The organism is Chlorobium ferrooxidans DSM 13031 (genome assembly GCF_000168715.1).
Lineage (GTDB): Bacteria > Bacteroidota > Chlorobiia > Chlorobiales > Chlorobiaceae > Chlorobium > Chlorobium ferrooxidans.
This window is the reverse complement of record NZ_AASE01000002.1, coordinates 115344-173014: the sequence shown is the minus strand read 5'-3', so window position 1 is coordinate 173014 and position 57671 is coordinate 115344. Positions and strand designations below refer to the sequence as shown.

The following is a 57671-nucleotide window of genomic DNA, read 5'->3' as shown; positions in this document are numbered from 1 at the left end:
CGGCCGTCACGACTGGACCGTTCGGCTCTGGACGGTATTGATGTTTCAGGCCTGGCTGGAGGAGACCCGATGACTGTCTACTGGCTCATGCTGCTGGTTCCTCTCGTTGCGGGAATAAGCCCCTGGAAGGCAAAGGGCGCGCTACCGAATCTGCAGTGGTTTCTCTATGGCGCCTTTCTGATACTGATCATCGGGCTGCGCCATGAGGTGGGGGGTGACTGGCAGAGCTATTTTGAGAATTACAGCGGACTGCAGGGTATCTCCTTTCCCGAGGCAATGACGGAGGGAAGTATTTCCAAGGACTACGGGTTTGAAGCGATTCACTGGGTGTCACTGAACTATCTCAACGGCATCTATGCAACAAACCTTTTCTGTGCCATGATATTTGTTGCGGGGTTGCTCAGGGTATGTAAACATATGCCCATTCCATGGCTTGCACTGGTGGTGGCAATACCCTATCTGGTTATCGTTGTGGCAACCGGCTATACCCGTCAGGCCTCGGCTATAGGTTTCATCATGTGGGGGATGATTGACCTGATGCAGGGACGCCAGGCCAGATTCTACATGATGGTTGTACTCGGTACCCTTTTTCACAAGACAGCGCTCTTCATGCTGCCCGTAGGATTTCTCTATACCAATTCACTGACCAACCTGAAAAACCTCTTTTTTTTCATCCTCTTCTTTTTCATTGCTTTTGCCGGGTTCATGGCCGAGCATATTGCCCGTCTGACCTATTACTATGTGGAGGATACCCAGGGCATGGAGTCGTCCGGAGCAGTGATCAGGGTAACAATGAATGTCGCTTCAGCACTGGTTTTTCTCTACTTCAGAAAGCACTGGGCTGAACGGTACAGCGACAGGGCATTATGGACCATTTACAGTATTACCAGCCTTGTCATGTTTCCCCTTGCGTTTGTCGTTTCTACAACGGTGGACCGCATGGCGCTCTATTTTCTTCCCATGCAGCTTGTCATCCTGTCAAGAGTGCCGATTTTTATTACCAGTGTCTATAACAGAACGATTTTTATTCTGTGTGTTCTGGTGCTCTATATCGGAGCGCTTTTTGTCTGGCTCAATTTCGGTCAGCACTCAAGCCACTGGCTGCCGTACCGGAATTTCCTGTTTCTCTGACGAAGCCGGTTGCGGAGAAGATCACGCAGGGGCACTTTTTTGCAGCCATAAGCTATTTCCTCCCGTTATCCGACCTCAGTTCAACCTCAGACAACTCTTTTTCATGCAAGGTATAATCGTTATCGGTGGAGGCATACTCGGTCTATCCACAGCACTGCATATTTTACAGGCACGTCCCGGAACCCGTCTTGTTCTTGTAGAAAAAGAGCAGACAATAGCCGCACATCAGACCGGTCACAACAGCGGTGTGATCCATTCAGGTCTCTACTACAAGCCGGGGTCGCTGAAAGCCATCAACTGCCGTGAAGGATATGACCGGCTCCTCAGATTTTGCCGGGAGGAAAATATCAGGCACGAAATATGCGGAAAAATCGTTGTGGCAACCTCCGAGCAGGCGCTGCCGCAGTTACAGGAACTCCATCGAAGAGGAGTGGCAAACGGTCTTCAGGGACTCAAATTTTTAAATCCGGCCGAAATCCGTGACATTGAACCGCACTGTACAGGTATCAGTGGTCTGCTCGTACCGGAAGCGGGGATTGTGGATTATCCTGCCGTAGCTGAAAAGTATGCTGAAAAAATCACTGAAATGGGAGGAGAGATTGTTCTTGGCGAGAGAGTAGAGGAGATTCGGCAGAACGGAAATCAGGTTGAGGTAATCGGCGCATCACGAACATGGAAAGGCAACGCGGTTGTAGCCTGCGCCGGTCTGCAATCCGACCGGCTGGCCCGACAGACCGAACCTGCGCTTCCCTTGCGAATTCTCCCTTTTCGGGGTGAGTACTACAAGCTCAGGCCATCATCTGCCCGACTTGTCAATCACCTGATCTATCCGGTACCCGATCCGGCGTTCCCGTTTCTTGGAGTACACTTCACCAGAATGATCAATGGAGGAGTAGAGTGCGGCCCGAACGCTGTGTTTGCATTTGGCCGTGAAGCCTATCAAAAAACCGACTTCAACCTGCGTGATACCCTCGATGCCCTTGCCTGGCCCGGCTTTCACAAAGTAGCGGCAAAGCACTGGCGCAGCGGTCTGGGAGAGTATCACCGTTCGTTCAGCAAGCAGGCATTTGTGAGGGCATTGCAGAATCTTGTTCCTGAAATTCAGGCGGAAGATCTTGAACCCGGAGGTTCAGGTATCCGGGCCCAGGCCTGTGACCGCAGCGGAAAGCTGCTTGATGATTTTGACTTCAGAGTCAGCCGCAATATAATTCACGTCTGCAACGCCCCCTCTCCCGCGGCCACGGCATCGCTTGCAATCGGTAAAACAATTGCGGATAATTTGTTATCATTGCTTCAATAAACTAAGAGGAAACCAGGGTCTATGAAAATTCTTGTAACAGGCGGCTGCGGATATAAAGGTCATGTACTGATCCCGAAGCTGCTTGCGCGGGACTATGAAGTCATTGCTTTCGATCTGCAGTGGTTCGGCAACTTTCTCGAACCGCATAAAAAACTCACGGTTGTCAAGGGCGACGTGCGTGACATCGAATCGATCCCTCTGACCGGTGTTGACTGCATTATTCATCTCTCCTCAATTGCCAACGACCCCTGCGGCGACCTGAACCCGAAACTGACATGGGAAGTAAGCGCCCTTTCGACCATGCAGTTGGCCGACAAGGCAAGAAGAACCGGAGTCAGACAGTTTATCTATGCCTCATCGGGCAGCGTATACGGCATCAAGGAGGAGCTGCAGGTAACTGAAGAGCTCGAACTCAAACCGATTTCCGAATACAACAAAACCAAGATGGTTGCCGAGCGTGTTCTGCTCAGCTATCAGGACGATTTTGCCGTGCAGATTGTCCGGCCGGCAACCGTCTGCGGATATTCACCGCGAATGCGCTTTGACGTTTCCGTTAACCTGCTGACAATCCAGGCATTGACCAATGGACTCATCACCGTATTCGGCGGCAACCAGATTCGTCCCAATATCCATATTGATGATATTACCGATGTCTATCTGCATCTGATCGATCATCCGGAACTTGGCGGTATCTATAATGCCGGATTCGAAAACATCTCGATACTGGATATAGCCAGGCTGGTTACCCGGCATGTGCCAGCAGGGATTGCCGTAACGGAATCAAATGATCCCCGCTCCTATCGTGTTAATTCCGACAAGCTGCTTGCTACGGGTTTCAGGCCGAAGAAAACGGTGGAAGATGCGATCGGTGAGATCATTGAAAAATATCGCGCGGGAACGCTCCGTGACGAGGACCATTTTTACAACCTGAAGTGGATGCAGCAAAACGACCTTGCAAAGTAAGTGCACGATATGATCACAAACAGCCAGGAAAAAGATTTTTTCACAGAATACTCCTGCCGGCTTCAGAATGTTCTGGCCAATGCCGACTGGTCCGGGGTGAAAAAACTTGCCGAAGATATGCTGCTCTGCTGGCAAGCCGGTCAAAGAGTATTTATCTGTGGAAATGGTGGAAGTGCCGCCAATGCCATTCATATGGCAAATGACTTCCTTTACGGCATATCCAAAAGCTTCGGGGCGGGGATGAAAGTGCTGGCATTATCAGCAAACCCGGCGGTTATGACCTGTCTTGCCAATGATCTGGGCTATGAACATGTGTTTTCGGAACAGCTCGCAGTTCAGGCAGTGAAAGGCGACCTGCTCATTGCTCTCAGCGGCAGCGGGAACTCAGCGAACATTACATGTGCTCTTGAAAAGGCAAAGGATCTCGGAGTAAAATCCTATGCGATACTTGGCTACAGCGGGGGCAGATGCATGGAGCTTGCCGATGAATCCATTCACTTCGCAGTGGATGACATGCAGATAGCTGAAGATATGCAGCTCATTGTCGGACACATGGTTATGCAGTGGCTGTACGCGAACAGACTGCAAAAAAGCTGATTTATGGATACCGTTTTAATCGTTGGAAGCAACTCCTTTTCAGGTGCAACATTTGCCGATTACGCCCTTCAGCAGGGTGCGCAGGTTATCGGCGTCAGCCGGTCGCCGGAGCCGGTTGATGCATTTCTCCCCTATAAATGGCACGACCACTCAAATTTCAGCTTTTATCAACTGGACTTAAACCGGCATCTGGATGAGATCACCCGGCTTCTAAGGGAGAGGAGGCCTGCCTATGTGGTCAACTTTGCCGCCCAGAGCATGGTCGGCGAGAGCTGGCAGAATCCGGGAGACTGGTTCATGACAAATACGGTCTCAACGGTAAAATTTCATGACGAATTAAGAAAAGTCGATTTTCTCCGCCGATATGTCCATGTTTCAACCCCGGAGGTCTACGGCAGCTGCAGCGGCTTTGTCAGTGAGGATTTTCCTTTCAATCCAACAACACCCTATGCGGTATCCCGTGCGGCGGCTGACATGAGCCTGCGGACCTTCCGCGCGGTCTACGGTTTTCCCGTTGTTACCACCCGTGCAGCTAATGTATACGGCCCGGGCCAGCAGCTCTACCGCATCATACCGCGTACCATTTTATGCATACTGCTCGGCCGGAAACTGCAGCTCCATGGCGGGGGTGTATCAACGCGCTCCTTTATCTATATGGATGATGTCTGCGATGCCACATGGAGAATCATGCAGAATGGCCGTGACGGCCAGACCTATCACATCTCAACTGATGAAGTCATTTCAATCAGGGAGCTTGTCGAGCTTCTCTGCCGCAAGCTCGACGTGAAGTTTGAGGATCATGTCGAATGTGTCGGTGAACGTCTCGGCAAAGACTCAGCCTATCATCTCGACAGTTCAAGGGTTCGCCGGGAGCTCGGCTGGCAGGATCATACAAGGCTTGACCAGGGTATTGATGCATGCATAGCCTGGGTTCGGAAGAACTTCGAAGAGCTGAAAGTGCAGCCGCTTGATTACCAGCACAAACCCTGAACCTGATGATCAATTCAACCCAGCTGGCTGCCCGTTTCCGGGCCAGAGTTGTTGAGATGTCGCATGCAGCCGGTACGGCTCATCTTGCATCCTCACTCTCCTGCATGGATATCGTAGCCGTCCTCTATCACTCCGTGCTCAGGCTCGATCCGCTCAATCCCGGATGGAAAGATCGCGACCGCTTCATTTTAAGCAAAGGTCATGCCGCCACAGCCCTCTATGCTGCGCTTGCCTGGAAGGGGTTTCTGACTGAAGAGCAGCTTGAAAGCTACGGCCGTGCAGGCTCTCTCCTTGAAGAGCATCCATCACCGAAATTAGAGGGGGTAGAAGCGGCAACCGGCTCCCTGGGTCACGGCCTGCCCTGCGGCTGCGGCATCGCTCTGGCCGGACATATCAAAAAAGAGCAATATCGGACCTTTGTTCTGATGAGTGACGGAGAGTGCAACGAAGGATCAGTCTGGGAGGCATCCATGTTTGCCGCGGCCAACCGTCTCGGCGCTCTTTGCGCCTTTGTGGATTTCAATAAATGGCAGGCAACAGGCCGCAGCAGGGAGGTACTTGCGCTTGATCCGCTGGTTGATAAATTCAGGGCATTCGGCTGGGAAGTTCATGAAATCGACGGTCACGATCATCAGCAGATTCTTCAGTCGGTTCAGGATGTATCGCCATCAAGGCAAAAACCAACAATGGTTGTTGCCCATACCGTAAAAGGCAAAGGGGTCTCTTTTATGGAAGATGACAACAACTGGCACTACCGGATTCCGACGGCTGAAGAGGTTCAACTGGCAAAAGCAGAACTGGGTGTACTATGAGAAATGTTTTTGCAAAGACAGTTACAGAATTAAGCGACATCTATCCCGAGCTGGTAATGCTTGCCGGTGATATAGGGAACCGTCTCTTTGACAGCTACAAGGCAAGGCATCCCGACCGGTTTTATAATTGCGGCGTTGCTGAAGCAAACATGACAGGAGTTGCTTCAGGTCTTGCAGCATCCGGGATGCGGCCGATAACCTATACGATCACCCCCTTCAATACCGTGCGATGCCTTGAACAGATCCGGCTCGATATCTGCTATCCCGATCTGCCGGTGATTGTCGTCGGCACAGGATCAGGGCTCTCCTATGCCGGACTTGGCGCCACCCATCACTCAATGGAAGATATTGCGATTTTGCGCACACTGCCGAACATGCATATTGTCTGCCCTGCAGATCCCGTGGAAGTGCGGCTCGCCCTGCATGATGCCTTGCGGCTGGGGCGGCCGACCTATATTCGTCTGGGCAAAAAAGGGGAGCCGGTTATCCATTCGTCCGATCCGGACTTCAGAATCGGCAGGGGGATCACCATACGCAATGGCTCCGATGTTGCAATTCTTGGTGTCGGCAACATGCTCGCCACAGCTTTGCAAAGTGCTGAACAACTCAATCATCACGGTGTATCCGCCATGGTAGCAAGCCTTCACACCATCAAGCCGCTTGATGAAGAGCTGCTTGCCGGGATATTTTCCCTCCATAAACTGGTTATTGTTCTTGAAGAGCACTCGCTCATCGGCGGAGCCGGCAGTGCTGTGCTTGAATGGGGCAGTCTTAACAGGGTTGATCTCCGCAAGCTGATCTGCTTTGGCGGTCCGGATCGATTTCTCTATGCCTGCGGCGAACAGAGAGAAGCCCGTGCTTCTGTGGGTTTGACTTCGGAGAATATTTCGCAACAGATCTTAAGCCGGTTGCAAGAGCCTGATGCGCCTTGGTCTTGACTTCGACAATACACTCATAAGCTACGACGAGCTTTTCTATCAGGCTGCGCTTGATAAGCTGCTGATTCCGGAGGTGATTGCCCGTCAAAAAAATGCGGTGCGTGATTATCTGCGTCAGAAAGGGATGGAAGATGAGTGGACCCGCCTTCAGGGTGAGGTATACGGCCGTCGTATACTTGATGCTGAACCCTTTGAAGGGATGCATGCTGCACTCGGGATGCTTGCACAAAGAGGGGTTCCGATGTGCATCGTAAGCCATAAAACCCGAACGCCCTATATCGGCGAACCATGGGACCTTCATGCTGCAGCCGCAGGCTGGCTTGCTGAGCAGGGATTTTACGATCCGGAAGGGCTGGGATGGGCGGAGAATCAGGTCTTTTTTGAAGAGACCAAAGAGGCAAAGGTTGCCCGTATTCTGGCTCTTGGATGTACTCACTATGTTGATGATCTGCCGGAAATTCTTGCAATGCTTCCCGAGAGTATTGAAAAGATTCTCTTTGATCCCGCTAAAAAATCAGAACCCTATACCGGCGGGAAACTTATGTTTTCATGGCAGGAGCTGCCGCGCCTGCTCGAACTGACCTGATGAGTTTTGCCATGGAGTCACTTGAACTCTTCTGTGCCCGGTTTGGCATAGAGGCGCCGTTCACGCTCAATCCGGTCCGGAGCGGTCGCAACAGCGAGGTTCTGCTGATTGGAAAAGGCCGAAAGAAGTGGATTGTCAAGCACTACTTTCAGCAGGGCAGAGACAAGCGTGACCGTCTTGCTGCAGAGTTCGGCTTTCTGACGTTTCTGAACAATGCCGGAGTTGCCGGAGTCTCTCGGCCTCTTGGGATAAATCAGTCACTGCACGCAGCCCTCTACTCCTTTCTCCCGGGAAAACGTCCGGAGATCGTCACTGCCCGCCATATCACGCAGGCTGCTGACTTCATCGGAAACATCAACAGCTTTCGAAACTCAGCTGCAGCCCGGTCACTTCTTCCGGCGGCAGACGCCTGTTTCAGCCAGCAGGGTCATATCAGGCTCGCTGAAACCCGAATTGATCGTTTGCTTGCCGCTCTCAGCCCTGAAAGCGGGGTGGAGGCCGAAGCCTGCCGGTTTGTAAAGGAGAGGCTCCGTCCATTATATGAACGGTTGAAAGCCAGAGTTTCGGCACAGCGATCGCCATCGCAGCTGGCCGAACCGCTATCGCCTGAAGAGCGGATACTCTCGCCCTCCGATTTCGGATTTCACAATACGCTTGAGCTGAATGGAGCGCTCTCTTTTCTTGATTTTGAATATGCCGGATGGGATGATCCGGCCAAGCTTATCTGTGATTTTATCTGTCAGCCGGAGCTTCCTGTATCGGCAATTCAGGCCCGGCAGTTCACCGAAGAGCTGGGTATTTCCCTTCCGTTGTCCGGTTCGCTCTCTGCCCGTGTCGAGCTGCTTCTGCCGTTTCATCGTCTGAAGTGGTGCGGAATTTTGCTGAATGAGTTCAGAGAGGAGGCTCGGAACCGGCGACTCCATGCAGGAGTTGAGTCAGAAGGCATGCTTGATCTTCAGCTTGTGAAGTCAAAACGGTACTACAGTGAGCATCTTGCAATTTTAACCTGAATAATGAGTCATGGCCTATATCGATTTACTGTCGGCAATTCATAAAAGCACCCCGCGGGACTATCTCGCCAGGGTCAATGATCCGGACTACCCCAAGGCGAAAGCGGCAGAACTTGCCAAAAAGTGGGACTTTGACTACTGGGATGGTGACCGCAAGATCTGCTATGGCGGTTATCGCTATATGGAAGGCCGATGGGAGAAGGTGGCAAGGGCAATGGTTGAGCACTACGGCCTCAAAGAGGGTGACAGGATACTTGATGTCGGCTGCGGCAAGGGGTTTCTGCTCTACGACTTCACCAGGGTGGTTCCCGGTCTGGAGCTCAGCGGCATTGATATCTCCCGATACGCAATTGAAAATGCCAAAGAGGAGATCAAAGATCGACTTACAGTCGGCAATGCAACTTCACTGCCCTACCCTGACAACTATTTCGATTTTGTCTACTCGATCACAACGCTGCACAACCTCTATTGCTATGATCTTGACAAGGCGCTGCGCGAGATTGAGCGCGTCAGTAAAAAGAATAAGTATATTTGTGTCGAGTCATACCGCAATGAAGAGGAAAAAGCCAATCTGCTTTACTGGCAGGTGACCTGCGAAGCCTTCAACACCCCCGAAGAGTGGGAGTGGTGGTTTGAGCATACCGGATACAGCGGTGATCACTCTTTCATCTATTTCGAATGAGTCAGGCAACTATGACAGTCATACCAAAAACCATGAAGGCGGCAGTTCTGACCGAACTCAAGTCGCCCCTGATCGTGGCCGAAATCACCATGCCCGCTCAACTGGAGATCGGACAGGTACTGGTTAAAATTCATTTCAGCGGCATCTGCGGCTCGCAGCTCGGCGAAATTGACGGCGCCAAGGGAGAGGACAAATATCTCCCCCACCTGCTCGGACATGAGGCCTCCGGCACGGTAACCGCCATCGGTCCCGGTGTCAGGCATGTCAGGCCGGGCGACAGGGTTGTACTGCACTGGCGCAAGGGTCCCGGTATCGAGGCTGAACCGCCCGTATATCACTGGGAGGGAAAGCGGGTCAATGCCGGCTGGGTAACGACGTTTAACGAATATGCAGTTGTGTCCGAAAACCGCGTAACAGCGATTCCCGCCGACAGCAATCTTGAAGTTGCAGCCCTTTTCGGCTGCGCCGTCACAACCGGTTTTGGCGTGGTGCAAAATAATGCCAAAGTGCAGATCGGCGAGTCAGTTGTGGTTTTCGGAGCTGGCGGCATTGGCCTGAGCATCGTACAGGCGGCATCACTGGTTTCCGCATACCCGATTATTGCGGTCGATATGTTCGACAACAAACTTCAGCTGGCGACACAGATGGGCGCCACGCACATCATCAACAGTCGCAACGGTGATGCTCGTCAGATGATACTTGATATTACGGGCAATGCGGGAGTGGATGTTTTTATAGATAATACCGGTCAGCCAGCGATCATCGAGATGGGCTACCAGATCACCAAGCCGCAGGGCAGGGTAACCCTGGTCGGAGTGCCCCGGAAGGGCAGTAACATCAATATCTACTCCCTGCCGCTCCACTTCGGCAAAGGGCTGAGCGGTTCCCATGGCGGAGAGGCCAATCCGCAAACCGATATTCCGCGTTATCTCGGTCTGTTCCGTAACGGGAAATTACCCCTGACACCATTGATCACAGATACCTACAGCCTTGACGAGATCAATACAGCTGTCAGCGATATGCGCAGCGGCAAAATTGCCGGACGCTGTATGATCAGTTTTGATGCTTCGGCTTCCTGATTGTTGAACAGAGCTGGAATGAAAAGCATGAGAGAGTGCATCAGCTGCTCCGGAGCTGAAGTCAAAGTAATTCTTGATTTCGGTCAGCAGCCCCCGAGTAACCGTTTTTACCATGAGTCCGGTCACCAGGTTGAGACTCATGCTCTTGCCGTCGGCCAGTGTGCTCTCTGCGGCCTTGTTCAGCTGATCAATCCGATGCCGGAGGCAATGGTGCGTTCGCATTACAGCTGGATCACCTATAACGAGCCTGAAGGTCATCTCGACCGCATGGTTCAGGATCTGAAGGCAATAGTGCGTTCGGATGCCGGTGCCCGCATTGTCGGGCTCACCTACAAGGACGACTCTACTCTTGACCGATTCAACCGTCTGGGGTTTGACAATACCTTTCGTTTTTCGGCAGAAGATGATCTGGGGATTACGGATCCGCTGTCGGGTCTTGAGACGGTGCAGTCTTCGCTTACACCCGGGCGGGCGGCCCGGCTGGTTCAAACGTACGGGCAGGCCGACATCATGATTGTCCGTCATCTGCTTGAGCATGCACATGCTCCGCTGCGCCTGCTGGAGTCGCTTGCCGTTCTGGTCAAGCCCGCAGGATTTCTGGCGTTTGAAGTGCCGGGCAGCAAAACCTTTCTCTCTTCCTTCGATTACAGCTTTGTCTGGGAAGAACACATCGCCTATTTTACAGAGGAGACACTCGGCCGGTTCATGCAGAATGCGGGTTTTGAGCTTCTCTTTGCACGGAAATATGACTATCCGCTCGAAGATTCCCTGCTTGCGGTTGTTCGACCCGCCAGCCGTAAGCGGCTTCAGAGCGCACCGGGAGCGGAGGAGATTGCGCTCGGTTACAACTTCGGTAATCACTTTGCGGAAGCAGGTGAACGAACCCGCCGATATCTGCAGCGGCTGAAGAGCGAGGGCAAACGGGTTGCCATATTCGGTGCAGGCCATCTGGCAGCAAAGTTTTTGAATTTTTTCGATCTCAGGGAGCTTGTCTGCTGTGTCGTTGATGACAATCCCCACAAAATCGGAATGTGTATGCCGGGCTCCGCTCTGCCTGTTCTCCCCTCCACTGCTCTGATTGAAAAAAAAATCGATCTCTGTCTGCTGTCGCTCAGCCCTGAAAGCGAAAAAAAAGTCATCGAATCCCGGCAGGCCTATCTCGAACAGGGCGGCCGGTTCCGCTCGATCTTTACTCAAAGTCAGATCTCCTTTCAGCGTGAGGCAATATGAAGAGTGTGATAAAAAAAATCGGTGACGGAGTGTTTGCGGCAGAGGGCTCCGTTGTAAGGCTTGGAACCAGGCAGATCTCCTTTCTGAAGCATCATGCGGCCCTGAGCGTGCGGAAGCGGGCAAGGATCTGCACTCATCGTTCAAATGAGGATGCCGTGCATGAGATGCTGATTGCCATATCAGCAGAAAGCTATATCCATCCCCACCGTCATCCGGGAAAAGCCGAGTCTTTTCATATTGTCGAAGGCTCAGTGGATGTGGTGGTATTTGACGAGGCCGGCAATATTATCGATGTTGTCGAGCTGGGTGATCTGTCAACGGGAAGGAACTTTTATTACCGGATTTCAGAAAACCTCTTCCATACCATATTGATTCACACTGATTTTCTGGTTGTCCACGAGGTTACCTCCGGACCATTCAGAGCCAATGAAACGATTCAGGCCTCTTTTGCCCCTCCGGAGAGCGCTGTTGATGACGCGTGCGCTTACATTGAAGGGGTTAAACAGCTTGTTGCGGCGCGGAATTATGGCCGCGGGAAGAAATCCAATACACTACCATGACACACGCAATCATTATCGGAGGAAGCAAGGGGTTAGGACGTGTTGTTGCTCAGCAGATGAAGCTCAGGGGTGATCAGATATCGGTGGTGAGCCGAAACCGGCCTCCACTCGCTGAAGAGGTTGAGGGGGTGAACTACTATACGGCTGACATTGCCGATACGACTGCTTTGCAGCATGCCCTGGAGGGCTGCATCCTGCAGAGCGGAGAGGTCAACTATCTGATATTCTGTCAGCGATACCGGGGCAGCGGAGATGCCTGGACCGGCGAGATTGACGTCTCCCTTACGGCATCAAAGTTTGCTGTCGAGTATCTGCAGGATCGTTTCGTCAAGGGGGGAGACTGCGGTATAGTTTTTGTCAGTTCGGTATTCGGTGATCGGGTAGGCGAAGGTCAGCCTGTCAGCTACCATATCGGAAAAGCCGGAATGAATCATATGGCGCGCTACTATGCAGTGAATCTTGGCGGCAAGGGCATCAGAACCAATGCGGTAACACCCTTTACATTCCTCAAAAAAGAGTCAAAAGATTTTTATCTCAATAACACAGAGCTGCTTGCGCTGTATGAGGAGATCATACCCCTTGGACGGATGGCCACAGCTGAAGACAGTGCCAATGTGATAGCATTCCTGTGCAGCCCGGCAGCCGCATTTGTGAACGGTCAGAATATTTACGTGGATGGAGGGCTTTCACTGGTATGGCCTGAAACTCTGGCAAGAAAACTCAAATCATTGTAATGGTGAACAAACAATATTTATGAAGCCATCTGTTAACCGTCGTGACTCCTGTCGCCTGTGCAGAGGCAAAAACCTTGAGCTTGTGCTGCCGGTTGCAGCCTCCCCGATAGCCGACGCATACATGCCGACAGAGCAGCTTGCCGCAGCACAGCCACTCTATCCTCTTGATTTATATCTCTGTAACGACTGTGGTCACATCCAGAATATTGATGTTGTTGACCCCGACCTGTTATTTCGCGACTATATTTTTGTGACATCAGCTTCTCAGGGACTGGTAGAACACTATCGTCGTTATGCCGACGAGGTCACGGTTGATTTTTCGGTTCGGCCGGGTTCTCTTGTTGTTGAAATAGGCAGTAATGACGGCTCACTCCTTGGATTTTTCAAGGCGAAGGGGCTTCGGGTTCTGGGCGTTGATCCGGCGCGGCGCATTGCCGAAGAGGCAACGGCCGGTGGAATAGCCACGCTGCCCGAATTTTTCACCTCAACACTGGCTGAAGAGCTGCGCAGGGAACACGGCCCTGCAGCAATTATTGCCGCCAACAATGTTTTTGCGCATGCCGACAACCTGTCGGATATCGTCAGAGGAGTACACTCGCTTCTTGCCGATGACGGGGTGTTTGTTTTTGAGGTATCCTACCTTCCGGATATTGTTGACCGGTTTCTCTTCGATACAGTCTATCATGAACATGTTTCCTACCACTCGCTTGCACCACTGGCGGTTTTTTTTGAAGGTCTCGGTATGCAGCTTTTTGATGTGCAGCGTATCAGCTCAAAAGGAGGTTCAATCCGGGGATTTGCGCAACGCATCCCGGAAGGCCGGCGCAGGGTGAATTCCCGGGTTACGGAAATGCTTGCTGAGGAGGCACGGCGTGAGTTTTCACGTCCCGCGCTCTATCAGCGGTATGGTATTGAGATATCGAGGCGCAAGAGGGCACTCGCTGAAGTCATTGATGCCGCTCTCGCTGCTGGCCAGAGTGTTGCGGGTTATGGAGCCTCAACCACGGTTACCACACTGATGTGGCACTTTGATCTGACGCAAAAGCTGGAATTTCTTGCAGATGATAATCCGCGCAAGCAGGGACTATTTGCTCCGGCTTGCTGTTTGCCGGTTCTCTCCTCTGACGAACTCTATACACGTAAACCTGATTATGTTGTCATTCTTGCATGGAACTATGCGGAACCGATCATGAAACGGCATCATCGCTATCTTGACGAGGGCGGGGTTTTCATTGTCCCGCTGCCTGAACTTCAGTTGATAAGGGCTGGCAAGTGATAAAACATTGATTGCCATCAGCGCAACATACCATCAAAACAACTATTCAGGGTAGTGAATGAAATCAGGCATTGAAAAAAGTACAAGTTTTCAAAAGAACCCTGCGGCAAATCCGTTCAAGGTCTTTCTGGTTGAGCTGACGCACACCTTCATTACCGTGGATGCGAAGAATACTCCGCTTGCTATCGGTTATCTTGCCGGATATCTGAAAAAGCATCTTCATTCAGCTGTTTCAGTAGAACTTTTCAAGTATCCCCGGAATCTCAATGATTCTCTGAAGGCGGGTTGTCCGGAGATCATTGCTTTTTCCAATTACATGTGGAATGAGGAACTCAGCTGCGCTTTCGCAAAAAGAGTCAAGGAGATCTCTCCCAAAACAGTGGTGGTCTTTGGTGGACCAAACTATCCCGTGGATGAACTTGAGCAGATGCAATATTTAAGCACTCACCCTGAAATTGATTTCTACATTGAAGGGGAGGGCGAAGTTGCCTTTTATTTACTTGTTGATATGCTTATACGGCATAAGTTTGAACCTGACAGCAAAGAGTACAGAGAGATAGCCGGGGTTCACTGCAATTCACAAAACCACATTTTTACAAATAGCCCAGCCAAAAGAATCAGTGATATTGAGGACAATATCCCGTCACCCTATCTCGATGGCCTGCTGGACGAATTCTTTGACAAGAATTTGACCCCTCTTCTGCAGACAAGCAGAGGCTGCCCCTACTCATGCACTTTCTGTCATGATGGAGCAACCTACTCTTCGAAGACCTGTCATTTCAGCGTTGAAAGAGTAAAAGCCGAACTGCAGTATGTGGCTCAAAGAACCCAGGTTCCGTCATTGACTTTAGCTGATTTGAACTGGGGAATATTTCCGCAGGATCTTCATATCGCGCATGAGATAAAAAAAACACAGGAGCTGCATGGCTGGCCGTTAAGTATCCAGACTGCTACCGACAAGAATAACAAGGAACGTATTGTTGAAATGAGCAGGGTTCTTGGTAATGCGATGATTATCGGCGCCTCAATACAGTCAAGTGATGAGGATGTCCTGAAAAATGTGAAACGCCAGAATATCGGTTATGCCGCTATTGTCAAAATGGCAAAAGAGTCCTCTAACACAGAGTCGGTCACATTTACCGAGATAATCCTTTGTTTGCCGGGTGATACGAGAGAAAAACATATGAAGGCCGTATTTGATATGCTCGATGCCGGTATACAGGATATCAATCTGTATCAATATATCCTGCTGCCGGGTACGGAGGGTGCGACATCCGAGAGCAGGAAATTATTTAAGTATCAGACTGCATATCGAGTCATCCCGAGATGTTTCGGGGTGTATGATATTTTGGGCAAAGAGATAATGGTTACGGAAATACATGAGGTTGTTGTCGGGAATTCTACCATGCCTCACGAGGATTATCTTGAGTGCCGCAGATTTGATCTTACATTGATGCTCTTTAACAACGGGCAGATTCTTGATGAATTATACCGTTCGATAGCGCATTTAGGCATTAACAGGTCAGCAGTGATTGCAATGGTTCACCGACGGGCCACAGCAGTTGACTCTGATCTGTATGATGTTTATGAAGCCTACCGTGAGGATGAAGAATCCAACTTCTGGGCATCAAAAAATGAACTCATCCATTTCCTTCGTCATGAGGGAGGCTATGAACTCTACGTTTCAGGTGATCGTGGACGCAATCAGCTTCATTACTGGAAAAGTGTGGTTATCTTTTCCCGACTCGCCTCACTGCTTGACTGTGCGTTTTCCTGTGTCAAAGAGATTTTGATCCAGAAGGGTTTGTTGAATTCCGTAACCACGCGTTATCTGGACGAACTGGCCGCGTTCATTCTTTTGAAGAAGGGTGATCCTACACTGATTCATGAATCCTTTACCTGTGAAGCCTCCTTTGATTTTTCAGCGCTTGAGAAATCAGCGTATGCCATGAACCCTTTTGAAGAGGGCGAAAACGGGAAATACAGGTTCAGGCTGGCTCACAGGGAAGAGCGGAAAAAAAATATTTTAGCTTACTTTGACCAGTATGGTTCCGATCTTAGAGGGTTAGCTCATTTGACCCACAGATATCCGGCCAGGATTCTTCACCGGGAAGTAGAACTTATTGGTCAGAACTGACCGGCGATTTTCCGGGTTAACGGGGCGGCTTTTTGAATGCCGTGCTCTCCACCCCTGTGGATAAAAAACACGAAAAAATCTTTTTATGACTGAACGTGTGGTACTGGTTTCCGGACACTTTAATATCCTTCACCCCGGTCATCTTCGCCTGCTGCGCTATGCCAAAGAGTGCGGAGATCGTCTGGTTGTAGCGGTCGAGAGTGATCGTATTGCGGGCAATGCTGCGCATGTACCTGAAATCCTGCGGCTGGAAGGTGTGCAAAGTAATAACTGGGTTAATGAGGCATTCATTGCCGATGAGCCTATTACCGAAGTTATCAGTCGCATACGTCCCGATATCGTAGTCAAGGGCAAGGAACATGAACTGCGTTTCAATCCTGAGCTGGCGGTGCTGGAGAGCTACGGAGGCAGGCTTTTGTTCAGTTCCGGTGAGATGGTCTTCTCTTCACTTGACCTGATCCGCAAGGAATTCAAAAATATTGATACCAAGTCCATCACGCTGCCGAATGAGTATCTGGCCCGTCACGGGGTGACAAAGGAACGGCTCACCTATTTGCTGCAGCAGTTTTCCCGACTGAAGGTCTGTGTCATCGGAGACCTGATTATTGATGAGTATATCACCTGTCATCCGCTGGGAATGTCGCAGGAAGACACCACCATCGTAGTCATGCCGGTTGATACCACCCGTTTTATCGGCGGGGCGGGAATTGTTGCGGCTCATGCCGCCGGTCTGGGAGCATCTGTACGGTTTATTTCAGTTACCGGCAATGATACAGTCAGGGAATTTGCAATTGCCGGATTTGCCGAATCCGGCGTAGAGGCCCGGTTACTGGTTGATGAAAGTCGGCCGACGACGCTCAAGCAGCGCTATCGCAGCAAGGGGAAAAGTCTGCTGCGTGTCAGCCATCTGCACCAGGGGGCGATATCGGTATCCCTGCAGGAGCAGATGCTCCAGGAGCTGGAAGAGGTCATAGAGGAAATCGATCTGCTCGTATTTTCTGATTTTAATTACGGATGCCTGCCGCAGGCGCTGGTCGAGCGAATTGTTGCCATTGCCGCAGCAAGGGGAGTTGTTCTGGCTGCCGACAGCCAGTCCTCTTCCCAGGTTGGCGATATAAGCCGCTTCAGGGGTATGGATCTGCTTACACCAACTGAGCGTGAAGCGCGTATAAGTACCCGAAATCGTGAAGACGGGCTTGTTGTTCTGGCTGAACAGCTTCGCCAGCAGGCATCAGCCAATAATATTCTTCTCAAACTGGGGGAAGAGGGCCTTCTGATTCATGCCGGGGACGGCAAGGCGGATGAATGGCTGACTGACCGGGTAGACGCGCTGAACTCCATTCCCAAGGATGTTGCCGGCGCCGGAGACTCGCTGCTCATTACAAGCGCCATGACGATGGCAAGCAGGGGCAATATCTGGGAGGCGGCTTTTCTGGGCTCTCTGGCTGCAGCAGTGCAGGTTGGTCGTGTAGGCAATACACCCATCCAGAGCCAGGAGCTGTTACGGGAGCTCATCTGATGCGCGCCCTTCTTCTTGCAGCAGGCTGCGGCACCCGTCTTCGACCATTGACGAATGTGATGCCCAAATGCCTTGTTCCTGTCAAAGGTAAGCCGCTTCTGGAGATATGGCTTGACCGCCTGACCAGGGCAGGAGCAGGCCCTTTTCTTGTCAACACGCATTATCTTGCAGAGCAGGTGGAGCGTTTTGTTGATGCAAGCCCTTTCCGTGAACAGGTTACACTGGTTCATGAGCCGGAGCTGCTCGGCACAGCAGGTACGCTCGTTGCGAATCTTCATTTTTTTCAGGGTCGTGAAGGAATGCTGATTCATGCCGACAACTACTCTCTTGCGGATCTCTCTGCCTTCATGGAGGCACACCGGCAGCGGCCTGAGGAGTGCGTCATGACCATGATGACCTTTCGTACCGACAGGCCCTCGACCTGCGGGATTGTTGAACTGGACGGGCGGGGTGTCGTTGCGGGCTTTTACGAAAAAGATCCCGATTTCCACGGCAATCTCGCAAATGGAGCCGTCTACATTCTTTCATCCGATTTTCTTGAGATGATTGGCCGTGACCTGGGCTCGGCAAAAGATTTCAGCACGGAAGTGCTGGGAGGGCTGATGGGGAGGATTTACACCTATGAGACCCGGGAGGTTTTTCTGGATGTGGGAACGCCGGAGATGTATAACAGGGCTAATACCGAGGCATGAGCTTGCTTTCTTCCCTCTCCGGCCAGATCAGTCAGGTTCGCGATGGCGGTCTGAAAATTGTTTTCAGAAAACTGAGAACCTTGATAACCTACCTGTTTAATTGTGTTTTCGGCGGAGCTATAGTTCTGGTTGCCTCTCTTGCAAGGCCGTTCATTACCATCAGGTTCGGTTCTCTTTTTACATCGAGGATAGGGCATCTTGCCTTTAACATGGATAACTATCTCGCCTCCAGACGCGCAAGAAACAGTCGTGAATGGGGTGTTTTTAAAACAGACAGGCATATTTCGAATCTGACGATATTCGAGCATTGGCGCCGGCAGGAACATCTTCTCATCAGTAACGTTGCGGCGCTGCCCTTTTTTTTTCTGGAGAAATTTTTTCCGGATTCGCCAATGCTGATATCCTATAAAAAGGAGCTGTCGTATGAAACTGCATACGATTCACTTTGCTCCACTTCCCCCTCTTTCTTCAGGTTTACGGCCGTTGAAGAGCAGCAAGGCAAAAAGCTGCTGAGTGATTTCGGCATCAACGGTCCGTTCGTCTGTTTCCATAACAGGGATTCGGCCTACCTCTCTTTTTTTGGTGATGACGGCAACCTGCATGATTTCAGGGATTTTGAATTTGATGATTACCGGCTTGCAATTGAATCGATTGTACGGCTGAATATTTACGCATTGAGGCTTGGCGAGATAGTTGCAAAAAAATCAGCTCTTGATTTGCCGCTTTTTCAGGAGCTTACCGGGTCAAAGAGGAGAGATTTTTTTGAAATTTATCTGATGTCGAAATGTCTCTTTTTTGTTGGAGGAAATACCGGGTTTTCAAATGTTGCCCGTATTATGAGGAAACCGCAGCTCATTGTTAATTTCCTTCCATTCAGGATCAGAGAATTGACCATCTACTCGGAAAATTCACTCTTTATCCCGAAAAAGCTGTATAAAGTCAAAGAGGGGAGATATCTGCGCTACAGGGAAATGAACGCCCTGCCTTATGATATTCACTATAAAGGCGATTTTTTTGCCGATCATGGTATCCGGATTGAGAACAATACGCCTGAAGAGATTGAAGATGCTGTGCTGGAAATGCACTCCCGTACAGAGGGATCATGGGTTGATTCAGAAGCACAGCAGCAGCTTCAAAATCAATTCTGGAACTCTCTCGGTGACGAACCCGGTCTGAATCTGCTGCATCGTGCATTAAAGTCAACAATCAGCAGTACCTTTCTTGAGAGGAACCGAAGCCTTCTCTAATTTTTCATTTGCCGATACATGAGTCCTGTTGAAAAATTCACTCCGCAATGCTTTATTCTTGATGTCGACGGGGTCCTGACCACCGGTCAGTTTTACTATACTGATAAAGGAAAGATCATGAAGGTTTTTGGTCCTGACGACAATGACGGCCTTTCACTGCTCAGGCAGCATGTTGAGATTCGTTTCGTTACGGGCGACAAAAAAGGGTATCCTATTACACAAAAGCGGGTTGTTGACGACATGAAATTTCCTCTTGATCTGGTCAGCACAATACATCGCCTGGATTGGATCAAGGAACGTTACCAGCCTGAAAAGGTTATCTATATGGGTGACGGTATTTTTGATCACTACGTCATGCGCAAGGTCGGCTATGCGATTGCTCCGGCCAATGCCGACAAGCTTGCCCTGCAGCACGCCCATTTCGTAACTGAGCGATCAGGAGGTGAGCGTGCTGTGGCGGAGGCCTGCCTGCATCTTCTGGAGAAATTTTTTACACCCTACAATCCGGATGCCCTTCCCGGTCTGCAAGGTAAACTTTCAGGGGAGTGGGCCGTATGATTCGTCAGAGACTCGATTCATTCATGCAAAAGAGGCGATGCACCCTGCTTGGTGTCGGCCCTATGAGCGTCAATTGTATTGATGCCGCCATTGAGTTGTCCAATGAACATGAAGTTCCGATAATACTCATTGCCAGCCGCCGTCAGATTGACTCCGAAGAGTTCGGCGGCGGATACGTCAATAACTGGACAACGGCAGAGTTTGCCCGCAATGTTATCGAGCGTGATAAAAAAGGAAAGATACTTCTTGCCCGGGATCACGGCGGCCCATGGCAGAACACCAAAGAGCGGGATGAAAATCTCAGTCTGAGGCGTGCGATGGAATCGGCAAAGTCCTCATATCGTGCCGATCTTGAAGCCGGTTTCCAGATTTTGCACATCGACACGAGCGTTGATATTCATGGCACTCCCGGTATCGACGAAGTTCTGGAACGCATTTTTGAACTCTACGAGTTCTGCTGGAGTGAAGCTCAACAGTTACGTCAGGATATCATTTTTGAAATCGGTACCGAAGAGCAGAGCGGAACGACCAACAACCAGGAGGAGCTGGATTACACGCTCAATGCAGTGCAGCAGTTCTGTAAAAAATTCCATCTTCCCCCGCCCGCTTTCGTGGTCATTCAATGCGGCACCCGTGTTATGGAAACACGCAATATCGGTTCATTTGACAGTCCGGTCCGGGTTGCTGATGAACTTCCGGCAGAGATTCAACTTCCGAAAATGATTGAGATCTGCAATCGCTATGGCATTCTGATGAAGGAGCATAATACCGACTATCTCTCCGATGAAGCTCTGCACTGGCATCCCCGTCTGGGTATTCATGCCGCAAATGTCGCACCCGAGTTCGGTGTGACGGAAAGCCGCGCACTGCTGGAAATCCTTGAGGCAAACGGGCTTTCCGCTCTTTCGGAGCGCTTCCTGCAAATAGCCTATGAGTCTGATAAATGGCAGAAATGGATGCTGCCGGACTCACGGGCAACAGACCGTGACAAGGCCATTATTGCAGGGCACTACATTTTTTCAATGCCTGCATGTGTTGACCTGAAAAAAGAGGCATCTCAGGCGCTTGCCGCCAGGGGCATGGAACTTGATCTCCACCTGAAGATGCGGGTCAAGCAAAGCATCCTTCGCTATCTTCGTAACTTCCGACTGGTGAGGTCTCTGTGAAACGCATAGCAACTATCATTCTTGATCGAAACCTGCCCGAGGTGACCGACCGGCTCTACGATCATCTCGTGCAGCATGACGGTGACATGACGGATGTTTTTGTTGTCGAAGCCGGCTCCGATGCAGATCGTCTTTCAGCGCATACAACCTGGTATGCAGACTGGCCCGATGCCTTGATTCACGGGTTGCGCTACTCTCGAGGCATGAATTACGGATTGAGCGAGTTATGGAAAGATGGGCGCTTCAGTCAATATGATGCGTTTTTTCTTCTGACGAACGATACCGAATTGCAGTGTGCGCCCACGTTGTCACCGCTTGTTGATATTCTGGATCATCATCCCCGTGTGGGTATTCTTTCTCCCTGCTCCCGTCGCTGGGGAGAGCGGCTGCTGCTGCGCGAGCAGTCAACAAAATATTTCTGGTTCATCCATAATAACGCCTACCTTCTCCGCCGTGAATTTGTGGAATCCATCTGCAATGAGGAGCAGCCGGACTTCATGCATTTTCTTTTTGACGGCTCAAACTTCCGGGGCTACGGTGCTGAAAGCGAGCTGATTGCAAAGGCCTATGCAAATGACTGGGCGGCGGCAATTACCGCGGAGGTGTGGGCAGGGGAGAATGAGTCGCATCTTGTTAATCGGGCTGACCTTATCAAGACAGAGGGCTATGAGAAAAATCTGGAGCTTTATGTTGCCGAAGGCCGTCAATGGATGCGCAAAAAGTACGGGTTCAACAGCCGTTGGTCCATGCAGCACTATGTAAAAAGCTTTTATGACAGCTTCTTTGAATTTCATCCTGAGTACAACGCTTTCCGGATTTAGGAATCTAATATGCAAATCATTGAAAAGCCATGGGGCAGTGAAGAGGTTATTGAGCTCAATAACCGCTATATGATGAAAAAGCTCACCATGCATGCCGGGCATCGCTGCAGCCTTCAGTATCATAATGTCAAATGCGAAACCATCTATGTCCTGGCCGGACAGCTTCGAATCTACTCCGGCAAAACACAGGATGATCTGACCTCAAAAGTCTACGGCCCTGACGACACCATTACCCTTCCTCCCGGTATTGTGCACCGGATGGAGGCTGTTAAAGATAGCGTCTACCTTGAAGCCAGCACTCCCGAGATGGATGATGTTGTTCGCCTTGTGGACGACTATCAGCGGGCATCTCAATGAGCTATCGTGTCTGTATTCCGGCAGCAGGAACCGGCTCGCGGCTTGGAGATCTGACCCGGTATCTCAACAAGTCACTGGTCGGTATAGCTAACCGGCCGGTATTGTCACATCTGATAGAGCAGTTTCCTGCAGAGACCGGGTTTGTCATTGCCCTTGGATATAAAGGGGCCCTGATTCGTGAATTCCTTGAACTTGCCTATCCGGAGCGTCAATTCTACTTTGCAGAAGTCGAACCGTTTGAAGGCCCTGGCTCCGGGCTCGGCTTAAGCCTTCTTGCCTGCAGCCGCTGGCTTCAGCAGCCATTCATATTCATCTCCTGCGATACTCTGGTCAAAGAGACAATTCCGGCTCCTGATCATAACTGGATGGCCTTTGCAGAGAGAGCGGAGCTTGATGCATATCGAACCCTTGCACTGGATAATGGTTATGTCTCTGCGATCTGTGAAAAAGGCGAGGGACGGGAGGGTTCGCATAAACCCTATATAGGACTGGCCGGAATTCATGACTTTCAAGCCTTCTGGAGAGCTATGGAGCAGGGTGGGGCTGTTGCCATCCAGACAGGTGAGGCGCATGGCATGCGCGAGCTGCTGACACGCCGGATAAGGGCTTATGAGTTTACCTGGCACGATACCGGCAGCAGAGAGGCCCTTGCTCTGGCAAGGGAGAGCTATCGGGAATCCGGTTCGCCGAATATACTTGAGAAGGCAAATGAGGCGATCTGGTTTGTGGAAAAGAGGGTTATCAAATTTTCCGATGATCAGGATTTTATAGCCAACAGGGTCAAACGCGCTGATGAGCTGAAAGGCTTTATTCCTGAAGTGACAGGTGTACAGCCGCACATGTACTGCTATTCGCTGGTTGAGGGAAGGGTGCTTTCAGAAGTGGCAACACTCCCCCTTTTTGATCAGTTACTCCGGCACTGCAGCTCTTTCTGGACCCGAAAAGCACTCCAGGCTGATAGCGCTCTCGTATTCAAGCGCACATGCATGCGTTTTTACCGCGACAAAACATTTGAACGGGTCGAACTCTTCTACCGGAATTGTTCAAAGCAAGATCGTAGAGAACCGATCAATGGCATCCCGATGCCGGAACTTGGAACGTTACTGCACTCGATTGACTGGGAGTGGCTTGCAGATGGACTTCCGGGCCGTTTTCACGGAGACTTTCATTTTGAGAACATTCTGTGGGATGCTGCTGCCCGGAAATTCACCTTTCTCGACTGGCGTCAGGATTTCGGCGGCAACCTCGTTACCGGCGACATCTACTACGATTTTGCCAAATTGCTCCATGGCTTGATTATCAGTCATGAGCTCATCGCCGGAGATTTTTATTCGGTTGAATGGCGCGAGGATGCGATAGACTATGATTTTCACCGCAAACAGATTCATGTGGAGTGTGAAAGGCGTTTCGGCGAGTGGCTCGAAGCAGAAGGCTATGACTATAAGAAAGTGAGGGTGCTGACTTCACTGATCTACCTGAATATTGCCGCGCTTCATCACTATCCCTACAACCTCTTTCTCTTTGCACTTGGCAAGGCAATGCTAAAAACGGAGATGGAAAAATAAATGAACTTGATTGAACGAAATGTTGATGTCGTAACTGGCAGCACAAACGTAGAGGTTTTGCACTCTATTGCTGAGTTTCCGGTATTTATGGGAAGTGTCGATCAATCTTTCGAGACGGATCTATTTGCAGAACAGTCCTGGTCCATCAGCAGGGATACGGGGATTCTTCAATTAGCCAGGCTCATACCGTTAGATATTTTATATCAATCACAGCATGCAGGTGCAGTCGGCGGAATTTGGATGGAGCATCACCGTCAGTTTTCAGAATTCCTTAAAAGCTTTTCGCCTTTATCGGTGCTTGAGGTGGGCGGAGCGCATGGAATTCTTGCCAAACTCTATCACGCATTCAACCCCATTCCCTGGGCAATTCTTGAGCCGAACCCGGCGCCTGTAGATGGATGCAAGGCACGTTTTATAAAAGGTTTTTTTGATGACCGCTTTACCTACCCGGAGTACTTCGATACGGTCGTGCATTCTCATGTATTTGAGCATATCTATGAACCGGACCTCTTTATGCGTCATCTTTCGGGGTTCATTGCTGAAGGCAAACACCTTGTTTTTTCGGTACCCAACATGCAGGTGATGCTTGAACGCAAATACACGAACTGCATCAATTTCGAACACACGGTTTTTCTCACTGAACCCTACATCGAATACCTGCTGGCAAAGCACGGGTTCAAACTGCTGGCAAAGGAGTATTTTCTTGAAGACCACAGCATTTTCTATGCGACTGTGCGCGACAAGGCCGTGCGGCCGATTACGCTTCCGCCGGATCTTTATGAAAAAAACAGGCAGCTCTATCTTGATTATGTAAACTACCACAGGGAGCTGATCACGGATTTGAACAGCAGAATAGCTGCTACCCCGAATCCGCTCTACCTTTTCGGCGCGCATATATTTGCCCAGTATCTGATAGCCTTCGGCCTTGACACATCCCGGATTGTCAGCCTGCTGGACAATGATCCGCAAAAACAGGGCAAACGCCTCTATGGAACACGCCTCACCGTTTGCTCCCCGAAAGTATTGCGGGAGGTGAAAGAACCGGTGGTCATCCTCAAGGCAGGAGTCTACAACAAGGAGATCAAGGAGGATATTCTGGGAAATATCAATCCCGATGTCCTGTTCCTTGAGTAAAACATCTGTCCGGAGACTATGGAAACAGTGGTCAGTATATTTGCAAATTTTTTTATCGACAACGAGGAGCGACTTCAGCGGCTGAAGGACTCCTATGCATCAATGTCAAGCCTGCACAACCTGAACTGGGTTGTCAACATCAGGGGCGGTTTCAGGCGTGAGGCTGCTGCTGTATTGAAAAGCAATAAAAATATTGCCATTTACCATCTGAACAGCATTGACGGATGGTTTTATGATACCGCGAACCTCTTCCGTCAAGTCCGGTCAAAATATGTCCTGTTGTGGATTGAAGACCATATCTGCATGCGTCCGGAAAAAGTTGTACCGGTAGTTGAGGAGATGAATTCAGCGGATGCGGATGTGCTGACCTATACCTTCTGGCAGGGCGGAAAGATGCAGCGGCGTTATGGCGGTGTACCTAAAAAAAATGGCGGTGAAATTGACGTTTTTGAACATACGAGTGCAAATAACGGGGTAATCCAGAAAAATGAAGGCGGAAGTTATCTGGTTTCCTACGCATCGATCATTAAATCCGATCTTGTCCGGAAAATTCTCATTGAAAAAAAAAGCGATACTCTCTGGCCGAAAGAGACGCCGTTTAATTTCGAGATAACTCCGGGGGATGAGAAATGGCTTCCGCTGAAGCGTGCAGTTCCTCAGTATGAGTTGTTTGCAGTTATTGATGATGATCACGGCAGTGACTCTGACTCGCTGATTTCTCGTAATCTCTATCCAAACCGCCAGGAAAGGCAATCCTATGCAATTCCCCGGTCGGAATCCAGAATCATGAGAGTTTCAAAAAGGCTGCTTACTCCGTTACGTAAAACATGGAGCTATCGAAAGGCAGTTCAGAATCTTGCGGTACTTTCGCATCACAGAGTCGGGTATTTAAAATCCCTGATATTTGAAAATTACTGTTTGAACAGCGGAGTTGCGTGGATAAACTATAAAGCCCAGGACTTTCTTATTGACTACGTGAAACCCGGGATGAAGGTTTTTGAGTATGGTATCGGCGGGAGTACCTTTTTTTTTCTTGCCAATAACTGCGCTCTGCATACAGTGGAACACAATGCCGAATACTATGAAAAAATGCTTGCCCGACTCAAGGGCAACAAGGGCAATTTTCTGCACGATCTGAAGTTGCCGGAGGTAAGTGAGTCACAAATAGAGCATGACCCCTCGGATCCGGACCTCTGTCACTCTTCTGATTATCCCGGCTACACCTTTACAGCTTACAGGGATGTTATTCTCTCTTATCCGGACAGCACGTTTGATCTTGTCATGATTGACGGAAGAGCCCGTACTTCCTGCTTGAAAGCAGCAATTAAAAAAGTCAAGCCAGGCGGTATTATCGTTCTCGACAACAGTGACAGGAGTTACTATACCGAGAACCTGCTCAATCACCTTTCCGGGTTTCGTGCTGCAATATTCAGAGGGCCGACTCCCGGATTACTGCATTGGGAGACAACAACCATCTATGAGAAAACGCTGAATTGACAGATCATCTTTCTTTCCGGTTTTCGCAAATGCCGTCACCAGTGGCTCTTTTTGTCTATGCACGGCCGGAGCATACCCGCAGAACATTGAGTGCTCTTCAGCAAAATGTGCTTGCTGAAGAGAGTGATTTGATAATTTATTCCGATGCGGCTCGTTCCCGGGAACAGCATGATGCAGTTCGAGAGGTTCGTGCACTTCTGGAAACAGTAACAGGCTTTCGCTCTCTCACCATTGTTCACCGGCCGGAAAACTTTGGACTGGCTAAATCCATTATTACCGGAGTGACAGAGGTACTTGAAAAGTCAGTAAGGGTCATTGTTCTGGAAGATGACATGGTTACCTCACCCTATTTTCTCAGCTTCATGAATGGGGCATTGGATCTTTATGCCCATAATGAGTGTGTTGCAAGCATTCACGGCTACCAGTATCCGGTTCGAGAGAAACTACCCGAAACCTTTTTTCTCCCTGGAGCGGATTGCTGGGGATGGGCAACATGGCGGCGCGCATGGGCCATGTTCAATCCTGACGGGCAGTATCTATTGGATGAACTTCATCGACGCAAGATGACCAGGGCGTTTAACCTGAACGGGGCTTACCCATATTCGAAGATGCTGGAAAATCAGATTAACGGGAAGAATGATTCCTGGGCCATACGCTGGTATGCATCAACGTTTCTTGCAGGCAAGCTGACCCTCTACCCCGGTCGCAGTCTGGTTCAGAATATCGGTAATGACCTCTCCGGAGCGCACAGTGGGGCCACTTCCAAGTATGATACCAGGCTGAGTGAAACGCCAATTGCTCTGCATGATATCCCTGTTGAGCCCTCACACAGGGGGATGAAAGCAAACGAGAGGTTCCACCGTCGGCTTCAGCCATTGTTCAGACGAATTGCATACCGTTTGATGCCCGCCAGCGGAATAACCATAGTCAAAAAATATTTGCATATTTTTTATGACAGAAATCCGGAAAAAGGTATTACTCTCAAACGCTGATTACATGAGCCCTGAACGTGATCGGCAGCATTAATCAACTTCTTTATAATCAGATATTGGTGAGATAACATAACGCTTATGCAGGAAAGTCCTCTCACAATAATATTGACCATTAAAGGTCGTACTCCGTTTACACTACGCTGGATGCGCTATATGAACGATATGAAGTGTTCGCATAGAATACTTATAGCTGATGGCGGCAATGACAAGGAAATTGAAAATCGATTAAAAGAGTATAAAAACTATCCTGACCTTTCATATGAATATATCCGGTATCCATATGACGCGGATTTTGAGCGTTATTACGACAAGTTGCTGGATGTCGTAAACAGAGTGCAGACGCCCTACGTGCTTTTTGCCGATAATGATGATTTTTTTATTCTCGATAAAATCCCTTCTTACCTTGATTTTCTTGAAGCAAACAGTGATTATGATTCGTGCGGAGGTTCACATGGCACTCTGGAGATCCTTTCTGACAGCGGCGATACCGTGAATACTGATAAAGGAAAGGGGTACTTTATCAGTGAGTATTGCAATATTCCGAGAACAATAGCCCTGGAATCACCCATGGATCGAGTCTGTTATTTCTTTGAACATGCGGATGTTGATGACCTGTGGATGAACTGGTATTTCATCTTTCGGAGTTCCGTGATCATTGATGCCTATAATACACTGAAAGTATTGAGGTTCAAGGAGATTGTCGGATTTGAGATTTATGTGCTGGTCTGTTCGCTCCTGTCAGGAAAATGCAAGGGATACGACGAGCTGTTTTATATAAGACAAAGAGGAGCATCACAGCTTACCGGTTCAATCAATACCGACTTTAATCTTGTTGAACGGTTTATTAAAAATAATGTATTCGATGATTTGATTGTATCGTTGGAATATTTGCCTGTCAAGCTGACCGAAAGCGAGAAGGATACTTTTTATCGATCCATGGCGTCCTGGTTTGCGCTTCATGCAGCAAACCTTTATGTATCCATACACAAGTATAATTATCTGAAAAAATTATACAGACGGGTTGTCAAAGGCAATTATTATCTGACCTGTTATTTCCGGCGTCTTTCAATGCATGCATCAAATATTATTCGAAAAAATAAATTCAGATATGTGCAGGTTCCTCTGTTGGAGAAATATATTTTAGAAGAGAACGTATAGTTGCGACACATTGCCATTACCATAATAACATCAACATACAATTCAGCAGAAACCCTGCCTCGGCTTACAGGCGCATTCAGAAAAGCCAAAATCGAGGGTATTGAGTGGATTGTCGTTGACGGTGCTTCACAGGATAATACCGTAAACCTGCTTGCCCGGGCTTCCGATGTTGTGGATGCCTTCATATCCGAGCCTGACGGGGGAATCTATGAGGCATGGAACAAGGGCGTCAGGATGGCAAAGGGGGAGTATATCGCTTTTATCGGTTCTGATGATACGGTTTCAGAGCGCTGTTTCAGTGAAATGGTTTCGGCTCTTGACGGTGAGCACAATGTCATTGCTTTCCGTACCGCAGTGGTCAGTAATGGTCAGGTAGTTAAAGAGCTGAATACTGCGCCATGGCAAAAGCCCTGGAATTACCCGGTTAATATGGGCTTTTCCCATCCCGGTACACTGCATAAATCCTCGTTATTCAGTCAGGGAGGTTTTGATGCAAGTTATAAAATTGCCGGCGACAAGGAGTTTCTGCTGAGAAATGCATCTCTTCTGAAGCCGAAAATTCATGTTACCACTGATCCGGTGCTTTCGTTTTATCTGGGCGGAGTAAGCAGCGATGTCAGGAACATACTGGTATCCTATAATGAAATACTTCGGATGCTTGCCCGGGCAAAACCGAAAACAATCGTTTTTTATATAGAGATGGTTCGTCTTCGTCTGATGAGTATCCTCAGGCGAACAGGACTATTAACAGGATCGCATTGAAAAACAAGCATGTAATTATCATTTCATCAATTGACTGGTCAACGCATTGGCAGATGCACCATCAATTGGCAATGTCCCTGACAGGCCAGGGTACCAAGGTGTTGTTTATTGAAAATACCGGTGTGCGGGGGCCTCAGTTAAAGGATTTCGGCAGAATCGTCGATCGTGTTCGCAGGCGCCTCTCCTCCCTGCACGGGTTTCGGGAGATAGAGCAGAATCTATGGACCTATTCCCCTGCGTTTCTGCCCTTTCCCTATAATGCCGCAGTAAAGAGCATAAATGTAGCTGTCATATCAAAATCGATCCGGCAGTGGATGCGTGTTACCCGTTTCACTGATCCGATTGTCATCTCTTTTCTGCCCACACCGCTCGCCCAGGGATTGATTGAAAAAATTGCGCCGGCACTGACAATCTACTACTGTGCCAATCATATGGCTGGCGCTTCATCCGCTACAAAAAAACTCAGGTACTGGGAGGATCTCTTTTTCAAAAAAGCCGATCTTGTTTTCGCAATATCAGAAGCCATTATTGAAAGAGCCCGACCCTTTACCCGCTCGGTTTATTCATTTCCGGCCGGAATCGATGAAGCGAAATTCATGGTGCCAAAGGAGCAGCTTGTTACTCCTGACGACATAAAGGCCGTCAAACGGCCGGTTATAGGCTACGTTGGTGCGATAAGTGATGTTTTTGACCAGGAGATGGTTGCAGCACTGGCCGATGCACTGCCGGATGCTACTGTTGTGCTTGTCGGCCCGAAATACACAACCACTTCCCTTCTTGACCAGAAATCAAACATTGTGCTCCTCGGAGAGCGGTCACATGAACAGATGGCGGCATATATCAGCAGTTTTGACGTTGCGCTCATACCCTATGTTGTCAATGAGTTTACTGACAGTGTCTATTCATGCAAACTCAATGAGTATCTTGCGATGGGAACGGCTGTCGTGGCGACGAACATGCGCGAGATCTGTGCATATGAGAGGAGTTATCCGGGAGTGATATCCGTGGCTTCCGGTGCGGAAGAGTTTATCGGAAAGGTCAGGCAGACACTGGACAATCCGCAATTTCGTTCAGCGGAGGCGGTTGAGAGGCGCAAGGCAGTGGCTCGGGAGAATACCTGGACGACACGCTTCAAGGGGATTATGACGGTCATCGACAAGCAACTGGCCGACAAGGCGCTGCACCAGCCCAATAACTGGAAGGAGAGTCTTCAGCGCTATTATACCCGGCACCGTTCTGCATGGCTGATGCCGCTGACCGTTCTGCTGATGCTCTATCTCGTGATATTCCATTCGCCGTTGTTCTGGTTTATCGGCGACCAGCTTGTGGTCCGGCATGCGCCCCTTAAAACAGATGCCATTGTTGTGTTCAGCGGTAACGGAGAGTCAGCCTACCGCAATGACAGCTATCAGAGAAGAGCGCTTGATGCGGTCCGTTTTTACAGGCAGGGATATGCGCCTCATATTTTTCTTTCATCCGGCAAGGAGCAGGATCTTTCGGAAGTCGATGTTATCAAACTCTATCTCGAAGACAAGGGGGTTGCCGCATCCGCCATTCATATTCTTGACAAGTATCCAAAGAGTACCAGTGAGAATGTTGAGATGGTCATGCAGCAGCTTCGACGGCAGGGTGTTCACTCAATACTGTTTCTGACCTCCCCCTATCATGGCCGTCGTGCGCTCTGGACGTGGAGAAAACAGGCGCCTGATATCACGGTGCTGACGCCGGCAGTGGTTGATACACCGCCTGCAGATCCGCAATGGGGGGCAACTGTTGATCAAATTTCCGTTATTGTCTATGAATACGTTGCGATTGTCTATAACTGGTTCCAGGGAAGATTGCGTATTGTATAGCGCAACCCAGGTTGGACACGAAAAATGTATGCTCAACAGAATCGATTCGAGATCAGGGCCAGGCGTTGCAGATGCCGGAAAATGGTTGAAGTGAATGGCTGATTTCACTGAACACAGAAAAAAATGAAAATCTCTATTTGCATTCCTGTCTACAATGCCCAGGAAACCATTGAAGATCTTGTCTCTGCTGTCGAGCAGGAGCTGCAGGGTTATGAACTTGAGTTTGTTCTGGTCAATGACGGCAGCAAGGATAAAAGTGAATCGGTTTGCGATCTCCTTGCCCTGAATAATGATCGGGTCCGGTTTATCTCTTTACGCCGGAATTATGGCGAGCATAACGCCGTGATGTGTGCATTACATCATATGACCGGCGATGTTGCCGTGATCATTGATGACGATTTTCAGAATCCCCCGGAAGAAATTATCCATTTAGTCAGGGAGATTGAGAAGGGATTTGATGTCGTCTATTCGTTTTATGCAGAGAAGAAGCACAATCTTTTTCGCAATCTGGGAAGTCAGTTCAATGACAGGGTTGCATCGTGGTTGCTCAATAAACCCCGGAATCTCTATTTGTCAAGTTTCAAGGCGATCCGGCGTGAAATTGTGGATGAAATCATCAAGTATAAAGGACCGTTTCCCTATGTAGACGGTCTTATCCTTCGCGTCACAGATAGTCTCAGTGCTGTGCAGGTCAAGCACCATCAACGTGAGGCAGGCAAGTCCAACTATACGGCAAAAAAACTTGTCTCCTTATGGTTGAATGTGTTTATCAATTTCTCAATAAAGCCGTTACGGGCATTTACCCTGTTCGGTATTCTCGTTGTGGTTCTCAGCGTCCTGTTTATCATCTATCTGGTTATTGATAAAGTTAACAACCCTTATGAAAGTCAGGGTTGGGCCTCCATTATGGCGGGCATTACCTTTTTTTCCGGGATACAAATCATTTTTCTTGGATTGATGAGCGAGTACTTGGGCAAGCACTACCTGACCACCAATAACACTCCGCAGTGGACGATTAAAAAACGTTCTTTTTGACCGGCACCTGCTATAGACAAAGCTCGATAACATCAGTTTGGACCATGAGAAAGGAAGAGTATTATTTGATGAGTTCTGTTGAGGAGTCCATGTGGTGGTACCAGACTCTGCATCAGATTGTTGCCAATGCCACAATGCGCTACGCTGATCCGAACAGCATGACTCTTCTTGATGCAGGATGCGGTACTGGGGGGATGCTCAAATTCTTCCGGTACCGGTACCCCTCTGCGTCTCTCTATGGTTTGGAATTAATGCCGGAGGCATGTGAAATTGCCCGCCTGAAGTCGGGAGCAGAGGTTCAGTCAGGCTCCATTGAGCACATTGCGTATTCCGACTCGTTTTTTGATGTGGTTGTTTCTCTTGATGTACTCGGCTATGATCTTGACAGGGATCTCGCGATCTCCGAGTTTCATCGGGTACTGAAGCCGGGCGGCACTCTTCTGTTGAATCTGGCAGCATATCAATGGTTACATTCATATCACGACAAGGCTGTTGGTCAGACAAGCAGATTTACTCTGAGCGCAGTAAACCGGATGCTGGAACGGCATGGATTCAGAAAAGTATATGGTTCCTACTGGAATTTCCTGCTTTTCCCCTTGATGGTGCTCAGAAGAAAGTTGTTTCCTGCCGGTTCGGCAAGCGATGTCAAGCCGTTTCATCCTGTTCTGGATTACCTGTTCAGGAAAACAGGATTTCTTGAGACCCTTATTCTTGACAAAGGAATTGCTGTTCCGTTTGGAGGCTCTGTTTTTTTAGTCATGAGAAAAAAATAGCAAGAGAACTTGTCAATCTGTATATGCGGCAGTCGCTTCAGGAATAAAGAAAAGTTATGACGGGATCATTGAAATCGAGAAATATCATAGCGGCGTTTGTGTTTCTGCTTGTATTACTCTATCTGTTTCTGGGGACTGGTCTTCACGGTGACGATTACAGTGCGGTTGGCAGATGGAGCGATGTGTGGGAATTTTTGAATCCCGATCCCAAAAAGAAAAGTATTCTGCTTTATCTGTTGCCCACTTTCTACACGTTCTGGTGGCCATATTTTTTAATCGGGTTTGAGCATCAATGGGTTTATGATCTGATTAAAATGGTTGCTCATGCAATCAGTTTTTATTGCGTCTATCGATTTGCCTGTGATTACTTCCCTCGTGACCGGGCAATGCTTGCTTCTGCTCTTTTTGTTTTTTCTCCCTTGCACGACACGACGATGTACTGGTACATGACTGTCCCTTATGTTTTTTTCCCTTCCGTTATTCTCTATGCACACTCACTGATCCGGCACAATAAAAACGTATCGGGACTATTGCTGCTCATGCTCGGATCATTTTCCTATTATTTCTCTCCCCCCTATCTTTTTGGAATGGCTTGTGTATTTGCATTCGAGCGAAAATACAGAAAGGCTTTAATTGTTGCTGTTCCGGGGTTGATCTATGTTGTCTATTACCTGTTTGTCAAGTATACCTACACTGATGTCGATGCGAGAATCAATGGCGGGCTGAGTTTTGCCGGGATAGTTAAATCCCTCATCATGCAGCCGATCACATTGGTTGAGGCTGCAATCGGCCCTTCTTACTGGTTGAAAATTTATTATTCGATCGGCTCAATCAGCCTGGTATCCTTTATTATTGCAAGCGGCATTGTTCTCTGGCTGCTGCTGAAATCCGGCTCCTTTTCCGATCCGCCTGCAGCTTCGAAATCGCTCTATTTCGGCTTGCTCTCTGTGCTTCTGCTCTCATTTGGTATTTATTCCCTGACGCTTCTCTATCACTACTCTGTATTCAACACTGCAAACCGGGCAAATGTCTACGCTTCACTGCTTGTTGCGTTTTTATTGGCGCGAATGCCGTTGAACCGGAAAACGGTGCTTTTGCTTGCGCTCATTTTTATTCTACCGGTTTTCGGCCTTTCGGATCACTGGAAGGCATGGGACATCAATCAGAGGAGAATAATCGAGAATGTAGAGAACAACAGGCAGTTGCGTGAGATAGAAGCCGGGAGTACACTCCTGGTGACCGGCAACAGTTACAGCAGGCTGGGCCCGTTTGCGCATATAGATTTTTTTATTTCACCCTGGGTGATAAAGAACATATTCAAAGAGAGTGTCAAAAGCACCGATATCGTGGCGTTCACCTCCTACCTTCATCTTGACAGAGGGGTTCTTGTCGATCCCAAATTCGATGCCGTCTATCCATTGACTCACCGGATATATGTTTATGACAGTGTTCGGAATTCACTCAGCGAGATAGCCCTCTCCTCACTGCCTCAACTGCTGTCGCAAAGGCCGAGGGAGATACAGCACTGGGTTCAGCTGGCAAAGGGAACCTGGATCGAATCATTTGTGACCGCGGTCAGTCCACGATTGGTTTATCTTTTTCAGTGATGATGCAGAATAAAAAAATTTATGTGGCCGGTCACAGCGGGATGGTTGGTTCGGCAATTGTCCGGCTTCTCAGTCGACAGGGGGAGGCTGAGATTGTTGTGCGCTCACATGGGGAACTTGATCTGGTGAACCAGGCAGATACACTGAATTTTTTCGAATCGGAAAAACCCGATCAGGTTTATCTTGCAGCGGCACATGTTGGAGGCATCTATGCCAACAATACCTATCCGGCTGACTTTATTTTCAGGAATCTGATGATTGAATCCAATATTATTCAATCGGCCTGGAGAGTGGGCGTGCAGCGGCTGCTTTTTCTCGGTTCGAGCTGCATCTATCCAAAACATGCGCCGCAGCCCATTGGTGAAGATGCACTGCTGACCGGTCCCCTTGAGCCGACAAATGAGCCTTATGCCATTGCGAAAATTGCAGGAATAAAGCTCTGTGAAAGCTACAATCGTCAGTATGGTACCGATTATCGGTGTGTCATGCCTGCTAATCTTTATGGCCCCGGTGATAACTACCATCCTGAAAACAGTCATGTGATTCCGGCCCTGATCCGCCGTTTTCATGAGGCGCTCGTCAATAAAAGCGATTCAGTAGTTATCTGGGGGACAGGAACTCCGCGAAGAGAGTTTCTGCATGTTGACGATCTCGCAGCGGCCTGCGTTCATGTTATGAATCTTGCTAAAGGGATTTACGACGAGCATACTTTGCCGCTTCAACGCCATATAAATGTCGGTACAGGCTCTGATCTCAGCATCAGGGAGCTGGCAGAACTCATTGCCCGTACCATCGGTTTTAAGGGTCGCATTGAATTTGATACATTAAAGCCTGACGGTACGCCTAAAAAACTGATGGACAGCAGCCGGCTCAAGCATCTTGGCTGGCAATCCGGGATCAGCCTTGAAGAGGGGCTCATCGATGCGTACAATGATTATCTGAAAACTGCTGATTTATGAAAAGAGCGCTCATTACCGGAATAACGGGTCAGGATGGATCATATCTTGCAGAACTTCTGCTGAGCAAGGGGTATGAAGTTCACGGCATCAAACGGATGGCTTCATCGTTCAATACACAGCGCATAGATCATCTCTATCAGGATCCGCATGTCGAACACCGCACCCTTATACTCCATTACGGCGACCTGACCGACAGCAGCAATATTACCAGCATCATTGCCGATGTGCAGCCCGATGAACTCTACAACCTTGGAGCGCAGAGCCATGTGGCGGTAAGCTTCAAGTTGCCTGAATATACAGCAAACGTCAATGCTCTCGGTACTCTCCGGCTTCTTGAAGCCATTCGCTTTCTCGGTCTTGAAAAGAAAACCCGTTTTTATCAGGCTTCGACGAGCGAGCTGTACGGACTTGTGCAGGAAACACCGCAAAGCGAAACCACGCCGTTTTATCCCCGCAGTCCCTACGCGATTGCCAAGCTTTATGCATACTGGACTACGGTAAACTACCGTGAAGCCTATAACATGTTTGCATGCAACGGCATCCTTTTCAATCACGAGTCGCCAAGAAGGGGAGAGACCTTTGTTACCCGCAAGATTACCCGGGCATTTGCCAACATAACTCAGGGTCTCGAAGAGTGCCTTTACATTGGCAATCTGAACGCAACTCGCGACTGGGGCCATGCCAAAGATTATGTCCGCATGCAGTGGATGATGCTCCAGCAGGATGAGCCGAAGGATTATGTGATTGCCACCGGTACGCAATACAGTGTCAGGGATTTTATCCGAAAAGCGGCGGCCGGGCTTGGTTTTACCCTGGAGTTCCGGGGCAAGGGAGTGGAGGAAACAGGGGTCGTTACTTCAATAACAGATAAGGATAAATCACATGCGGTCAAAACCGGTGATGTGCTTGTCCGCATTGATCCCCGCTATTTCCGTCCGGCTGAAGTAGAAACGCTTCTTGGAGAGCCGTCAAAAGCCAGACACGATATGGGCTGGGTGCCGCAGATAACCTTTGATGAGATGGTTTTGGAAATGGTCAGCCATGATCTGGAAGAGGCAAAGCGTTATGCATTACTCAAGTCAAATGGTTATCCTGTATCAGTAAACAGAGAGTGATTGCCTTGAGGATCACTCTTTACCGAAAAGAAAAAATTCCGGTTCATATTCAGGAAGTTGATGTCGCGTAAAAAAAAGATACTCATCAGTGCCAATACCACATGGAATCTGGTCAATTTTCGCCAGAAGCTTATTGCGACCCTGATTGAAAGAGGTTTTGATGTCGTTGCGGTGGCCCCTGAGGATGATTACTGTAAACGACTTGAGCTTTCCGGCTGCCGTTACGTTCCGCTCGCAATGGATAATAAAGGGACGCATCCGGGCCATGATTTTCAGCTTATGCTCGGCTTTCTCAGACTTTTTTTTCGTGAAAGGCCGGATGTCGTTCTCGCATATACGGTGAAGCCAAATGTTTATGCTTCTCTTGCGGCAAAAGTGGTGAAAGTTCCGGTGATTAATAATATTTCGGGCCTGGGAACGGCCTTTATTCGCGGCGGCTGGATGAGCGTTCTGGTCAGCATGCTCTATCGGGCAGGGCTGAGCCGTTCCAGGTGCGTATTTTTTCAGAATGACGATGACCGTACTCTTTTTCTCGAAAAAGGGCTTGTCAGGAGGTCGCAGACTGATCTGCTCCCCGGTTCAGGAATCGATCTGAACCATTTCAGTGTATCCCTTGATGCACCGCCTAAGCCTGAGCGGGATGGGCTGGTTTTTCTCATGGTTGCCAGAATGCTTTGGGACAAGGGTGTCCGGGAATATGTCGAGGCGGCAAGGTCGGTCAGAAAGCGTTATCCCGGAACAAGGTTTCAGTTGCTGGGTTTTCTTGATGTGAAGAATCAGACGGCGGTTTCCCGCGCGGATGTTGATGGCTGGGTTGCTGAAGGTATTGTGGAGTATCTTGGCACTGCAGACGATGTCAGGCCTTTGATTGCGGAAGCTGATGTGGTCGTGCTTCCTTCATACCGGGAGGGGACGCCCCGATCGCTGCTTGAGGCTGCTGCCATGGGAAAGCCGCTTATTGCCACGGATGTTCCCGGCTGCCGTGAAGTGGTGAAGGATGGGATGAACGGCTACCTCTGCACCGTTCGTGACAGCGGGGATCTGGCCGAAAGCATTTCGAAAATGATTGCCCTCTCTCCTGATGAACGCAATGGAATGGCGCGGCGTTCGCGACAGTTTGTTGAGGAGTGTTTCGACGAAAAGATTGTCATCAATAAATATCTCAAGGCCATTGATGCGATCATTTCCGGAGTTGCAGAGAAGTGTTGATTGTAAGGAATCTTACATTGATCCATTGTATATTTTCAGTTAACTCATGGTGTGTGAATTACTATTGCCGCAACTGTTTTTTTTATAAATGAATTCTATCAAAATTGCCGTTATCGGCCTTGGTTATGTCGGCTTGCCTCTTGCCGTTGAATTTGCCGGAAAGTATCCGGTTATCGGCTTTGACATCAAACAGGACCGGGTTGATGAACTGAAGTCCGGTCATGACGGAACGCTTGAAATAACGGGCGATCACCTCAAAAGTGTGCTTCGCTCCGAGAGCAGCAGTGAAGCGGGTCTTTTGATCACTTCAAACCCGGGTGATCTTTCGGCTGCGAATTACTACATCGTTACGGTTCCGACTCCGACGGATAAAAACAATCGTCCGGTTCTGACTCCGCTGGTCAAAGCCAGTGAAACTATCGGCCGGGTACTCAAGCAGGGTGATATCGTCATCTATGAATCCACCGTCTACCCGGGTGCTACCGAAGATGACTGTGTTCCTGTGCTTGAGCGGGTCTCTGGACTCGTCTTTAACCGGGACTTTTTTGCAGGGTACTCTCCCGAGCGTATCAATCCCGGAGACAAGGAGCATACGGTCACTAAAATCAAAAAGGTGACCTCCGGTTCAACTCCTGAAGCCGCACGGAGGGTTGATGATCTCTACCGCTCCATCATCACCGCAGGGACGCATTGTGCCTCCTCCATCAAAGTGGCGGAAGCGGCAAAGGTGATTGAGAATTCCCAGCGGGATATCAACATTGCCTTTGTCAATGAACTTGCCATGATATTCAACCGCATGGGCATTGATACCCAGGAGGTGCTTGCCGCTGCAGGTACCAAGTGGAACTTTCTCTCATTCAGGCCGGGTCTTGTGGGTGGCCACTGCATCGGCGTTGATCCCTACTATCTTGCTCAAAAAGCGCAGGAGTTCGGTTATCATCCCGAAATCATTCTTGCCGGAAGACGGCTTAATGATAATATGGGTAATTACGTTGCATCCGAAGTGGTCAAGCTGATGATCGGCAGGGATCACAAAATAAAGGGAGCCAGGGTACTCATTCTCGGAATAACCTTCAAGGAGAACTGCCCCGACATCCGCAATACCAAAGTGGTTGATATCGTCCATGAGCTGAAAGTGTACGGTATAGAGGTGGAAATTTATGATCCCTGGGCAAGTCCTGAAGAGGTGATGCATGAGTATCATCTTGAGTCCTTGCGATCGCTCAATCCCGGTTGTTTCGAAGCTGTAATCCTCGCGGTAGCCCACGATCAATTCAAAACCCTGGATATCAGGTCGCTCTCTTCCTGCGACCGTTGTGTTGTCTACGACATCAAAGGCGTATTGCCATCTTCAGAGATTGATGGCCGGCTTTGAGGAGATTCTGAATTTTGAATGCCGGATTTTGGATTAAAGAGGGAAGAAAAGGGTGATCCGCGGATTTTTACAAAGTAACACGATTAATCATATAGTTAGTATGAAAGGGATTATCTTAGCCGGCGGCTCAGGCACGCGACTCTATCCGGTAACTCGGGGGCTGTCAAAACAGCTGCTGCCGGTATACGACAAACCGATGATCTATTATCCTCTTACGACCCTGATGCTTGCCGGGATAAGGGAGATTCTCATTATCACGACCCCTGAAGATCAGCCGATGTTCCGGAAACTGCTCGGAGACGGCAGTGACTGGGGCATCTCGCTCTCCTATACCGTTCAGCCTTCACCTGACGGCCTTGCCCAGGCCTTCATTCTTGGTGAAACCTTTATCGGCGGGGATGATGTGGCACTGATTCTGGGTGACAATATCTTTTTCGGCTACGGCTTTACGGACATGCTTGAGGCCGCGGTCAGAACGGTGGAGCATGAGCGCAAGGCCAATATTTTCGGATACTATGTCAGCGACCCGGAGAGGTATGGAGTTGCGGAGTTCGATGCAGAGGGTAATGTACTCTCGATAGCCGAGAAGCCGGAGCAGCCGAAATCCAATTATGCTGTAGTCGGACTTTACTTCTACCCGAATGATGTGGTAGGCATAGCCGGCTCGGTTCGTCCCTCCGGTCGTGGCGAACTGGAGATCACCTCGGTGAATGAGGAGTATCTGAATCGGGGCGCCTTGAAGTGCTCTATGCTTGGTCGGGGTTTTGCGTGGCTTGATACCGGTACGCATGAGTCGTTCCAGGAAGCGGGAAACTTCATCCAGACGGTGGAAAAGCGGCAGGGATTGAAAATAGCCTGCCCTGAGGAGATAGCCTGGCATCAGGGCTGGATCAGTGATGAAGAGCTGTTGCAGCTGGCCGAACCGCTGATGAAAAGCCAGTACGGAGAGTATCTCAAGCAGTTGCTCTGCCAATAGCACTGTTCTGCGCTCAGTCAGCATCGCCCTCTTTTTACCTTCTCCCGGCATGAAAAGACGAGGAGAGTAAATTTTCCGGTAGTGTACCGGAGGATCAATTTTTTTTTTCACCTTTGCAGGCGGAATTTATATGCGAGTAATTGTATCAGCAATCCCCGATGTTCTCTTTATAGAACCGGAAGTGTTCGGTGATGACCGGGGTTATTTTTTTGAGTCGTTCCGTCAGGATCTGATGGAAGAGCATGTAGGCAGGGTCGAGTTTGTGCAGGACAATGAGTCGAAGTCGGGTTACGGAGTTCTTCGTGGCCTGCATTTCCAGAAGCCCCCTTTTACACAGTCGAAGCTTGTGCGGGTGGTTCGAGGCAGGGTGCTGGATGTTGCCGTTGATGTCCGCCTCGGCTCGCCCTGGTATGGCAGGCATGTTTACAGCCTGCTGGACGGAGAGCGCAAGAATATGATGTGGGTGCCGAAAGGATTTGCGCACGGTTTTCTGGTGCTCTCGGAGGATGCGGTATTTTCCTACAAGTGCGACAACTACTATGCTCCGTCGCATGATACGGGAATTATGTGGAATGATCCGGCACTTGGTATTGACTGGCAGCTGCCGGAATCGGTTATCAGGGTGTCGGAAAGAGATTCGAAACAGGGCAAGTTCGGCTTGGCGGACTGTTTTCCATATGAGGAGTACCGTCAGGAGAGGCTCTACCCAAGAACCACCGCGCACTCATAACCCGTTTTTTGTGTATGATTATTCCAGTTATTCTCAGCGGCGGTTCCGGCACAAGGCTCTGGCCTCTTTCAAGGGCACTTTTTCCAAAGCAGTTTCTCTCACTGATCGGAGAGAAGACAATGCTGCAGGATACGGTGCTTCGCCTTGCCTCTGTTGCCTCTCACGGGCCGGTCTATTGCGTCTGTAATGAAAGTCACCGCTTTCTGGTAGCCGAGCAGCTGCATGAGATCAATGCTGAGATAGGCGAAATCATTCTCGAACCTGCAGGACGCAATACTGCTCCGGCAGCGGCTGCAGCGGCACTGATTATCAGCCGTAAGCATCCCGGAGCCCTTATGCTGGTACTGCCTGCCGACCACGTTATTCTTGACGCCTCCGCATTCGTTTCAGCAGTTTCATCCGGCTTGGCTGCAGCCGAGGCGGGAGCTCTGGTCACGTTCGGCATTGTGCCTGCTTCTGCGGAGACAGGGTATGGCTATATCCGGGCATCGGGGACGGAGGGTGGCGCAAAAACGACGTATCCGGTGCTTGAGTTTGTCGAAAAACCCGATCAGGAAACTGCAAGTCGTTATCTTGAATCAGGAGAGTACTTCTGGAACAGCGGAATCTTTCTCTTCAAGGCAGAGAGCTATCTGCAGGAACTTGAAGCTCAAGCTCCCGCCATACTGGAAGCCTGCGGTGAAGCAGTGGGCAAAGCGGTTGAAGATTTTGACTTCCTGAGGCTGGATGCCGAGGCATTTCAATCCTCCCCGTCCAATTCAATAGACTATGCGGTAATGGAAAAAACCGCTCATGCCGTACTGGTTCCGCTTGATGCCGGATGGCGCGATATCGGCGCATGGTCGGCGCTCTGGGATGTTCATGACCGCGACGAAGCAGGCAATGTGAAAAAGGGTGATGTGATTCTGCATGACGTCAGGAACAGCTATATCCATGCCACAAGCCGTCTGGTAGCTGCGGTTGGTCTCGAAGATCATATTATTGTTGAAACTTCTGATGCGGTGCTCGTTGCAACGAAGGACCGGGTTCAGGATGTTCAGTTGCTGGTTGAACGGCTTAACCGTAAAGAGCGTGATGAAGCGGTAACTCACCGGAGGGTATACCGGCCATGGGGCTCCTATGAAACGGTCGATTTTTCCAGCCGTTTCAATGTCAAACGCATTAGGGTGAACCCCGGTGCAGCGCTTTCGCTGCAAAAACACAATCACCGCGCTGAACACTGGATTGTCGTAAAGGGTACCGCACTGGTGACGGTTGAAGAGCAGCAGATTACGCTCCGCGAGGATCAGTCCACCTATATTCCCGATGGCTCATTTCACCGTCTTGAGAATGCCGGAAAAGATCCGCTCGAGCTTATCGAGGTGCAGACCGGAGGGTACCTTGGTGAGGATGATATTGTCCGTGTGGTGGATCGTTACGGGAGGCAGTAAAGTGCCTGTTTTAAGAAGAAAGTGGACACAAGTGGACGAAGAATTGGTAGACAGAAGTGGACGGAGTGGACAAGATTTAAGAGAATCTGAATTTTAGATTTTGGATTGAAGAACAGTTTTGCACTAATGGCGCTAATTGACACGACAAGAAGATAAGATGATGATCTATGTTGTTGATTAATAAGTTACTTCCGATGCTGGTGCTGCCGTTGGGGCTGAGTCTGCTGCTGATGGTTGCAGGGTTGGTGTTTTGCAGGCGGTTGCTGATCGGGCTTGCTATCATGGTTCTGGGAATGTTCAGCCTGCCGGTGGTCAGTACTTCCTTGATTCGGGCGGTTGAGGGCTGGTCCACAAGAGTTCCGGTGAGTTCTCTGCACAATGCTGATGCGGTGGTGGTGTTGAGCGGCATTGTGGTTCAGCTTGAGGGAGCACCTTTGGGTGAATGGAATGATGGGGTAGATCGTTTTGAAGGTGGTATTGATCTGTTCAAAGCCGGCAAAGCTCCGGTGATTGTTTTTACCAGAGGACAGGTTCCATGGCAGCCTGATGCAGTGCCCGAAGGCGAATTGCTCGCAAAACGGGCAACGTTGCTCGGGGTACCTGAGAATGCAATTCTCTTAACGGCAGTTGCAGGGAATACGGCTGACGAGGCGGTAGCCGCCGGAAAGCTGCTTGGGGTCAGAAGTGGTGTGCGGAAAAAAATTATACTGGTTACGAGCGCATTCCATATGCGTCGAGCTGCAATGCAGTTTGAAAAGGCAGGATTTCAGGTAGATCGATATCCTGTGGATTTTCAGGCAGGAGACAATAGTGAAATGACCATTCTGGATTTTCTTCCCGATGCAGGCGCGCTTGAAATGTCATCAATAGCATTGCGGGAGATGATCGGGTGGCTTTATTATTGGGTGAAAGGTTGAAAAGATTCTGAATTCCGGATTCAGCTCCAGAGGAGCGCGATATTGGTAGCGGCGGGTTGAACCCGCCTTTTTTTTGATAGTGTATTTGGTGTGTTATAGTGGAGTTGTTACCTTGTCCTACTATAATTTTAGCGACTGTTATGCCTTGTTGTAAGTAAAGAGGTCTGGATATTATGGTTGAGGAAGCGAGTGTGCGTTGGTATGCGGTTTATGTTCGATCCCGTTGTGAAAAACAAGTGTACCGGATGTTGGCTGAAAAGCAGATTACAACTTTTCTTCCTTTGCTGGAAACGTGGAAGCAGTGGAGTGACCGGAAGAAAAAGGTGAGCGAGCCGTTGTTTCGGGGTTATGTGTTTGTCAACATTGATATGCGCCACGATCATCTTCCGGTACTTGAGACGGAAGGTGTGGTCAAGTTTATCGGAATCGGTAAAGTTCCTTCGGTGATAGCGGAAAAAGATATTGATTGGCTCAGAAAACTGGTCAGGGAGCCCGAAGCGATTGGCCGAACAGTCGACTCTATTCCGGTTGGACAGAAGGTCAAGGTTCTTGCCGGTCCATTCAAGGATTTTGAAGGGGTGGTATTGAAGCATGGTCGGGAGACAAGGCTTGTTGTCTTTTTTGACAGTATCATGCAGGGGGTCGAGGTCAGCATTTTTCCGGATGTGCTGCAGCCGGTTACCGGTGTCCGCAAGTCTCTGCCTGGTGAAGAGCATAAGGAGCTGGTGGAAGTTGAAAAACATTTTCTGAAGTTGTGAAGAAAAGTGGACGCCAGTGGACGAAGAAATGGTGGACGGAAGTGGACATAGTGGACAGGATGTAAGAGATTCTGCATATTTAATTATGGATTTTGGATTGAACCCCGGAGGGTTGCGATATTGGTAGCGGCGACTGCTGAGGGAAGAGAAGAGGTTGTCCACGAATTGTACGAATTTACACGAATGTTGGGGCGGGTTGGAACCCGCCCTTTGTATGATTTATTCAATCGCCTGAAGGGCAATAAACCTTAACGGGAGGGTTTGTGGAGCTTAAGGAGCATGTTTCGGTGCGTGATATTTTCAGCATGCCGGTTATCGTGGCGGCACTGGGTTACTTTGTCGATATCTACGATCTGGTGCTCTTCAGTATTGTTCGGGTGCCGAGTCTGAAGTCGTTCGGGCTTGGAGGAAAGGAACTGATCGATTACGGGGTTTTTCTGCTGAACATGCAGATGATCGGCATGCTTGTCGGAGGTATTCTCTGGGGGTGGCTCGGCGACAAGAAGGGCCGCCTGAAAATAATGTTTGCCTCAATTCTGCTCTACTCTCTTGCCAATATTGCCAACGGTCTTGTCACCACCCTTCCGGCTTATGCGGTTTTGCGCTTCATTGCCGGTGTCGGGCTTGCCGGTGAGCTCGGAGCGGGCATTACGCTTGTTTCTGAAGTGCTGCACACACGCATCCGCGGTTACGGTACCATGCTGGTGGCTTCAATCGGTGTTTCGGGCGCCATTCTTGCAAACTATGTGGCCAATACCTATGAGTGGCATAACGCCTTTTTTATCGGAGGCGGGCTTGGTCTTCTCCTGCTTGCCGCACGGGTGAAGGTTGCCGAGTCGGGGATGTTCAAAAAAATGGAGGAGAAATCCGGGGTAAGCAGGGGGAACATGTTTGCCCTCTTTACTGACAGGGGCCGTTTTTTACGCTATATCAACTCCATTATGATCGGAGTGCCGATCTGGTTTGTTGTGGGAGTGCTGATAACCTTCTCCCCCGAGTTTGCCGTTGAACTTGGTACAACCGGGCCGGTTTCCGCTGGAAATGCCGTGATGTTCTGCTATCTCGGTCTGGTGTTCGGCGATCTTTCGAGTGGTCTCTTGAGCCAGCTTCTGCAGAGCAGAAAGAAAGTTATTCTGCTTTTTATGCTGCTGACAGTTGGCGCGATTGCACTCTATTTTCTTCAGGGAAACCGGAGTCCTCAATTCTTCTATGCGGTCTGCGCTATTCTTGGTTTTGCCGGTGGATACTGGGCTATTTTTGTGACCGTTGCGGCCGAGCAGTTCGGCACCAATCTCCGCGCAACAGTGGCGACAACCGTTCCGAATTTTGTTCGCGGCATGGTGGTGCCCATCACGATGCTTTTTCAGTTCAGCAAGGGCTTTTTCGGTCTGGAATCAGGAGCTCTTCTGGTCGGCGCACTCTGCATTTCGGCAGCCTTCATTTCACTTAACTCTCTTGAAGAGACCTTCCACAAGGATCTTGATTACTACGAGGAGTTTCTGTGAGGGAAGAAGGGGGGAAAGTGGACACCAGTGGACAAAGAGATGGTGGACAGAAGTGGACGCTGTGGACAAGAGAGGAAAAGATTCTGAATGCAGGGGCGGTCCTTCGTGACCGCCCTCTTTTTTTGTCGTTGTTGTCCCTGTTGTCTTTTTTGTCATTTTTAGTGACTAACGGAGGGTTGGTACCTCTGAAGTCTCGAATTAACCCTTCGGTGTTCCCATTTCCATTTTCAGGTAGCGGCCGGTGTGGGAGTGTTCCATGGTGGCTATCACTTCGGGTGTTCCTTCTGCTATTATTTCCCCCCCTTCATTTCCCCCTTCAGGTCCAAGGTCTATTACCCAGTCACTGTTTTTGACGATGTCGAGGTTGTGCTCGATGATAATGACGCTGTTGCCTTTGTCAACAAGCTTGCGCAGGACTTCCAGCAGATGCTGGATATCCTGGAAGTGCAGGCCAGTTGTCGGTTCATCGAGAATGTAGAGCGTTTTACCGGTCTGGATTTTAGCGAGTTCAGCCGAGAGTTTGATGCGCTGGGCTTCTCCGCCCGAGAGCATGGGAGAGGGCTGGCCGAGTTTGAGGTAGCCGAGCCCGACGCTCTGCATGGTGGTGAGGATGCGCCGAATACGGGGAAAGTCGACAAAGAACTCCGAAGCCTCTTCGATGGTCATTTCAAGCACATCGGCGATGGATTTGCCGTGGTATTTGACCAGCAGGGTTTCGCGGTTGTAGCGCTCTCCCTTGCAGTTTTCACACTGGACATAGACATCGGGCAGAAAGTTCATCTCGATTTTACGGGTTCCCGCTCCCTGACATACTTCACAGCGCCCCCCTTTGACGTTGAAGCTGAAGCGTCCGGCTTTGTAGCCGCGAATCTGCGCTTCAGGCAGTCGGGTAAAGAAGTCGCGGATAAAGGTGAACGCGCCGGTATAGGTTACCGGGTTGGACCGGGGTGTGCGCCCGATAGGTGACTGGTCGACATTGACCACCTTGTCAATATTCTGGATTCCCTCCACGTTCTCATAGGGATAGGTCAGAAGTTTTGACCGGTAGAAGTGGCGTGCAAGTATCGGGAAGAGTGTTTCATTGATCAGGGTTGATTTACCTGATCCGCTGACGCCGGTAATGCTGACGAGCGAGCGGAGGGGAATGGTGATGTCAACGTTTTTCAGGTTGTTTCCTCTGCACCCTTTAATTTTCAGGTATTGTTTCTCCCCGGTATCGGTTTGCCCTTCTCCTCTGAAACAGACCTGACGTGCACCGCTGAGATACTCCGCTGTGAGTGAGTGGGGGTCAAGGGATGCCGCAGTTCCCTGTGCAACAATCTCTCCGCCGTACTCTCCCGCGCCGGGTCCGAGATCGATGATCTCATCCGCAGCAAGCATGGTATCCTTGTCGTGCTCTACCACGAGTACGGTGTTGCCGAGATCACGAAGCCGCTTGAGAGAATCAATGAGTTTATGGTTGTCGCGCTGATGGAGTCCGATACTTGGTTCATCAAGTACGTAGAGCACTCCGCTGAGCTGCGAGCCGAGCTGAGAGGCAAGCCGTATACGCTGGGCTTCTCCTCCGGAGAGGGTCTGCGAGCCTCTGTCGAGCGAGAGGTAGCTGAGCCCTACATTCAAAAGAAATTCCAGCCGCTTGATGATTTCATGCAGCACCGGTGTGGCGACCAGCAGCTCTTTCGGCGTGAGGGTTGGAGGCAGCGCGCTGAAAAATGCAAGTGCATCGGGCAGCGGGAGTGCTTCGGCTTCGGCAATGTTGAGATTGTTGATTTTTACCAGCAGGCTCTCTTTGCGCAGTCGAGCCCCGTTGCACTCCGGGCAGGGCTGCCGGATCATAAAGCTCTCTGCCCACTCCCTGATTTTCGGCGATCCGGCATTCCGGCGGATCTCGTCAACATAGGGGAGGGCGCCGGGAAATGGCTGGGGATAGAGGGTGTCGTGGCCGGAGTAGGAGTAGCTGACGTTAAAGGTCCGGCTCCCTGATCCTTTAATGAGGATATTCAGGGCCTCTTTGGGTATATCGCAAAGCGGTGTATCAAGGGTAAAGTCAAACTCCCTGGCAATTGCCCTGATCACCTGCCAGAGGTTTCGTTTGCCGGGTTTGCCGAACGGGTCAAGGCCACCTTCGTTGAGAGAACGCGAGAGGTCGGGGATCATCAGCTCTCCAGAAAGCTGCATGAGCTCCCCGATGCCGTTGCACTGCGGGCATGCGCCGTATGGGGAGTTGAAGCTGAAATGGTTTGGTGCGAGGGTATCGACCGGTACGGAGCCGTCAGAATAGGCGTATCGTGTGCTGAAGACCAGCTCTTTCTGCGGGCTTTCAAACGGGTCGCAGATAACCGATGACTTGTGTTCCGAGAGGCTGATCGCAAGCGAGACGGCCTGTTTGAGCCGCTCAGCGCAATCGGGACCGATCACCATACGGTCTACCACCAGTTCAATCGAATGACTTTTATATCGCTCGATCTGCATGTTTTTTTCCATCTCCCGGTACTCTCCGTCAATTCGGACCCGGAGATAGCCTTTGAGCAGCAGTCGTTCAAAGAGTTCGCGGTAGTGCCCTTTACGACCGGCCACAAGAGGGGAGAGAATCTGGATTTTCGTTCCTTCCGGAAGAGCAAGTATGGCTTCACAGATCTGTTCCTCGCTCTGTTTTTTGAGCATATGGCCGGTAACGGGGTCGTAGCGTCGTCCGGCCCTGGCGTAGAGCAGGCGGATGAAGTCATGAATCTCCGTGATGGTCCCGACTGTTGAGCGGGGAGAGCGGTTTGTGCTCTTCTGGTCGATGGCTATAACGGGCGAGAGACCTTCAATAAAATCAACATCGGGACGTTCAATGCTGCCGATATACTGGCGCGCATAGGGTGAAAGCGTCTCCATAAAGCGGCGCTGCCCTTCGGCATAAATGGTGTCGAATGCGAGGCTGGACTTTCCGGAGCCTGAAAGTCCGGTAATGACAACAAACCGGTTGCGGGGAATATCGAGAGAGATGTTTTTGAGATTGTGGACTCTGGCACCCTTGATATTGATATGACTGTATTCCATTGTTCTCTCTATTCTCTTTTAGGGCACCCCTATTAATTCGTGCTATCGGGGCACTGCTATAAATATATTCCGTCCAAACTTTGGGAGTGATATTTCTATCTCGCCCCCCGGCAGGTCGCAAAGATCAAACCGCTTGCGACAATAAAAAGTGCTGCCCGAATGAGCGTTTATGGCTCCGGTTTATTTTGTGCTGTTGAGCAGCATAACGGAACGAATTTCAATATCGATATTATTTTCCGTAAGCACACTGAAAAAGGTTAGGGCACCGCTATAAATTTATTCTGCGATTCGATTACTTCGTTGAGTGGTGCTCTGAAAAGAGAAGAGGGAGAGAGTGGACTTTAGTGGACGAAGAGATGGTGGACAGAAGTGGACGAAGTGGACAGGAGGAAAAAAGTGCTGAGTAGCGAGTGCCGGGTGGTGAGTCGAAGAGAAAAATCAAGGGAACCACAAGGGATTGCTCCTGCACTATTTCGTCAGTTTCGTGGTTTAAAAATTTTCAAACCGCTCGCGAACATACATAGAGGTGCCCTTATAATGAAAAAGGCGGCCGGTGGCCGCCTTTTTCTTAAGAACATGGTGTGTGTGTGAAAAGCTTCAGCCCTGCAGTGCAGCTCTTGCAGCGGCAAGGCGTGCAATCGGAACCCGGAAAGGGCTGCATGAAACGTAGTTGAGTCCTATCTGGTGGCAGAACTCGACTGAAGAGGGATCGCCTCCGTGTTCGCCGCAGATGCCGAGTTTGAGATCCGGTTTGACTGAACGACCCTCTTTGGCTGAGATACTCATCAGGCGGCCGACGCCATCCCTGTCAATGGATTCAAAGGGGTTGCGGGCAAAGATCTCCTGCTGCTGGTAGGTCGGCAGGAACTGGCCGGAGTCGTCGCGGCTCATGCCGAGTCCCATCTGGGTCAGATCGTTGGTACCGTAGCTGAAGAAATCAGCAGCGGTTGCAATCTGGTCGGAGGTGATTGCCGCGCGAGGAACCTCGATCATGGTGCCCACAAGATACTTGACACCGGTTCCCTGTTCGGCTATGACGCTGCGGGCTGTTTTATGGATAACTTCGCTGGTGATCTCAAGCTCCTTTACGGTGCTGACAAGCGGAACCATGATTTCAGGTACCACTTCGAGCCCCTCCTTCTTGATTTTACAGGCGGCCTCAATGATAGCGCGAACCTGCATGACCGTGATTTCCGGGTGAAGGATGCCGAGGCGGCAGCCGCGAAGGCCGAGCATCGGGTTGAATTCGTGCAGATCACTGATGCGTTCTTTTACGGCAGCAACCGATTTGCCCATCTTTTTGGCAAGGGATTCGATTTCGCTGTCGGTGTGCGGCAGGAACTCATGGAGCGGAGGATCGAGGAGTCTGATGGTGACGGGGCGGGAGCCCATCGTCTTGAAGAGTCCGTAGAAGTCTTCGCGCTGATAGGGAAGCAGCTTTTCAAGTGCTTTTTTGCGACCGTCCACATTTTCGGCCAGAATCATTTCGCGCATCGCGTCAATGCGCTCTCCGCCGAAGAACATGTGCTCGGTACGGCAGAGGCCGATACCTTCAGCGCCGAAGGTGATGGCAATCTCAGCCTGGTCAGGCTGGTCGGCATTGGTACGGATGTTGAGTTTGCGGTATTTGTCGGCCCACTCCATGAGCTGCTTGTAGATCGGCCAGGTTGGAGCATCTTCGGGCTTCAGGGTCTTGTCGACCAGAACCTCGATGATCTCGGAGTTTTTGGTTGCTACCTTTCCGGCAATGACTTCGCCGGTGCTGCCGTCTATGGAGATGTAGTCACCTTCATTGAGGACGATCGGGTTACCGCTGACGCGAAGTTCACCTTTCTGGTAGTCGATGCTGAGTGCTCCGCATCCCACGACGCACACCTTGCCCATCTGGCGGGCAACAAGTGCTGCATGTGAGGTCATGCCGCCTCGTTCGGTGAGAATCCCTTCCGAAACGGCCATACCCTTGATGTCTTCTGGTGATGTTTCGATACGAACGAGAATGACCGCTTCTCCGCGCTTGCCGGCCTCATAGGCATCAACCGCGTTAAAGTAGATTTTTCCGGTAGCAGCGCCGGGTCCGGCATTCAGGCCGGTTGCAAGCAGACGTCCGCCGGCAATGGCCTCCTTTTTCTCGTCGAGGTTAAAGACCGGGCGGAGAAGCTGGTTGAGCTGTTCAGGCTCAATGCGCATCAGTGCCTCTTTTTCATCAATCAGCTTTTCGTTGAACATGTCAACGGCAATTTTGACAGCGGCAAAACCGGTTCGTTTGCCTACGCGGCATTGCAGCATGAAGAGCTTGTTATTCTCGATGGTGAACTCGATGTCCATCATGTCGTGGTAGTGGTGTTCGAGAATCGAGCGTATATCTTCAAGCTGGTCGTAAATTCCGGGGTTTTCAGCCTGGAGCTGTTCGATTTTAAGCGGGGTTCTTGTGCCTGCCACAACATCCTCACCCTGGGCATTCATCAGGAACTCGCCGTAGAAAATGTTATCGCCGGTGGCGGCATCGCGGGTGAATGCTACACCGGTTCCGCAATCTTCGCCCATGTTGCCGAAGACCATCGCCTGGACGTTACAGGCTGTTCCCCAGTAGCCGGGAATGTGGTTGAGTTTGCGGTAGACAATTGCCCGTTCGTTGTTCCAGCTGTTGAATACAGCGCCGATCGCTCCGCGAAGCTGTTCGTGGGGATCTTCGGGGAATGTCTTGCCGGTTTTTTCGAGAATGGCTGCTTTGTATTTGCTGACGATATCCTGCAGGTCCTCAACCTTGAACTCGGTGTCAAGCTCAATACCGAGTTCGTGTTTTTTTGCTTCAAGTATCTTTTCGAATGGATCAATCTCTTTTTTGTCTGCCGGTTTCAAATCCAGCACAACATCACCGTACATCTGCACAAAACGGCGGTAGCAGTCCCATGCAAAGCGGGGATTGCCCGATTTTTTTGCCAGACCGGCAACGGTTTTTTCATTCAGGCCGAGATTGAGAATGGTGTCCATCATGCCGGGCATGGAGGCTCTTGCGCCTGAACGGACTGAAACAAGCAGAGGGTTTTCCGGATCTCCGAACTTCTTTTCAAGAACATCCTCGATTTTTGTGAGAGCCAGGGGAATATCTTTTTCAAAGAGGTTTGTCGGGTAGGTTTTCTGGTGGTCGTAATAGTAGGTGCAGACTTCAGTGGAAATGGTGAATCCGGGAGGCACCGGCAGGCCGATATTGGCCATTTCCGCCAGATTGGCGCCTTTACCGCCCAGCAGGTTTTTCATTGACGCATCACCTTCTGCAGAACCGCCCGAGAAGCGGTAGATGTACTGCTTGGCAGCAGCTTTTTCGTTACTCATCTCAGATGTTGGCATTGTTTTTCAGGAGTAAATTTATCTTTTCACCAGATTAACAAAATGGGAGATGGTGAAAAAACAGATGAAGTTGACTACTATTACAAGAATTGAAATTTAATAAAAAAAACCTATGTAAAAATCTTCCGAAAAGAAGATTATCTCTATTCGTTATGGGTGCTGAACTGATCGTTATTCTTTTGCAGATTTTGCGGATCGCCGTGCCTTATGTGCTGACCTCTGTGGGTGCCACTTTTTCCGAACGGGGGGGTGTTGTCAACCTTGCACTTGAGGGGCTGATGCTTGCCGGAGCCTTCGGTGCGGCTTACGGCCAGTACCGGACAGGTTCTGCTCTTGCGGGGATTGCTCTGGCTCTTTTTTCCGGCTTCGCAGTCGCGCTGCTTTTTGCCATTATTACCATTACCCTGAAGGCTGACCAGATTGTTGCCGGCATTGCCGTCAATATTCTTGTTATGGGTGCCACCCGTTTCGGTCTCACTCTGCTTTACGGCAGTTCAATGAACTCCGAGCGAATTGCGGGGATCGACGTTCCTTTTCTCTTTCTGGATCCTCTTTTTCTTGCTTCGATTTTCTCTGTGCCGGTCGGCCATTTTCTGCTCTTTAAAACCCCATACGGATTGCGGCTTCGGGCTGCAGGACAAAGCGCTGAAACTGCGGAGAGCGCCGGAATCAATGTGGACTTTATGCGATATTCCGGAGTACTGATTTCCGGTGGACTTGCCGCTCTTGCAGGTGCTTTTCTGGTCTTTCAGCAGCACACCTTTACCGATAACATGTCGGCCGGAAGGGGATATATTGCTCTTTCGGCCATGATCATCGGCAAGTGGACTCCTCTCGGTGCAGTTGCTGCAAGCCTGATGTTCGCCGCTGCCGAATCCATGGAGATCTGGTTTCAGACAGGATGGATTCCATCCCAGCTTGTGCAGACAATGCCCTATGTCATCACGCTCATTGTGCTTGCGGGGCTCGGGAGGAGGAGAGGGAAGCGTGCTGAGGGAAGATGAAGAAAGTGGACTTTAGTGGACGAAGAGATGGTGGACAGCGGTGGACGCCAGTGGACAGGAGGGTAAAAAAAGAGCTGAGTCGCGAGTGTTGAGCGGATGGGGGAATTATATGATAATGTACAATGTTTGTATATTGATTTATAACCTCTAAAAAACTTAGTGATGCCTACTGTTACTGTTAATATTGCTTTTCAGGATTCATTACTGGATCAAATTGATAAAACAGCCAGGAAGGAGTTCAGAAGCCGTTCAGAGCTGATCAGGGAGGCAGCCAGGCTTTACATTGAGCGCCGGAGCCAGTGGAGTGACCTTTTTGCCCTGGGCGATATGGTTGTACAGAAAAATCAATTAACCCAGGATGATGTGTCGGGTGAGATAGCCTCTGCGCGTGCTGCGAGAACCACATCTGCATGAGGATTGTTTTCGACTCCAATGTTCTCATTTCCGGATTTCTTTTTGGCGGAAATCCAAGAGAGGTGCTGAGACTCTGTTCATCGGGCAAGGTGATAAATTGTATTTCTCCTGCAATAATTCAGGAGGTGGAAGCAGTATTACATCGCCCAAAGTTTGCACTTTCATCTGAGCAGGTATACAGGATTATTGGATTGTTCAGGGATACGTTTATGATGGTGACGCCCAAAAATCAGGTTGATTTTATAACTCTTGATCCTGATGATGACCGGATTCTTGAAGCTGCGGATGCGGCAGAGGCAAAGATGATTGTTTCAGGTGACAAGCATTTGCTCGAACTGGTCTCCTGGAAAGATATTCTCATTATGACCCCGGCTGATTTTTTAAAAGTGCTGAGCGAAGAAAAAAGGGGAAAGTGGACGCCAGTGGACGAAGAGATGTTGGACTGAAGTGGACTGAGTGGACAAGATCTGAAGAGGGGATAAAATTTGGGTTTATTTTTGTCTTCGATGGTGAGCGCGGATGTTGTATAGGCGTTCGGAGATTCCTCCCTCGGTTTCAAACGATTTAGCCAGTGATCTGATTTGCCGGTCGAGAAGAGTGCATGCTACAGCAATCAATACCAGCACTGCATTAGCTGCCAGTTCAGAAGCATTTGTGTTTGAGAAGTCTGATCGGTTATCGTCGCTTTTTATCAACTCATTCTTGACCCATAGAGCTACATCGTCCGCGCTCGTGCATCGGCGGTCAATCAGACTTTGTCGGATCGGATCTGTTCTATCCCATATTTTAAGTTGTCGCTGGCGAAGATAGTCTTCGAAATCGAGTCGAAGTTCTTCGAGGCTTGCTCTGGCAACACCTGTGAGTTTAAGTTCTGTTTTTTTTGACGTGCCCGATGCCTGGCTTCCTTCTGCAATGTTCTGTACTCCTGACCGTGCAGCCTGTACCATCTGGTCACGGGTCCGGCTTCGGAAGTCAACAAATCGGGCAGGTAACATTATAGATCAACTGTGCAATCCGGAAGCTTTTGAGTCGTCGGTATCCACCGTGTTCTGGTATGAGCGGTTCGCTGCCCATTTCTTTTCGCTTTTTTTAATTACATGGCGTAAAAATAACGAAAAAGAGAGGAAAGGAAAAGAAGAAAGTGGACAGGGAGGAAGAAAGTGGACCAAGTGGACGCGAGTGGACAAGAGCTGAAGAGTGTTGGAGGGTAGATTTGTTTTTCGGTATTGTCCACTATGTCCATAATCGTCCACTTCGTCCACCCTCCTGCAGTCCACTTTTTTCATTGTGATCTCAGAGCATTGCTATGATTTCCGTAACGAGTTTTTCGATTCCTTTGGCTACTTCTGCTATTGAGGAATCGAGCATGTAGGCGGGGGTGCTTACTATTTTACCCTGTTTGCTTACAATGGCGTTTGAGGCGGAGCATTCGATGTGCCGGGCTCCCATAGCTTTGAGGTGACCGGCCGTCTCTTTGTCAATGCCGGTTGTCAGTTCAATCTGCTGGTCACCGAGTACCTTTGCGGCGATTACGGGGGAGATACACATAAATCCGAGCGGTTTTCCGGCATTGTAGAATGAGCGCAATGCAGAGGTGATTTCCGGTAATACTTCGCATTCCGGCCCCTTGCTCTCATAGTTGCAGAGATTTTTAGCTGCGCCGTACCCTCCGACAAGAATAAGGGCATCGAGATCAAGGGTATCAATGTTGCTGAGATCGGTGATGGCGCCCCGGGCAATGCGTGCCGCTTCAACCAGAACATTTCGGGATTCGGAGGTTACGGCTTCACCGGTGAGGTGGTTGACAACATGGTGCTGCGGGATGTTCGGCGCCAGACATAGCGCTTTTGCTCCGGCATGGTCAATTGCCAGCAGTGTAAGGACGGCTTCATGGATTTCCGATCCATCATAGACTCCGCATCCGGAAAGAAGAACACCTATATTTTTCATGGCAGTAGTCAGTAGAGTTTCGTTGTGACGATGATTCGTGAACACGATGCGTGTTCTTCCGGTGAAAGGTAATGGTTTGCGCTGAAATTTGAAATAGTTCAGGGGTTACGGTAATCAGTAGATCCAGGGGATGAATTTTTTTACACGATGCCTGTAACTATTATATTCAGGATGGCGTATACTGAGCCAGCGCTCTTCCTGTGCAGCCTTGTAGTCGAAGAAGAGCAGGCCGATACCTGTCATGAAAAGATGGGAGAGGCTCATCTGAAAAGCACTCCATCCGAAGGCGGCAAAAAGCACGCCGCTGTAAAGGGGGTGGCGTACAACGTGATAAATTCCCGTAGTGACGAGTTGATTGTTCTCTGTAGGATAAGGGAATGGCGTAAGCGATTTTCTGATGGAGAATAAACCAAGTGCGACCAATACGAGTGCATATCCGGTGAAGAGTGAGAGTATTGTCCATCTGATGAACGCAAGCGATGTAAAGAGTTCGAGGCCGGAAAGTTGCGGATAGACTGGCAGAACAATAAAGCCCGTCATCAGAATGAGCTGAAGCATGACCAGATATTCCCCCTTTTTGCCACAGGGCAATTCCCGCTCTTCCGGGGGTTCATTATTTAGGGGACGGCTCTTCATATTTACCATTAAATGTTACATATTTGTCACTTTGTTGCTTTATCCGTACAACATTCTCTTGCTATCTAAAGTTTTTTCAATCAACACACAACTATGATTACTCCTAAGGATACGCTGCTTCTGCTTATTGATGTACAGGGCCGGCTGGCAAAGGGTGTATTTGAAGCGGCAAAGGTGGAGGGCACGCTCAGCCGCTTGATACGGGCCTGTCAGGTGCTTGAGGTGCCGGTGCTGGTCACCGAACAGTATCCGAAGGGGCTGGGCCATACCATTGAGTCGTTGATGGAGCTGTTGCCCGGAAATGTTCCCGTTGAGAAGCTTGCGTTCAGTTGTTGCGGCAGTCCGGAGTTCATGCACCGGCTCCGTTCATTCAACCGCAATGATATTCTTGTTGCCGGCATTGAGACCCATGTCTGCGTCTACCAGACAGCGGTTGAACTGATCGAGTTTGGTTATAATGTTCATCTGGTGACCGATGCCGTTTCGTCAAGAAGCGAAGAGAACAAAAATCTTGGAATTCGCTGTATTGAAAAGGCCGGAGCCTCCCTGACCAGCAGTGAAATGGCTCTCTTTGAATTGCTGCGGGTGGCTGAAGGCGATACATTCAAGGCGGTTTCGAAGATTGTCAAAGAGTAGGGGGAAAGTGGACTGAGTGGACGAAGAACTTGTGGACAGAAGTGGACGCGAGTGGACAAGAGAAGAGGCGGAAGAAAAGTTCTGAGTGCTGAGCCGAAGAAGGAGATTTTTCTCTTCGTCGTTGTTCTCTTTGCTGTCCTTTAACTCCTCGTTCCTCTATTTCAACCCGGCAGCTTCTCGCAGCATCTTTTGGAGTATCTCTTTTCCTTCAAAGATGTCGGTTTCTATTTTGAGGTAGTAGCTGGGTCTTGCGGTTATGATGCTGATCAGTTCCGGACTGCCGAGCAGACGGAAGTAGTCTTTTTCGGTCGTAATCAGACAGAGCCCCTTTTCATCGGCTTCACGCCGTATTGACTGTAGTTTTTTTGCGGTGAACGGCTCGTGATCCTTGAAAAAACGGTGAGCCGAGACGGTTACCCCCTTTGATTTAAGACTTTCCAGAAAGCTGCCGGGCGAAGCGATACCGGCAAAGGCAAGGGCGTTAAGGCTTTCGGGCAGGGGGGCCTCATCTGAAGAGATAAATTCCCCTGAAAGGCAGACAAGGTCTCCGGTTTTGATACGGGCTTTTATAACCGGCCTTCCGGTTTTTTCCAGCTCTTTTTTCAGGATTTCGGCCTCTTCAAGGTCACTGATTTTGTTGAGAAGAATCAGGTCGGCTCGTGCAATATTTTTCAGGGGTTCTCTCAATCGCCCTTCGGGCAGCAGTCTGGCCTTGAAATAGGGTTCAGCGGCATTGATAATGGCGATGTCAAGCTCGCGGCCGATCTGACGGTGCTGGAATGCATCGTCAAGAATGATGACCGAGGGAACTCTTCGTGAAAAGTGCCTGATCATCCAGGTTACAGCAGCCTTTCGTTTTTCGCCAACAATGACAATGGCATCGGGATTGTTCCATGCAAGCAT

General features: G+C 49.9%; 53 protein-coding genes and 1 pseudogene (2 of these 54 cut by a window edge). 48 read left to right on the top strand and 6 right to left on the bottom strand.

From position 1 onward, the window contains the following. The 44 genes from asnB to CFERDRAFT_RS02060 all read left to right on the top strand — a co-directional run. A protein-coding gene (gene asnB / locus CFERDRAFT_RS02275) for an asparagine synthase (glutamine-hydrolyzing) (protein ID WP_040432921.1) crosses the window boundary here: on the top strand, positions 1 to 73 show its 3' end. Its footprint begins 1892 nt before the window's first position; the window shows 73 of its 1965 coding nt (coding positions 1893-1965); its start codon lies beyond the left edge, outside the window; the stop codon is at positions 71 to 73. Beyond that, positions 70 to 1131 carry an EpsG family protein gene (locus tag CFERDRAFT_RS02270; protein WP_006365645.1) on the top strand — a complete coding sequence of 354 codons (1062 nt, stop codon included), beginning with the start codon at positions 70 to 72 and terminating at the stop codon, positions 1129 to 1131. The genes asnB and CFERDRAFT_RS02270 overlap by 4 nt, the downstream gene beginning before the upstream one ends. A 103-nt stretch (positions 1132 to 1234) precedes the next feature. Further along, positions 1235 to 2431 (top strand): L-2-hydroxyglutarate oxidase, encoded by a 1197-nt coding sequence (gene lhgO, locus CFERDRAFT_RS02265; RefSeq protein ID WP_040432920.1) that lies wholly within the window; start codon positions 1235 to 1237, stop codon positions 2429 to 2431. Positions 2432 to 2452: 21 nt separating this feature from the next. Beyond that, the gene (locus CFERDRAFT_RS02260) at positions 2453 to 3394 is read left to right on the top strand and encodes an NAD-dependent epimerase/dehydratase family protein (RefSeq protein ID WP_006365578.1); all 942 of its coding nucleotides are present in this window, start codon (positions 2453 to 2455) and stop codon (positions 3392 to 3394) included. Positions 3395 to 3403: 9 nt separating this feature from the next. Continuing rightward, positions 3404 to 3991 (top strand): SIS domain-containing protein, encoded by a 588-nt coding sequence (locus CFERDRAFT_RS12270; RefSeq protein ID WP_006365577.1) that lies wholly within the window; start codon positions 3404 to 3406, stop codon positions 3989 to 3991. 3 nt (positions 3992 to 3994) lie between these two features. Then, complete coding sequence (locus tag CFERDRAFT_RS12265) at positions 3995 to 4981, top strand: GDP-mannose 4,6-dehydratase (RefSeq protein ID WP_006365576.1); 987 nt, start codon at positions 3995 to 3997, stop codon at positions 4979 to 4981. A gap of 5 nt (positions 4982 to 4986) precedes the next feature. Next, positions 4987 to 5793 carry a transketolase gene (locus CFERDRAFT_RS02245; RefSeq protein ID WP_006365575.1) on the top strand — a complete coding sequence of 269 codons (807 nt, stop codon included), beginning with the start codon at positions 4987 to 4989 and terminating at the stop codon, positions 5791 to 5793. Continuing rightward, complete coding sequence (locus CFERDRAFT_RS02240) at positions 5790 to 6731, top strand: transketolase family protein (RefSeq protein WP_006365574.1); 942 nt, start codon at positions 5790 to 5792, stop codon at positions 6729 to 6731. Before CFERDRAFT_RS02245 ends, CFERDRAFT_RS02240 begins: the two co-directional genes overlap by 4 nt. Beyond that, complete coding sequence (locus CFERDRAFT_RS02235; RefSeq protein WP_006365573.1) at positions 6715 to 7317, top strand: HAD family hydrolase; 603 nt, start codon at positions 6715 to 6717, stop codon at positions 7315 to 7317. The genes CFERDRAFT_RS02240 and CFERDRAFT_RS02235 overlap by 17 nt, the downstream gene beginning before the upstream one ends. Next, a complete protein-coding gene (locus CFERDRAFT_RS02230; RefSeq protein ID WP_006365572.1) occupies positions 7281 to 8327 on the top strand; it encodes an aminoglycoside phosphotransferase family protein in 1047 nt (348 codons plus the stop codon). Before CFERDRAFT_RS02235 ends, CFERDRAFT_RS02230 begins: the two co-directional genes overlap by 37 nt. A gap of 10 nt (positions 8328 to 8337) precedes the next feature. Continuing rightward, positions 8338 to 9009: a class I SAM-dependent methyltransferase gene (locus CFERDRAFT_RS02225; protein ID WP_006365571.1), complete on the top strand. Its 672-nt coding sequence runs from the start codon at positions 8338 to 8340 to the stop codon at positions 9007 to 9009. An 11-nt stretch (positions 9010 to 9020) separates the two neighbouring features. Next, positions 9021 to 10088 carry a zinc-binding dehydrogenase gene (locus CFERDRAFT_RS02220; RefSeq protein ID WP_040432949.1) on the top strand — a complete coding sequence of 356 codons (1068 nt, stop codon included), beginning with the start codon at positions 9021 to 9023 and terminating at the stop codon, positions 10086 to 10088. 18 nt (positions 10089 to 10106) lie between these two features. Continuing rightward, positions 10107 to 11318, top strand: coding sequence for a methyltransferase domain-containing protein (locus CFERDRAFT_RS02215; protein ID WP_006365569.1), 1212 nt, complete (start codon positions 10107 to 10109; stop codon positions 11316 to 11318). Further along, on the top strand, positions 11315 to 11878 hold the full coding sequence (locus tag CFERDRAFT_RS02210) for a WbuC family cupin fold metalloprotein (protein WP_006365568.1): 564 nt from the start codon (positions 11315 to 11317) through the stop codon (positions 11876 to 11878). The genes CFERDRAFT_RS02215 and CFERDRAFT_RS02210 overlap by 4 nt, the downstream gene beginning before the upstream one ends. Beyond that, the gene (locus CFERDRAFT_RS02205; protein WP_006365567.1) at positions 11875 to 12612 is read left to right on the top strand and encodes an SDR family NAD(P)-dependent oxidoreductase; all 738 of its coding nucleotides are present in this window, start codon (positions 11875 to 11877) and stop codon (positions 12610 to 12612) included. The genes CFERDRAFT_RS02210 and CFERDRAFT_RS02205 overlap by 4 nt, the downstream gene beginning before the upstream one ends. Positions 12613 to 12631: 19 nt before the next feature. Next, positions 12632 to 13888, top strand: coding sequence for a class I SAM-dependent methyltransferase (locus CFERDRAFT_RS02200; protein ID WP_040432918.1), 1257 nt, complete (start codon positions 12632 to 12634; stop codon positions 13886 to 13888). A gap of 58 nt (positions 13889 to 13946) precedes the next feature. After that, entirely contained in the window at positions 13947 to 16025 is a 2079-nt protein-coding gene (locus tag CFERDRAFT_RS02195; protein ID WP_006365565.1) for a B12-binding domain-containing radical SAM protein, read from the top strand. A gap of 85 nt (positions 16026 to 16110) precedes the next feature. Beyond that, the gene (locus CFERDRAFT_RS02190; protein ID WP_006365564.1) at positions 16111 to 17544 is read left to right on the top strand and encodes a PfkB family carbohydrate kinase; all 1434 of its coding nucleotides are present in this window, start codon (positions 16111 to 16113) and stop codon (positions 17542 to 17544) included. Next, on the top strand, positions 17544 to 18236 hold the full coding sequence (locus CFERDRAFT_RS02185; RefSeq protein WP_006365563.1) for a nucleotidyltransferase family protein: 693 nt from the start codon (positions 17544 to 17546) through the stop codon (positions 18234 to 18236). Before CFERDRAFT_RS02190 ends, CFERDRAFT_RS02185 begins: the two co-directional genes overlap by 1 nt. Continuing rightward, a complete protein-coding gene (locus CFERDRAFT_RS02180) occupies positions 18233 to 19483 on the top strand; it encodes a TIGR04372 family glycosyltransferase (protein WP_006365561.1) in 1251 nt (416 codons plus the stop codon). The genes CFERDRAFT_RS02185 and CFERDRAFT_RS02180 overlap by 4 nt, the downstream gene beginning before the upstream one ends. An 18-nt stretch (positions 19484 to 19501) precedes the next feature. Next, positions 19502 to 20041, top strand: a complete 540-nt coding sequence (locus CFERDRAFT_RS02175) for an HAD hydrolase family protein (RefSeq protein WP_006365560.1) — start codon at positions 19502 to 19504, stop codon at positions 20039 to 20041. Continuing rightward, the gene (locus CFERDRAFT_RS02170) at positions 20038 to 21207 is read left to right on the top strand and encodes a class II D-tagatose-bisphosphate aldolase non-catalytic subunit (protein WP_006365559.1); all 1170 of its coding nucleotides are present in this window, start codon (positions 20038 to 20040) and stop codon (positions 21205 to 21207) included. Before CFERDRAFT_RS02175 ends, CFERDRAFT_RS02170 begins: the two co-directional genes overlap by 4 nt. After that, positions 21204 to 22028: a glycosyltransferase family protein gene (locus tag CFERDRAFT_RS02165; protein WP_006365557.1), complete on the top strand. Its 825-nt coding sequence runs from the start codon at positions 21204 to 21206 to the stop codon at positions 22026 to 22028. The genes CFERDRAFT_RS02170 and CFERDRAFT_RS02165 overlap by 4 nt, the downstream gene beginning before the upstream one ends. Positions 22029 to 22037: 9 nt before the next feature. Continuing rightward, positions 22038 to 22385 (top strand): cupin domain-containing protein, encoded by a 348-nt coding sequence (locus CFERDRAFT_RS02160; protein ID WP_006365555.1) that lies wholly within the window; start codon positions 22038 to 22040, stop codon positions 22383 to 22385. After that, entirely contained in the window at positions 22382 to 23950 is a 1569-nt protein-coding gene (locus CFERDRAFT_RS02155) for a phosphotransferase (RefSeq protein WP_006365553.1), read from the top strand. The genes CFERDRAFT_RS02160 and CFERDRAFT_RS02155 overlap by 4 nt, the downstream gene beginning before the upstream one ends. Further along, positions 23951 to 25084 carry a class I SAM-dependent methyltransferase gene (locus CFERDRAFT_RS02150; RefSeq protein ID WP_006365552.1) on the top strand — a complete coding sequence of 378 codons (1134 nt, stop codon included), beginning with the start codon at positions 23951 to 23953 and terminating at the stop codon, positions 25082 to 25084. An 18-nt stretch (positions 25085 to 25102) separates the two neighbouring features. Then, on the top strand, positions 25103 to 26581 hold the full coding sequence (locus CFERDRAFT_RS11615; RefSeq protein WP_006365551.1) for an O-methyltransferase: 1479 nt from the start codon (positions 25103 to 25105) through the stop codon (positions 26579 to 26581). A gap of 29 nt (positions 26582 to 26610) precedes the next feature. Further along, positions 26611 to 27573, top strand: coding sequence for a glycosyltransferase (locus CFERDRAFT_RS02140; protein WP_006365550.1), 963 nt, complete (start codon positions 26611 to 26613; stop codon positions 27571 to 27573). Between the two features lie 78 nt (positions 27574 to 27651). Continuing rightward, positions 27652 to 28731 carry a glycosyltransferase family 2 protein gene (locus CFERDRAFT_RS11610; protein ID WP_006365549.1) on the top strand — a complete coding sequence of 360 codons (1080 nt, stop codon included), beginning with the start codon at positions 27652 to 27654 and terminating at the stop codon, positions 28729 to 28731. Continuing rightward, the gene (locus CFERDRAFT_RS02130) at positions 28732 to 29493 is read left to right on the top strand and encodes a glycosyltransferase family 2 protein (RefSeq protein ID WP_006365548.1); all 762 of its coding nucleotides are present in this window, start codon (positions 28732 to 28734) and stop codon (positions 29491 to 29493) included. It begins immediately after the preceding gene. A 71-nt stretch (positions 29494 to 29564) separates the two neighbouring features. After that, the gene (locus CFERDRAFT_RS02125; protein WP_040432917.1) at positions 29565 to 31346 is read left to right on the top strand and encodes an ElyC/SanA/YdcF family protein; all 1782 of its coding nucleotides are present in this window, start codon (positions 29565 to 29567) and stop codon (positions 31344 to 31346) included. A gap of 123 nt (positions 31347 to 31469) precedes the next feature. Next, positions 31470 to 32381, top strand: coding sequence for a glycosyltransferase family 2 protein (locus CFERDRAFT_RS02120; RefSeq protein ID WP_006365546.1), 912 nt, complete (start codon positions 31470 to 31472; stop codon positions 32379 to 32381). Positions 32382 to 32449: 68 nt separating this feature from the next. Then, entirely contained in the window at positions 32450 to 33154 is a 705-nt protein-coding gene (locus CFERDRAFT_RS02115; protein ID WP_198002379.1) for a class I SAM-dependent methyltransferase, read from the top strand. 56 nt (positions 33155 to 33210) lie between these two features. Beyond that, positions 33211 to 34761, top strand: coding sequence for a hypothetical protein (locus CFERDRAFT_RS02110; RefSeq protein ID WP_006365544.1), 1551 nt, complete (start codon positions 33211 to 33213; stop codon positions 34759 to 34761). Then, positions 34761 to 35720 (top strand): GDP-L-fucose synthase, encoded by a 960-nt coding sequence (gene fcl / locus CFERDRAFT_RS02105; protein ID WP_006365543.1) that lies wholly within the window; start codon positions 34761 to 34763, stop codon positions 35718 to 35720. The genes CFERDRAFT_RS02110 and fcl overlap by 1 nt, the downstream gene beginning before the upstream one ends. After that, positions 35717 to 36835 (top strand): GDP-mannose 4,6-dehydratase, encoded by a 1119-nt coding sequence (gene gmd / locus CFERDRAFT_RS02100; RefSeq protein ID WP_006365542.1) that lies wholly within the window; start codon positions 35717 to 35719, stop codon positions 36833 to 36835. The genes fcl and gmd overlap by 4 nt, the downstream gene beginning before the upstream one ends. Positions 36836 to 36895: 60 nt before the next feature. Next, the gene (locus CFERDRAFT_RS02095) at positions 36896 to 38044 is read left to right on the top strand and encodes a glycosyltransferase family 4 protein (protein WP_006365541.1); all 1149 of its coding nucleotides are present in this window, start codon (positions 36896 to 36898) and stop codon (positions 38042 to 38044) included. An 88-nt stretch (positions 38045 to 38132) separates the two neighbouring features. After that, positions 38133 to 39419: a nucleotide sugar dehydrogenase gene (locus CFERDRAFT_RS02090; RefSeq protein WP_006365540.1), complete on the top strand. Its 1287-nt coding sequence runs from the start codon at positions 38133 to 38135 to the stop codon at positions 39417 to 39419. Between the two features lie 100 nt (positions 39420 to 39519). Next, the gene (rfbA, locus tag CFERDRAFT_RS02085) at positions 39520 to 40395 is read left to right on the top strand and encodes a glucose-1-phosphate thymidylyltransferase RfbA (protein WP_006365539.1); all 876 of its coding nucleotides are present in this window, start codon (positions 39520 to 39522) and stop codon (positions 40393 to 40395) included. A 130-nt stretch (positions 40396 to 40525) separates the two neighbouring features. Then, positions 40526 to 41125, top strand: a complete 600-nt coding sequence (gene rfbC / locus CFERDRAFT_RS02080; RefSeq protein WP_006365538.1) for a dTDP-4-dehydrorhamnose 3,5-epimerase — start codon at positions 40526 to 40528, stop codon at positions 41123 to 41125. Between the two features lie 14 nt (positions 41126 to 41139). After that, on the top strand, positions 41140 to 42555 hold the full coding sequence (locus CFERDRAFT_RS02075) for a mannose-1-phosphate guanylyltransferase/mannose-6-phosphate isomerase (RefSeq protein ID WP_006365537.1): 1416 nt from the start codon (positions 41140 to 41142) through the stop codon (positions 42553 to 42555). Positions 42556 to 42722: 167 nt separating this feature from the next. Next, positions 42723 to 43472 carry a YdcF family protein gene (locus tag CFERDRAFT_RS02070; RefSeq protein WP_006365536.1) on the top strand — a complete coding sequence of 250 codons (750 nt, stop codon included), beginning with the start codon at positions 42723 to 42725 and terminating at the stop codon, positions 43470 to 43472. Positions 43473 to 43645: 173 nt separating this feature from the next. Then, positions 43646 to 44230: a UpxY family transcription antiterminator gene (locus tag CFERDRAFT_RS02065; protein ID WP_006365535.1), complete on the top strand. Its 585-nt coding sequence runs from the start codon at positions 43646 to 43648 to the stop codon at positions 44228 to 44230. Between the two features lie 305 nt (positions 44231 to 44535). Then, positions 44536 to 45735 (top strand): MFS transporter, encoded by a 1200-nt coding sequence (locus CFERDRAFT_RS02060; protein WP_050770619.1) that lies wholly within the window; start codon positions 44536 to 44538, stop codon positions 45733 to 45735. Between the two features lie 198 nt (positions 45736 to 45933). On the opposite strand, the gene uvrA is transcribed toward CFERDRAFT_RS02060, so the two are convergent. Next, on the bottom strand, positions 45934 to 48780 hold the full coding sequence (gene uvrA / locus CFERDRAFT_RS02055) for an excinuclease ABC subunit UvrA (protein WP_006365533.1): 2847 nt from the start codon (positions 48778 to 48780) through the stop codon (positions 45934 to 45936). Positions 48781 to 49377: 597 nt separating this feature from the next. Beyond that, on the bottom strand, positions 49378 to 52128 hold the full coding sequence (ppdK, locus tag CFERDRAFT_RS02050) for a pyruvate, phosphate dikinase (RefSeq protein WP_006365532.1): 2751 nt from the start codon (positions 52126 to 52128) through the stop codon (positions 49378 to 49380). A 152-nt stretch (positions 52129 to 52280) separates the two neighbouring features. Between ppdK and CFERDRAFT_RS02045 the strand changes: the two genes are divergently transcribed. From CFERDRAFT_RS02045 to CFERDRAFT_RS02035, 3 genes are all read left to right on the top strand, one after another. Beyond that, positions 52281 to 53132, top strand: coding sequence for an ABC transporter permease (locus CFERDRAFT_RS02045; RefSeq protein ID WP_006365531.1), 852 nt, complete (start codon positions 52281 to 52283; stop codon positions 53130 to 53132). A gap of 162 nt (positions 53133 to 53294) precedes the next feature. Beyond that, entirely contained in the window at positions 53295 to 53546 is a 252-nt protein-coding gene (locus CFERDRAFT_RS02040; RefSeq protein WP_040432916.1) for a CopG family ribbon-helix-helix protein, read from the top strand. After that, a complete protein-coding gene (locus CFERDRAFT_RS02035) occupies positions 53543 to 53992 on the top strand; it encodes a putative toxin-antitoxin system toxin component, PIN family (protein WP_006365530.1) in 450 nt (149 codons plus the stop codon). Before CFERDRAFT_RS02040 ends, CFERDRAFT_RS02035 begins: the two co-directional genes overlap by 4 nt. A 45-nt stretch (positions 53993 to 54037) precedes the next feature. Here CFERDRAFT_RS02035 and CFERDRAFT_RS02030 read toward each other — a convergent pair. The 3 genes and pseudogenes from CFERDRAFT_RS02030 to CFERDRAFT_RS02020 all read right to left on the bottom strand — a co-directional run bounded on the left by CFERDRAFT_RS02030 (position 54038) and on the right by CFERDRAFT_RS02020 (position 56054). Further along, positions 54038 to 54620 (bottom strand): annotated as a pseudogene (locus tag CFERDRAFT_RS02030) (four helix bundle suffix domain-containing protein). A 219-nt stretch (positions 54621 to 54839) separates the two neighbouring features. Continuing rightward, positions 54840 to 55496, bottom strand: coding sequence for an isoprenoid biosynthesis glyoxalase ElbB (gene elbB / locus CFERDRAFT_RS02025; RefSeq protein ID WP_006365529.1), 657 nt, complete (start codon positions 55494 to 55496; stop codon positions 54840 to 54842). Positions 55497 to 55610: 114 nt separating this feature from the next. After that, complete coding sequence (locus tag CFERDRAFT_RS02020) at positions 55611 to 56054, bottom strand: methyltransferase family protein (protein ID WP_006365528.1); 444 nt, start codon at positions 56052 to 56054, stop codon at positions 55611 to 55613. 171 nt (positions 56055 to 56225) lie between these two features. On the opposite strand from CFERDRAFT_RS02020, the gene CFERDRAFT_RS02015 reads away from it, so the two are divergent. After that, positions 56226 to 56768 carry a hydrolase gene (locus tag CFERDRAFT_RS02015; protein ID WP_006365527.1) on the top strand — a complete coding sequence of 181 codons (543 nt, stop codon included), beginning with the start codon at positions 56226 to 56228 and terminating at the stop codon, positions 56766 to 56768. Positions 56769 to 56924: 156 nt separating this feature from the next. Here the strand turns inward: CFERDRAFT_RS02015 and lpxK are convergent, their stop codons facing one another. Further along, positions 56925 to 57671: the 3' portion of a tetraacyldisaccharide 4'-kinase gene (gene lpxK, locus CFERDRAFT_RS02010; protein ID WP_006365526.1), read on the bottom strand. The gene runs 321 nt beyond the window's last position; only the last 747 of its 1068 coding nucleotides appear in the window; its start codon lies off the right edge, out of view; its stop codon occupies positions 56925 to 56927.

Coding starts and splice junctions, on each gene's coding strand:
- lhgO (WP_040432920.1), top strand. CDS start 1,235: ATGCAAGGTATAATCGTTATCGGTGGAGGCATACTCGGTCTATCCACA.
- CFERDRAFT_RS02235 (WP_006365573.1), top strand. CDS start 6,715: ATGCGCCTTGGTCTTGACTTCGACAATACACTCATAAGCTACGACGAG.
- CFERDRAFT_RS02220 (WP_040432949.1), top strand. CDS start 9,021: ATGACAGTCATACCAAAAACCATGAAGGCGGCAGTTCTGACCGAACTC.
- CFERDRAFT_RS02150 (WP_006365552.1), top strand. CDS start 23,951: ATGAACTTGATTGAACGAAATGTTGATGTCGTAACTGGCAGCACAAAC.
- CFERDRAFT_RS02185 (WP_006365563.1), top strand. CDS start 17,544: ATGCGCGCCCTTCTTCTTGCAGCAGGCTGCGGCACCCGTCTTCGACCA.
- CFERDRAFT_RS02270 (WP_006365645.1), top strand. CDS start 70: ATGACTGTCTACTGGCTCATGCTGCTGGTTCCTCTCGTTGCGGGAATA.
- CFERDRAFT_RS02065 (WP_006365535.1), top strand. CDS start 43,646: ATGGTTGAGGAAGCGAGTGTGCGTTGGTATGCGGTTTATGTTCGATCC.
- CFERDRAFT_RS02115 (WP_198002379.1), top strand. CDS start 32,450: ATGAGTTCTGTTGAGGAGTCCATGTGGTGGTACCAGACTCTGCATCAG.
- CFERDRAFT_RS02215 (WP_006365569.1), top strand. CDS start 10,107: ATGAAAAGCATGAGAGAGTGCATCAGCTGCTCCGGAGCTGAAGTCAAA.
- CFERDRAFT_RS02225 (WP_006365571.1), top strand. CDS start 8,338: ATGGCCTATATCGATTTACTGTCGGCAATTCATAAAAGCACCCCGCGG.
- CFERDRAFT_RS02175 (WP_006365560.1), top strand. CDS start 19,502: ATGAGTCCTGTTGAAAAATTCACTCCGCAATGCTTTATTCTTGATGTC.
- fcl (WP_006365543.1), top strand. CDS start 34,761: ATGATGCAGAATAAAAAAATTTATGTGGCCGGTCACAGCGGGATGGTT.
- CFERDRAFT_RS02160 (WP_006365555.1), top strand. CDS start 22,038: ATGCAAATCATTGAAAAGCCATGGGGCAGTGAAGAGGTTATTGAGCTC.
- CFERDRAFT_RS02190 (WP_006365564.1), top strand. CDS start 16,111: ATGACTGAACGTGTGGTACTGGTTTCCGGACACTTTAATATCCTTCAC.
- CFERDRAFT_RS02015 (WP_006365527.1), top strand. CDS start 56,226: ATGATTACTCCTAAGGATACGCTGCTTCTGCTTATTGATGTACAGGGC.
- CFERDRAFT_RS12265 (WP_006365576.1), top strand. CDS start 3,995: ATGGATACCGTTTTAATCGTTGGAAGCAACTCCTTTTCAGGTGCAACA.
- gmd (WP_006365542.1), top strand. CDS start 35,717: ATGAAAAGAGCGCTCATTACCGGAATAACGGGTCAGGATGGATCATAT.
- CFERDRAFT_RS02120 (WP_006365546.1), top strand. CDS start 31,470: ATGAAAATCTCTATTTGCATTCCTGTCTACAATGCCCAGGAAACCATT.
- CFERDRAFT_RS02075 (WP_006365537.1), top strand. CDS start 41,140: ATGATTATTCCAGTTATTCTCAGCGGCGGTTCCGGCACAAGGCTCTGG.
- CFERDRAFT_RS02110 (WP_006365544.1), top strand. CDS start 33,211: ATGACGGGATCATTGAAATCGAGAAATATCATAGCGGCGTTTGTGTTT.
- rfbC (WP_006365538.1), top strand. CDS start 40,526: ATGCGAGTAATTGTATCAGCAATCCCCGATGTTCTCTTTATAGAACCG.
- CFERDRAFT_RS02245 (WP_006365575.1), top strand. CDS start 4,987: ATGATCAATTCAACCCAGCTGGCTGCCCGTTTCCGGGCCAGAGTTGTT.
- CFERDRAFT_RS02200 (WP_040432918.1), top strand. CDS start 12,632: ATGAAGCCATCTGTTAACCGTCGTGACTCCTGTCGCCTGTGCAGAGGC.
- CFERDRAFT_RS02260 (WP_006365578.1), top strand. CDS start 2,453: ATGAAAATTCTTGTAACAGGCGGCTGCGGATATAAAGGTCATGTACTG.
- CFERDRAFT_RS02070 (WP_006365536.1), top strand. CDS start 42,723: ATGTTGTTGATTAATAAGTTACTTCCGATGCTGGTGCTGCCGTTGGGG.
- CFERDRAFT_RS02195 (WP_006365565.1), top strand. CDS start 13,947: ATGAAATCAGGCATTGAAAAAAGTACAAGTTTTCAAAAGAACCCTGCG.
- CFERDRAFT_RS02230 (WP_006365572.1), top strand. CDS start 7,281: ATGGCAGGAGCTGCCGCGCCTGCTCGAACTGACCTGATGAGTTTTGCC.
- CFERDRAFT_RS02045 (WP_006365531.1), top strand. CDS start 52,281: ATGGGTGCTGAACTGATCGTTATTCTTTTGCAGATTTTGCGGATCGCC.
- elbB (WP_006365529.1), bottom strand. CDS start 55,496: ATGAAAAATATAGGTGTTCTTCTTTCCGGATGCGGAGTCTATGATGGA.
- CFERDRAFT_RS12270 (WP_006365577.1), top strand. CDS start 3,404: ATGATCACAAACAGCCAGGAAAAAGATTTTTTCACAGAATACTCCTGC.
- CFERDRAFT_RS02035 (WP_006365530.1), top strand. CDS start 53,543: ATGAGGATTGTTTTCGACTCCAATGTTCTCATTTCCGGATTTCTTTTT.
- CFERDRAFT_RS02140 (WP_006365550.1), top strand. CDS start 26,611: ATGCCGTCACCAGTGGCTCTTTTTGTCTATGCACGGCCGGAGCATACC.
- CFERDRAFT_RS02040 (WP_040432916.1), top strand. CDS start 53,295: ATGCCTACTGTTACTGTTAATATTGCTTTTCAGGATTCATTACTGGAT.
- CFERDRAFT_RS11610 (WP_006365549.1), top strand. CDS start 27,652: ATGCAGGAAAGTCCTCTCACAATAATATTGACCATTAAAGGTCGTACT.
- CFERDRAFT_RS02020 (WP_006365528.1), bottom strand. CDS start 56,054: ATGCTTCAGCTCATTCTGATGACGGGCTTTATTGTTCTGCCAGTCTAT.
- CFERDRAFT_RS02240 (WP_006365574.1), top strand. CDS start 5,790: ATGAGAAATGTTTTTGCAAAGACAGTTACAGAATTAAGCGACATCTAT.
- CFERDRAFT_RS02060 (WP_050770619.1), top strand. CDS start 44,536: ATGCCGGTTATCGTGGCGGCACTGGGTTACTTTGTCGATATCTACGAT.
- CFERDRAFT_RS02170 (WP_006365559.1), top strand. CDS start 20,038: ATGATTCGTCAGAGACTCGATTCATTCATGCAAAAGAGGCGATGCACC.
- CFERDRAFT_RS02125 (WP_040432917.1), top strand. CDS start 29,565: ATGTCCCTGACAGGCCAGGGTACCAAGGTGTTGTTTATTGAAAATACC.
- CFERDRAFT_RS11615 (WP_006365551.1), top strand. CDS start 25,103: ATGGAAACAGTGGTCAGTATATTTGCAAATTTTTTTATCGACAACGAG.
- uvrA (WP_006365533.1), bottom strand. CDS start 48,780: ATGGAATACAGTCATATCAATATCAAGGGTGCCAGAGTCCACAATCTC.
- CFERDRAFT_RS02180 (WP_006365561.1), top strand. CDS start 18,233: ATGAGCTTGCTTTCTTCCCTCTCCGGCCAGATCAGTCAGGTTCGCGAT.
- CFERDRAFT_RS02210 (WP_006365568.1), top strand. CDS start 11,315: ATGAAGAGTGTGATAAAAAAAATCGGTGACGGAGTGTTTGCGGCAGAG.
- rfbA (WP_006365539.1), top strand. CDS start 39,520: ATGAAAGGGATTATCTTAGCCGGCGGCTCAGGCACGCGACTCTATCCG.
- CFERDRAFT_RS02095 (WP_006365541.1), top strand. CDS start 36,896: ATGTCGCGTAAAAAAAAGATACTCATCAGTGCCAATACCACATGGAAT.
- ppdK (WP_006365532.1), bottom strand. CDS start 52,128: ATGCCAACATCTGAGATGAGTAACGAAAAAGCTGCTGCCAAGCAGTAC.
- CFERDRAFT_RS02155 (WP_006365553.1), top strand. CDS start 22,382: ATGAGCTATCGTGTCTGTATTCCGGCAGCAGGAACCGGCTCGCGGCTT.
- CFERDRAFT_RS02205 (WP_006365567.1), top strand. CDS start 11,875: ATGACACACGCAATCATTATCGGAGGAAGCAAGGGGTTAGGACGTGTT.
- CFERDRAFT_RS02090 (WP_006365540.1), top strand. CDS start 38,133: ATGAATTCTATCAAAATTGCCGTTATCGGCCTTGGTTATGTCGGCTTG.